Below are 52,771 nucleotides of genomic sequence, written 5' to 3'. Positions count from 1 at the left end.
AGTTTGGGAATTTACCCATCGCAAAAAAACGAAAAAACAGCAACAAATCCCTTGCAATCGCAGGGGCTTTGTGTTATTCTATTATGGTGCTGTAAATTACAGCCTTAGCTTTGATGCAAGAGGTTGCGACACGCTCGGTTGCATTGCCACGCAACACCGCGTCGGTTTTCTTGTGGAGCTAGCCTATTATCTTAAATAGACGAAAAGGAGAAAAAGATGGCAAACAAAAAAATCCGTATCCGTTTGAAAGCTTACGAACACCGTACGCTTGACACAGCGGCTGCAAAAATCGTAGAATCAGCTACTCGTACAGGTGCACAAGTTGCGGGTCCAATCCCACTTCCAACTGAACGTAGCCTCTACACAATCATTCGTGCGACTCACAAATATAAAGACTCTCGCGAACAATTTGAAATGCGTACACACAAACGTTTGATCGATATCGTTAATCCAACTCAAAAAACAGTTGATGCTTTGATGAAATTGGATCTTCCAAGTGGTGTAAACGTAGAAATCAAACTTTAATCTAAAGCTTGATACCTTGAGCATAAAAAACGCTCGTTAAAAACTTTTTGAATAAAAAATATAGAAAAGGAACTATTTTCTCATGACAAAAGGAATCTTAGGGAAAAAAGTGGGAATGACTCAAATCTTCACTGAAGCTGGCGAATTGATCCCTGTAACAGTTATTGAAGCAACTCCAAACGTTGTTCTTCAAGTTAAAACTGTTGAAACAGACGGATACAACGCTATCCAAGTTGGTTTCGATGACAAACGCGAAGTATTGAGCAACAAACCTGCTAAAGGACATGTAGCGAAAGCTAACACGGCTCCTAAGCGCTTCATTCGTGAATTCAAAAACGTTGAAGGCTTGGAAGTTGGTGCTGAAATCACAGTTGAAACATTCGCAGCTGGAGACGTTGTTGACGTAACTGGTACTTCTAAAGGTAAAGGTTTCCAAGGTGTTATCAAACGCCACGGACAATCACGTGGACCAATGGCTCACGGTTCTCGTTACCACCGTCGTCCAGGTTCTATGGGACCTGTTGCACCTAACCGCGTATTCAAAGGTAAAAACCTTGCAGGACGTATGGGTGGCGACCGCGTAACAATTCAAAACCTTGAAGTTGTACAAGTTGTTCCAGAAAAGAACGTTATCCTTATCAAAGGTAACGTACCAGGTGCTAAGAAATCTCTTATCACTATCAAATCAGCAGTTAAAGCTGGTAAATAATAAAGAAAGGGGAAATCAGTCACAATGGCAAACGTAACATTATTTGACCAAACTGGTAAAGAAGCTGGCCAAGTTGTTCTTAACGATGCAGTATTTGGTATCGAACCAAATGAATCAGTTGTGTTTGATGTGATCATCAGCCAACGCGCAAGCCTTCGCCAAGGAACACACGCTGTTAAAAACCGCTCTGCAGTATCAGGTGGTGGACGCAAACCATGGCGTCAAAAAGGAACTGGACGTGCTCGTCAAGGTTCTATCCGCTCACCACAATGGCGTGGTGGTGGTGTTGTCTTCGGACCAACTCCACGTTCATACGGCTACAAACTTCCACAAAAAGTGCGTCGCCTAGCTCTTAAATCAGTTTACTCTGAAAAAGTTGCTGAAAACAAATTTGTAGCCGTTGATTCTCTTGAATTTACAGCTCCAAAAACTGCTGAATTTGCAAAAGTTCTTGCAGCATTGAGCATCGATTCTAAAGTTCTTGTTATCCTTGAAGAAGGAAATGAATTCGCAGCTCTTTCAGCTCGTAACCTTCCAAACGTGAAAGTTGCAACTGCTACAACTGCAAGTGTTCTTGACATCGCAAATAGCGACAAACTTCTTGTCACACAAGCAGCTATCTCTAAAATCGAGGAGGTTCTTGCATAATGAATTTGTATGATGTTATCAAAAAACCTGTCATCACTGAAAGCTCAATGGCTCAACTTGAAGCAGGAAAATATGTATTTGAAGTTGACACTCGTGCACACAAACTTTTGATCAAGCAAGCTGTTGAAGCTGCTTTCGAAGGTGTTAAAGTTGCCAACGTTAACACAATCAACGTAAAACCAAAAGCTAAACGTGTTGGACGTTACACTGGTTTTACTAACAAAACTAAAAAAGCTATCATCACACTTACAGCTGATTCTAAAGCAATCGAGTTGTTTGCTGCTGAAGCTGAATAATCTAAGGAGGAAATATCGTGGGAATTCGTGTTTATAAACCAACAACAAACGGTCGCCGTAATATGACTTCTTTGGATTTCGCTGAAATCACAACAAGCACTCCTGAAAAATCATTGCTTGTTGCATTGAAGAGCAAGGCTGGTCGTAACAACAACGGTCGTATCACTGTTCGTCACCAAGGTGGTGGACACAAACGCTTCTACCGTTTGGTTGACTTCAAACGTAACAAAGACAACGTTGAAGCGGTTGTTAAAACAATCGAGTACGATCCAAACCGTTCTGCAAACATCGCTCTTGTACACTACACTGACGGTGTGAAAGCATACATCATCGCTCCAAAAGGTCTTGAAGTAGGTCAACGTATCGTTTCAGGTCCAGAAGCAGATATCAAAGTCGGAAACGCTCTTCCACTTGCTAACATCCCAGTTGGTACTTTGATCCACAACATCGAATTGAAACCAGGTCGTGGTGGTGAATTGGTACGTGCTGCTGGAGCATCTGCTCAAGTATTGGGTCAAGAAGGTAAATACGTTCTTGTTCGTCTTCAATCAGGTGAAGTTCGTATGATTCTTGGAACTTGCCGTGCTACAGTTGGTGTTGTCGGAAACGAACAACATGGACTTGTAAACCTTGGTAAAGCAGGACGTAGCCGTTGGAAAGGTATCCGCCCAACAGTTCGTGGTTCTGTAATGAACCCTAACGATCACCCACACGGTGGTGGTGAAGGTAAAGCACCAGTTGGTCGTAAAGCACCATCTACTCCATGGGGCAAACCTGCTCTTGGTCTTAAAACTCGTAACAAGAAAGCGAAATCTGACAAACTTATCGTTCGTCGTCGCAACGAGAAATAATATTAAACTAGTCGCTTAAGCAACTAGTAAATCCGCCAGCTCGGTAGCGCTCCATAGGAGCGCAAGCCGCTGTGGTACAACATTTAAAGGAGAAAATATAAAAATGGGACGCAGTCTTAAAAAAGGACCTTTCGTCGATGAGCATTTGATGAAAAAAGTTGAAGCTCAAGCTAACGACGAAAAGAAAAAAGTTATTAAAACTTGGTCACGTCGTTCAACGATCTTCCCAAGTTTCATTGGTTACACTATTGCAGTTTATGACGGACGTAAACACGTACCTGTTTACATCCAAGAAGACATGGTAGGTCACAAACTTGGTGAATTTGCACCAACTCGTACTTACAAAGGTCACGCTGCAGACGACAAGAAAACACGTAGAAAATAAGGAGAACATAAATGGCAGAAATTACTTCAGCTAAAGCAATGGCTCGTACAGTACGTGTTTCACCTCGTAAATCACGTCTTGTTCTTGATAACATCCGTGGTAAAAGCGTAGCCGATGCAATCGCAATCTTGACATTCACTCCAAACAAAGCTGCTGAAATCATCTTGAAAGTTTTGAACTCAGCTGTAGCTAACGCTGAAAACAACTTTGGTTTGGATAAAGCTAACTTGGTAGTATCTGAAGCATTCGCAAACGAAGGACCAACTATGAAACGTTTCCGTCCACGTGCGAAAGGTTCAGCTTCACCAATCAACAAACGTACAGCTCACATCACTGTAGCTGTTGCAGAAAAATAAGGAGGTAAAATCGTGGGTCAAAAAGTACATCCAATTGGTATGCGTGTCGGCATCATCCGTGATTGGGATGCCAAATGGTATGCTGAAAAAGAATACGCGGATTACCTTCATGAAGATCTTGCAATCCGTAAATTCGTTCAAAAAGAACTTGCTGACGCAGCAGTTTCAACTATCGAAATCGAACGCGCAGTAAACAAAGTTAACGTTTCACTTCACACTGCTAAACCAGGTATGGTTATCGGTAAAGGTGGTGCAAACGTTGATGCACTCCGTGCAAAACTTAACAAATTGACTGGAAAACAAGTACACATCAATATCATCGAAATCAAACAACCTGATTTGGATGCTCACCTTGTAGGTGAAGGTATTGCTCGTCAATTGGAGCAACGTGTTGCTTTCCGTCGTGCACAAAAACAAGCAATCCAACGTGCAATGCGTGCTGGAGCTAAAGGAATCAAAACTCAAGTATCAGGTCGTTTGAACGGTGCAGATATCGCCCGTGCTGAAGGATACTCTGAAGGAACTGTTCCGCTTCACACACTTCGTGCAGATATCGATTACGCTTGGGAAGAAGCAGATACTACATACGGTAAACTTGGTGTTAAAGTATGGATCTACCGTGGTGAAGTTCTTCCAGCTCGCAAAAACACTAAAGGAGGTAAATAACCAATGTTAGTACCTAAACGTGTTAAACACCGTCGTGAATTCCGTGGAAAAATGCGCGGTGAAGCAAAAGGTGGAAAAGAAGTAGCATTCGGTGAATACGGTCTTCAAGCTACAACTAGCCACTGGATCACTAACCGCCAAATCGAAGCTGCTCGTATCGCCATGACTCGTTACATGAAACGTGGTGGTAAAGTTTGGATTAAAATCTTCCCACACAAATCATACACTGCTAAAGCTATCGGTGTGCGTATGGGATCTGGTAAAGGGGCACCTGAAGGTTGGGTAGCACCAGTTAAACGTGGTAAAGTGATGTTCGAAATCGCTGGTGTATCTGAAGAGATCGCTCGCGAAGCGCTTCGTCTTGCTAGCCACAAATTGCCAGTTAAATGTAAATTCGTAAAACGTGAAGCAGAATAAGGAGAAGGCATGAAACTTAATGAAGTAAAAGAATTTGTTAAAGAACTTCGTGGTCTTTCTCAAGAAGAACTCGCGAAGCGCGAAAACGAATTGAAAAAAGAATTGTTTGAACTTCGTTTCCAAGCTGCTACTGGTCAATTGGAACAAACAGCTCGCTTGAAAGAAGTTAAAAAACAAATCGCTCGTATCAAAACAGTTCAATCTGAAGCGAAATAATAGACTAGGGAAGGAGAAATTTCAATGGAACGCAATAATCGTAAAGTTCTTGTTGGACGTGTTGTATCTGACAAAATGGACAAGACAATCACAGTTGTAGTTGAAACAAAACGTAACCACCCAGTCTATGGTAAACGTATTAACTACTCTAAAAAATACAAAGCTCATGATGAAAACAATGTTGCCAAAGAAGGCGATATCGTACGTATCATGGAAACTCGTCCGCTTTCAGCTACAAAACGTTTCCGTCTTGTAGAAGTTGTTGAAGAAGCGGTCATCATCTAATCAAACCTGAAAGGAGAAAACTGAAATGATTCAAACAGAAACTCGTTTGAAAGTCGCAGACAACAGCGGTGCTCGCGAAATCTTGACTATCAAAGTTCTTGGTGGTTCAGGACGTAAATTTGCAAACATCGGTGATGTTATCGTGGCATCTGTAAAACAAGCTACTCCTGGTGGTGCGGTTAAAAAAGGTGACGTTGTTAAAGCAGTTATCGTTCGTACTAAATCAGGTGCTCGTCGTGCTGATGGTTCATACATCAAATTTGACGAAAACGCAGCAGTTATCATCCGTGAAGACAAAACTCCTCGCGGAACACGTATCTTTGGCCCAGTTGCACGTGAATTGCGTGAAGGTGGCTTCATGAAGATCGTGTCACTTGCTCCAGAAGTACTTTAATTTTTAGAAACAAACTAGTCCCCTGGATTTACCTCCAGGGTGCCCTTATGGGCGTAAGAAAAATCAAGGAGAAACCTAATGTTTGTAAAAAAAGGCGACAAAGTTCGCGTAATCGCTGGTAAAGATAAGGGAACAGAAGCTGTTGTCCTTACTGCCCTTCCAAAAGTAAACAAAGTTATCGTTGAAGGTGTTAACATCGTTAAGAAACACCAACGTCCAACTAACGAACTTCCTCAAGGTGGTATCATCGAGAAAGAAGCAGCTATCCACGTATCAAACGTTCAAGTATTGGACAAAAATGGTGTAGCTGGTCGTGTTGGTTACAAATTTGTAGACGGTAAAAAAGTTCGCTACAACAAAAAATCAGGCGAAGTGCTTGATTAATCACGAAGGAAAGGAGAAGTATAATGGCAAATCGTTTAAAAGAAAAATATCTTAATGAAGTAGTTCCTGCTTTGACAGAACAATTCAACTACTCATCAGTGATGGCTGTGCCTAAAGTAGATAAGATCGTTTTGAACATGGGTGTTGGTGAAGCTGTATCAAACGCTAAAAGCCTTGAAAAAGCTGCTGAAGAATTGGCACTTATCTCAGGTCAAAAACCACTTATCACTAAAGCTAAAAAATCAATCGCCGGCTTCCGTCTTCGTGAAGGTGTTGCGATCGGTGCAAAAGTTACCCTACGTGGTGAACGTATGTACGAATTCTTGGATAAATTGGTTTCAGTTTCACTTCCACGTGTACGTGACTTCCACGGTGTTCCAACAAAATCATTTGACGGACGCGGAAACTACACACTTGGTGTGAAAGAACAATTGATCTTCCCAGAAATCAACTTCGATGACGTTGACAAAACTCGTGGTCTTGACATCGTTATCGTAACAACTGCTAACACTGACGAAGAGTCACGTGCATTGCTTACAGGCCTTGGAATGCCTTTTGCAAAATAATATAGGAGGTAAATCTAATGGCTAAAAAATCAATGATTGCTAAGAACAAACGTCCAGCGAAGTTCTCTACTCAAGCTTATACTCGTTGTGAAAAATGTGGTCGTCCACATTCAGTTTACCGCAAATTTAAACTTTGCCGTGTTTGCTTCCGTGAATTAGCTTACAAAGGACAAATCCCTGGTGTAACAAAAGCATCTTGGTAATTCTAACTTTCAATCCCGTCGTGATTCGTCGTTATCTGCTTTTGCCTAACTCAAGTTATGCCTGCAAGCAGATGCCTAGACTCACTTAGGAATTGAAACCTAGAAACATATTCTGAGCCTAGCTCAATCATTAACTAGCAAGTGCAACTTGCAAACTACTAGTAAGAGGAGAAAAACAAAATGGTTATGACTGACCCAATCGCAGACTTCCTAACTCGTATTCGTAACGCTAACCAAGCTAAACACGAAGTACTTGAAGTACCTGCATCAAACATCAAAAAAGGGATTGCTGAAATCCTTAAACGCGAAGGTTTTGTAAAAAACGTTGAAATCATCGAAGATGACAAACAAGGCATCATCCGTGTATTCCTTAAATACGGACCAAACGGTGAGAAAGTTATCACTAACTTGAAACGTGTTTCTAAACCAGGACTTCGTGTCTACAAAAAACGTGAAGACCTTCCAAAAGTTCTTAATGGACTTGGAATTGCTATCCTTTCAACTTCTGAAGGTTTGCTTACTGATAAAGAAGCACGCCAAAAGAATGTTGGTGGTGAGGTTATCGCTTACGTTTGGTAATATTTAGCTCCCAATTTCTTTGTGACTCTTCGTTATCGTCTCTTGTCTAACCCAAAGTTATGCCTGCGAGACGATGCCTAGATTCACTTTGAAATTGAAACCTAAATGTTCCTTTAAATCGAGAAATCGATTTAACCCCGTGAAAACTGGCCGTTCTGGCCTGACAATCTAACAGGAGAAAATAAACATGTCACGTATTGGTAATAAAGTTATCGTGTTGCCTGCTGGTGTTGAAATCACTAACAATGACAACGTTGTAACTGTAAAAGGACCTAAAGGAGAACTTACTCGTGAGTTCTCAAAAGATATTGAAATCCGTGTGGAAGGTACTGAAGTAACTCTTCACCGTCCAAACGATTCAAAAGAAATGAAAACTATCCACGGAACTACTCGTGCCCTTTTGAACAACATGGTTGTTGGTGTATCAGAAGGATTCAAGAAAGAACTTGAAATGCGCGGGGTTGGTTACCGTGCACAACTTCAAGGATCTAAACTTGTTTTGGCTGTTGGTAAATCTCATCCAGACGAAGTTGAAGCTCCAGAAGGAATTACTTTTGAACTTCCAAACCCAACAACAATCGTTGTTAGCGGAATTTCAAAAGAAGTAGTTGGTCAAACAGCTGCTTACGTACGTAGCCTTCGTTCACCAGAACCATATAAAGGTAAAGGTATCCGTTACGTTGGTGAATTCGTTCGCCGTAAAGAAGGTAAAACAGGTAAATAATGTTGAGTGGTTGATTTTCAACCACCAACCTATTTTCCAACTTTGTGCATAGCACACGATTTAAAACTAAAGAGGTGAAAACTGTGATTTCAAAACCAGATAAAAACAAACTCCGCCAAAAACGCCACCGTCGCGTTCGCGGAAAACTCTCTGGAACTGCTGATCGCCCACGTTTGAACGTATTCCGTTCTAATACAGGCATCTACGCTCAAGTGATTGATGACGTAGCGGGTGTAACGCTCGCAAGTGCTTCAACTCTTGACAAAGAAGTTTCAAAAGGAACTAAAACTGAACAAGCCGTTGCTGTCGGTAAACTCGTTGCAGAACGTGCAAACGCTAAAGGTATTTCAGAAGTGGTGTTCGACCGCGGTGGATATCTATATCACGGACGTGTGAAAGCTTTGGCTGATGCAGCTCGTGAAAACGGATTGAAATTCTAATAGGAGGACACTAGAAAATGGCATTTAAAGACAATGCAGTTGAATTAGAAGAACGCGTAGTTGCTGTCAACCGTGTTACAAAAGTTGTTAAAGGTGGACGTCGTCTTCGTTTCGCAGCTCTTGTTGTTGTTGGTGACCACAACGGTCGCGTAGGATTTGGTACTGGTAAAGCTCAAGAAGTTCCAGAAGCAATCCGTAAAGCAGTAGATGATGCTAAGAAAAACTTGATCGAAGTTCCTATGGTTGGAACAACAATCCCACACGAAGTTCTTTCAGAATTCGGTGGAGCTAAAGTATTGTTGAAACCTGCTGTAGAAGGTTCTGGAGTTGCCGCTGGTGGTGCAGTTCGTGCCGTTGTGGAATTGGCAGGTGTGGCAGATATTACATCTAAATCACTTGGTTCTAACACTCCAATCAACATTGTTCGTGCAACTGTTGAAGGTTTGAAACAATTGAAACGCGCTGAAGAAGTTGCTGCCCTTCGTGGTATTTCAGTTTCTGATTTGGCATAAGAAAGGGGATAAAATGGCTCAAATTAAAATTACTTTGACTAAGTCTCCAATCGGACGCATTCCATCACAACGTAAAACTGTTGTAGCACTTGGACTTGGCAAATTGAACAGCTCTGTTATTAAAGAAGACAACGCTGCTATCCGTGGTATGATCACAGCAGTATCTCACTTGGTAACAGTTGAAGAAGTAAACTAATGAATTTTTAGGGGATGTGCACTATACCATCCCCTAAAACTAGATATAGTCATCTATGATGACGTCGTATAGGCGAGTTGATGGGGGAGACAACCTTTTCTCCCTTATCGGCGCTAGCATTTTACAAAAGAGGAGAAAATAAAAATGAAACTTCATGAATTGAAACCTGCAGAAGGTTCTCGTAAAGTACGTAACCGCGTTGGTCGTGGTACTTCATCAGGTAACGGTAAAACATCTGGTCGTGGTCAAAAAGGTCAAAAAGCTCGTAGCGGTGGCGGAGTTCGCCTTGGTTTTGAAGGTGGACAAACTCCATTGTTCCGTCGTCTTCCAAAACGTGGATTCACTAACATCAACGCTAAAGAATACGCAATTGTGAACCTTGACCAATTGAACGTCTTTGAAGATGGTGCTGAGGTTACTCCAGTTGTTCTTATCGAATCAGGAATTGTTAAAGCTGAAAAATCAGGTATTAAAATTCTTGGTAACGGTGAGTTGACTAAGAAATTGACTGTGAAAGCAGCTAAATTCTCTAAATCAGCTGAAGAAGCTATCACTGCTAAAGGTGGTTCAGTAGAAGTCATCTAAGAGAGGTGACCTATGTTTTTTAAATTATTAAGAGAAGCTCTTAAAGTCAAGCAAGTTCGATCAAAAATTTTATTTACAATTTTTATCGTTTTGGTCTTTCGTATCGGGACTAGCATTACAGTTCCTGGTGTGAATGCCAATAGCTTGAATGCTTTAAGTGGATTATCCTTCTTAAACATGTTGAGCTTGGTGTCGGGGAATGCCCTAAAAAACTTTTCGATTTTTGCCCTAGGAGTGAGTCCCTATATCACTGCTTCTATCGTTGTCCAACTCTTGCAAATGGATATTTTACCCAAGTTTGTAGAGTGGGGAAAACAAGGGGAAGTAGGCCGAAGAAAATTGAATCAAGCTACTCGTTATATTGCTCTAGTTCTCGCTTTTGTGCAATCTATCGGGATTACAGCTGGTTTTAATACCTTGGCTGGAGCTCAATTGATTAAAACTGCTTTAACTCCACAAGTTTTTCTGACGATTGGTATCATCTTAACAGCTGGTAGTATGATTGTCACTTGGTTGGGTGAGCAAATTACAGATAAGGGATACGGAAACGGTGTTTCCATGATTATCTTTGCCGGGATTGTTGCCTCAATTCCAGAGATGATTCAGGGCATCTATGTGGACTACTTTGTGAACGTGCCAAGTAGCCGTATCACTTCATCTATCATTTTCGTAATCATTTTGATTATTACTGTATTGTTGATTATTTACTTTACAACTTATGTTCAACAAGCAGAATACAAAATTCCAATCCAATATACTAAGGTTGCACAAGGTGCTCCATCTAGCTCTTATCTTCCTTTGAAGGTAAACCCTGCTGGAGTTATCCCTGTTATCTTTGCCAGTTCGATTACTGCAGCGCCTGCGGCGATTCTTCAATTTTTGAGCGCTACAGGTCATGATTGGGCTTGGGTAAGGGTAGCACAAGAGATGTTGGCAACCACTTCACCAACTGGTATTGCCATGTATGCTTTATTGATTATTCTCTTTACATTCTTCTATACGTTTGTACAGATTAATCCTGAAAAAGCGGCAGAGAACCTACAAAAGAGCGGTGCCTATATCCATGGAGTTCGTCCTGGTAAAGGTACAGAGGAATATATGTCTAAACTTCTTCGTCGTCTTGCAACGGTTGGTTCCCTCTTCCTTGGTGTGATTTCCATTTTGCCGATTGCAGCTAAAGATGTATTTGGTCTTTCTGATGTTGTTGCCTTTGGGGGAACAAGTCTTTTGATCATTATCTCTACAGGTATTGAAGGAATCAAGCAATTGGAAGGTTACCTATTGAAACGTAAGTATGTTGGTTTCATGGATAGAACAGAATAAAAGTATTTACTGATACTCTTCGAAAATCAAATTCAAACCACGTCAGCTTTATCTGCAACCTCAAAGCAGTGCTTTGAGCAACCTGCGGCTAGCTTCCTAGTTTGCTCTTTGATTTTCATTGAGTATGAAGCAGTAAATGCTGAGGGAGTGGAGGTTTAAACTCTGACATTTGTGAGAGTTTGGTCTCCCCTCTTCTATTTTGTTTTTAAATAGGGGTGAAAAGACTTTTTGCTTCTATTTAAAAATAAAATAAGGAGATCAAATCATGAATCTTTTGATTATGGGCTTACCTGGTGCAGGTAAGGGAACTCAAGCAGCAAAAATCGTAGAACAATTCCATGTTGCACATATCTCAACAGGTGATATGTTCCGCGCTGCAATGGCAAATCAAACTGAAATGGGTGTTCTTGCTAAGTCATATATTGACAAGGGTGAATTGGTTCCTGATGAAGTTACAAATGGAATCGTAAAAGAACGTCTTTCACAAGATGATATTAAAGAAACAGGATTCTTGTTGGATGGTTACCCACGAACAATCGAACAAGCTCATGCCTTGGACAAAACATTGGCTGAACTTGGCATCGAACTAGAAGGTGTTATCAACATCGAAGTGAATCCAGACAGCCTCTTGGAACGTTTGAGTGGCCGTATCATCCACCGCGTAACTGGAGAAACTTTCCACAAGGTCTTTAACCCACCAGTTGACTATAAAGAAGAAGATTACTACCAACGTGAAGATGATAAACCCGAGACAGTCAAACGTCGTTTGGATGTGAATATTGCTCAAGGGGAACCAATCATTGCTCACTACCGTGCCAAAGGTTTGGTTCATGACATCAAAGGTAATCAAGATATCAATGATGTCTTCTTAGATATCGAAAAAGTATTGACAAATTTGAAATAAAGCGTTTTTCACACTTGCAAAAATCCGCTACAAATGTTATACTGAGATAGTCTGACTTATAATTGTTGTCTCTGTGTCTAGAGGCATCGAATCGAAATTTATGGAGGTGCTTTTGCGTGGCAAAAGACGATGTGATTGAAGTTGAAGGCAAAGTAGTTGATACAATGCCGAATGCAATGTTTACGGTTGAACTTGAAAATGGACATCAGATTTTAGCAACAGTTTCTGGTAAAATTCGTAAAAACTATATTCGTATTTTAGCGGGAGATCGTGTTACTGTCGAAATGAGTCCATATGACTTGACACGTGGACGTATCACTTACCGCTTTAAATAATCGAAAAACTTGGAGGGATAAGAAATGAAAGTAAGACCATCGGTCAAACCAATTTGCGAATACTGTAAAGTTATTCGTCGTAATGGTCGTGTTATGGTAATTTGCCCAGCAAATCCAAAACACAAACAACGTCAAGGATAAGATAGAAAGGAGAAAACATGGCTCGTATTGCTGGAGTTGACATTCCAAATGACAAACGCGTAGTAATCTCATTGACTTATGTTTATGGTATCGGACTTGCAACATCTAAGAAAATTTTGGCTGCTGCTGGAATCTCAGAAGATGTTCGTGTACGTGATCTTACATCAGATCAAGAAGATGCTATCCGTCGTGAAGTGGATGCAATCAAAGTTGAAGGTGACCTTCGTCGTGAAGTAAACTTGAACATCAAACGTTTGATGGAAATCGGTTCATACCGTGGTATCCGTCACCGTCGTGGACTTCCTGTCCGTGGACAAAACACTAAAAACAACGCTCGCACTCGTAAAGGTAAAGCTGTTGCGATTGCTGGTAAGAAAAAATAATATAGGAGGTAAAAGTCTTGGCTAAACCAACACGTAAACGTCGTGTGAAAAAGAATATCGAATCTGGTATTGCTCATATTCACGCTACATTTAATAACACTATTGTTATGATTACTGATGTGCATGGTAATGCAATTGCTTGGTCATCAGCTGGTGCTCTTGGTTTCAAAGGTTCTCGTAAATCTACACCATTCGCTGCTCAAATGGCTTCTGAAGCTGCTGCTAAATCTGCACAAGAACACGGTCTTAAATCAGTTGAAGTTACTGTAAAAGGTCCAGGTTCTGGTCGTGAGTCAGCTATTCGTGCGCTTGCTGCCGCTGGTCTTGAAGTAACAGCAATTCGTGATGTGACTCCAGTGCCACACAATGGTGCTCGTCCTCCAAAACGTCGCCGTGTATAATCATCGCATTACACTGCTTTTCGTTTAAGAGGGAGTAACTAAATGATCGAGTTTGAAAAACCAAATATAACAAAAATTGATGAAAATAAAGATTATGGCAAGTTTGTAATCGAACCACTTGAACGTGGCTACGGTACAACTCTTGGTAACTCTCTTCGTCGTGTACTTCTAGCTTCTCTACCAGGAGTAGCTGTGACATCTATCAACATTGATGGTGTGTTACATGAGTTTGACACAGTTCCAGGTGTTCGTGAAGACGTGATGCAAATCATTCTGAACATTAAAGGAATTGCAGTGAAATCGTACGTTGAAGACGAAAAAATCATCGAACTAGATGTTGAAGGTCCTGCTGAAGTAACAGCTGGTGACATTTTGACAGATAGCGATATTGAAATTGTAAATCCAGATCATTATCTCTTTACAATCGGTGAAGGTTCTTCGCTAAAAGCGACTATGACTGTTAACAGTGGTCGTGGATATGTGCCTGCTGATGAAAATAAAAAGGATAATGCACCAGTTGGAACACTTGCTGTAGATTCTATTTATACACCAGTTACAAAAGTCAACTATCAAGTGGAGCCTGCTCGTGTAGGTAGCAATGATGGATTTGACAAATTAACCCTTGAAATCTTGACAAATGGAACAATTATTCCAGAAGATGCTTTAGGGCTTTCAGCACGTATTTTGACAGAACATCTTGATTTGTTTACAAATCTTACTGAGATTGCTAAGTCAACTGAAGTGATGAAAGAAGCTGATACTGAATCTGACGATCGTATTTTGGATCGTACGATTGAGGAACTGGACTTGTCTGTGCGTTCATACAACTGTTTGAAACGTGCCGGTATCAATACTGTGCATGATTTGACAGAAAAATCTGAAGCAGAGATGATGAAAGTACGAAATCTTGGACGCAAGAGTTTGGAAGAAGTGAAACTCAAACTCATTGATTTGGGTCTTGGATTAAAAGATAAATAAAGGAGGAATACATGGCTTACCGTAAACTAGGACGCACTAGCTCACAACGTAAAGCAATGCTTCGCGATTTGACAACTGACCTTTTGATCAACGAATCAATCGTGACAACTGAAGCTCGTGCTAAAGAAATCCGTAAAACTGTTGAAAAAATGATTACTCTAGGTAAACGTGGTGATTTGCATGCACGTCGTCAAGCAGCTGCTTTCGTACGTAATGAAATCGCATCTGAAAACTATGATGAAGCAACTGACAAGTACACTTCTACTACAGCACTTCAAAAATTGTTCTCAGAAATCGCACCTCGTTATGCTGAACGTAACGGTGGATACACTCGTATCCTTAAAACTGAACCACGTCGTGGTGATGCAGCGCCAATGGCGATCATCGAATTAGTATAAAATCATCAATTTTGTTGAGTGTTATGATGATGGAGTCTTGTGCTCTTAGTCTAGCTCTGGTCTACCGCTAGGATTTCGGTCCTAGCGGGAACACTCATCATAAGTTGGGATAGTAGACGCTTGTTTACGAAATTGTTTTTTTCTTAAGAACAACTTCGTAAGCAGGCGTTTTTGAGTATTTTAGTTGGAATTATGCTATACTATTTGAAAAGAATCCTGTTTAATGTTCAGGTTTCCTATTAAAAGAAGAATTGGAGTTTGCTTATGAAAGCGATTATAACTGTTGTTGGTAAAGATAAATCTGGAATTGTTGCAGGTGTTTCTTTTAAAATTGCAGAATTGGGTTTGAATATTGATGATATCTCTCAAACTGTTTTGGATGAATATTTCACGATGATGGCTGTCGTCTCTAGCAATGAAAAGCAAGATTTCACCTATCTTCGTAATGAGTTTGAAACCTTTGGTCAAACTTTGAATGTGAAGATTAATATTCAGAGTGCAGCGATTTTCGAAGCTATGTATAATATCTAGGAGGTTATCATGGATATTAGACAAGTTACTGAAACCATCTCCATGATTGAGGAGCAAAATTTCGATATTAGAACCATTACCATGGGGATTTCCCTTTTGGACTGTATCGATCCAGATATTAATCGTGCTGCGGAGAAAATTTATCAAAAGATTACGACCAAGGCGGCTAATTTAGTGGCTGTTGGCGATGAAATTGCAGCTGAGTTGGGAATTCCTATCGTTAATAAGCGTGTATCGGTGACTCCTATTTCTCTGATTGGAGCAGCGACAGATGCCGCAGACTATGTAGTTTTGGCAAAAGCGCTTGATAAGGCTGCGAAAGAAATCGGTGTGGATTTTATTGGTGGTTTCTCTGCCTTGGTACAAAAGGGTTATCAAAAGGGAGATAAGATTCTTATCAATTCTATTCCTCGCGCTTTGGCTGAAACGGACAAGGTATGCTCGTCAGTCAATATCGGTTCAACCAAGTCTGGTATTAATATGACGGCTGTGGCAGATATGGGACGAGTTATCAAGGAAACGGCAAATCTGTCTGATATGGGGGCAGCTAAATTGGTTGTATTTGCTAATGCTGTTGAGGACAATCCATTCATGGCGGGTGCCTTTCATGGTATTGGAGAAGCAGATGTTATCATCAATGTCGGAGTTTCTGGTCCTGGTGTGGTGAAACGTGCCTTGGAAAAAGTTCGTGGACAGAGCTTTGATGTAGTAGCCGAAACAGTTAAGAAGACTGCCTTCAAGATCACTCGTATCGGTCAATTGGTTGGTCAGATGGCTAGTGAGAGACTGGGTGTGGAGTTTGGTATTGTGGACTTGAGTTTGGCGCCAACTCCTGCGGTTGGAGATTCTGTAGCACGTGTCCTTGAGGAAATGGGGCTAGAAACAATTGGAACACACGGGACGACGGCTGCCTTGGCACTCTTGAACGACCAAGTTAAGAAGGGTGGAGTTATGGCCTGCAACCAAGTCGGTGGTTTGTCTGGTGCCTTTATTCCTGTTTCCGAGGATGAGGGGATGATTGCTGCAGTGCAAAATGGCTCTCTTAATTTGGAAAAACTGGAGGCCATGACGGCTATCTGTTCTGTTGGTTTGGATATGATTGCCATTCCAGAAGATACGCCTGCTGAAACCATTGCGGCTATGATTGCAGATGAAGCTGCAATTGGTGTCATTAACATGAAAACAACAGCTGTTCGTATCATTCCAAAAGGAAAAGAAGGCGATATGATTGAGTTTGGAGGCCTATTAGGAACTGCACCTGTTATGAAAGTCAATGGGGCTTCGTCTGTTGATTTCATCTCTCGTGGAGGACAAATTCCAGCACCAATTCATAGTTTTAAAAATTAAGAAAATAGGAGAAATTTTAAGTTCTATTTAAGGTTGGATGTGTATACTATAATCATTAAATAAAGACCTCCTAATATTATTTGAAACAGATAACACTGATTTAGTTTGAATTTGATTTTCATCTAATATCTTTATTTAATGAACTCCTAAACTTTTTCATAATAATCTCCTGCAAAAGTCGCCTGTATGGGTGGCTTTTGTTTTATCATCCATGATATAATAGAAGCAAACGGAGGACGGAAAATGGTAAAAGTACGATTGTATTTGGTACGTCATGGCAAGACTATGTTTAACACGCTTGGTCGCGCGCAAGGTTGGAGCGATACTCCCTTAACAGCTGAAGGTGAGCGAGGAATTCAAGAATTAGGAATCGGTTTGCGAGAATCTGGCCTGCAGTTTGAGCGCGCTTATTCGAGTGATTCAGGGCGCACCATTCAGACAATGGGAATTATCCTTGATGAACTTGGCTTGCAGGGAAAAATACCTTATCGCATGGACAAGCGCATCAGAGAATGGTGTTTCGGTAGTTTTGATGGAGCCTACGATGGTGATCTTTTCATGGGCATTATTCCTCGTATTTTTAATGTGGACCATGTTCACCAATTGTCTTATGCTGAACTGGCTGAGGGTTTGGTAGAGGTCGATACAGCTGCTTGGGCTGAAGGATGGGAAAAACTCAGTGGCCGAATCAAGGAAGGTTTTGAAGCGATTGTCAAAGAAATGGAAGAGCAAGGTGGTGGAAATGCCCTTGTCGTCAGCCACGGAATGACCATTGGAACCATTGTTTATCTGATTAATGGCATGCATCCGCATGGTCTCGATAATGGTAGCGTGACGATTCTTGAATATGAGGACGGTCAGTTTAGCGTTGAGGTTGTCGGAGACCGTAGTTACCGAGAATTAGGGCGTGAGAAGATGGAGGAAGCCTCTATTTAATACTCTTCGAAAATCTCTTCAAACTGCGTCAACGTCGTCTTGCCGTATGTATGCTTACTGACTTCGTCAGTTTCATCTACAACCTCAAAACCATGTTTGCTTTGAGCAACCTGCGGCTAATTTCCTAGTTTGCTCTTTGATTTTCATTGAGTATAATCAGTCTAGACTTGCTTGTCATGAACTAAAAATTTAATAAGAATATCAAGATAAGAAAAAACAGCCGAGGGGCTGTTTTTGATGGGAAAAACTAAAGTGTAATGCTATTGCTTTTAGAGATTTTCATAAACAAGAGCAAGGAACCTACTGTTAGAACAGTCAAGATAGTTGACAAGGCTGCGGCTACACCGTAATTTCCTCTGAGAACTTCTGTATAAATGGCTACAGTCATTGTTCTTGTTTTGACATTGTAGAGGAGGATAGAAGTAGAGAGTTCTGAAATCATTGTGACCCAAGATAAGATGGCTCCAGAAATAATACCAGATAGCATCATTGGAGTTGTAATCTTGGCAAAGGTATTGAGACGGCTACTTCCTAAGCTTTCAGCGGCTTCTTCAATACTTGGTGCTATTTGTTGCAAGCTAGCAACAGATGAGCGAATAGTATAAGGCAATCTTCTGACAGATAGGGACATAATCAGGATGAAAGCTGTCCCAGTAATCATAAGAAATCCACTTCCAAATAGACCGGTATTGAAGGAAGAAATGAAGGCAATCCCTAGAACGGTTCCTGGTACAATATAAGGTACCATACTGAGGCTGTCAATTAAGTTTGTGAACAAATTCCGTTTTCTAACGGCTAGGTAGGAGATAAATGTTGCAAATAGAACAACTAGAACTAAGGCAATCAAAGGGATACGAATGGTATTGAAAATAGCAGATCCCATACGATTGAAAGCTACCTTGTAACTGTTTAGAGAATAGCCTTTGACAAATACCATACCAGATGTTTTTAGGAAAGAAGTATAAATCAAGTAGACTTGAGGTAGAACAGAGAACAAGATAATTCCGTAGACTGTTGCATAAATGACAGCCATTTTTCCTTTTGTAGTTTTTTTAGGTTCAATTGGATGGAGCGAATTCATGCTGAAACTGTAGCGATTTGAAATGTATTTTTGGATAAGGAAAATTGCCAAGGCAATGATAATCGCCATAATTGCTAAAGCAGATGCAAAAGCAGAATTTCCTCCAACCTCGCTAATAAATTGGGTATAAATTAGAACGGGGAAAGTCCGATATCCTTCACCAATTAACATAGGTGTTCCAAAGTCTGAGAATGCTCTCATAAATACAAGTAAGGCAGCAGCTAGTAAGGTTGGAACTAGGAGAGGTAAAACAACCGTTACGATACGCTTAAATCCGAAGGACCCCATACTTTCAGCTGCTTCAAGTAGAGAATTGTCAATACTCTTCATTGTCCCAGCAACGTATAGAAATACGAGCGGGAATAGTTGAAGTGTAAATACAAGTACAATTCCTTTGAATCCATAAATATCGATAGCTGGAAGATGAAGGGCATTTGTCAAGAATTTAGTGATGACCCCATTTCGTCCCAGCAATAGAATCCAGGAGTAGGCTCCCACAAAAGGAGCTGACATGGAAGCAATGATAATTAATATTTGTAGAAATTTCTTCCCCTTGAAGTCATACATAGAGAAGAGATAAGCTAATAAGGTTCCTACCACTAAGGAAGTGACAGTAGCGGTAATGGAAACCTTGAAACTGTTGACAAGTGTCTCAGAGTAGTAGGCTTTACTAAAGAAAGTGACAAAATTAGCTAGTGAAAATTGTCCCTCATGTATGAGTGCTTGCTTGAGCACGGTAACGATAGGATAAACCAGAAAGACAAGATAGGTAAGAAAGATGAAGAAAGAGGAGGCTGTCCAAATATTTAGTTTTTTACGTTCCATGGTTGACTCCTTTTATCAGGTTTTGCGAACCATCTGCAGAAAAGACGTTTAATTTTTGGGTATTGATTCGTAGACGAATACGATCGCCTTTTTGTAGATCTTCTTCAAAAGTTGATTCTTCGCTAACTTGAATTTTTGAGGCAAATCCTGTTTCGATGAAGTATTCAGTATTCAGTCCAAGATAGACGCTATCGCTAATAGTTCCTTCAATATCTCCAGATTCATCTTTGATAAACTCTTCAGGACGGATGCTTACATGAATAGCTTGTGCTTCAGCCTGATCAAGGGCTGGCATTCGAAGGGCATAGCCATCTGAAAAGACGATATAAGCGCCGTCGCTCCGTTTTTCAAGAGTGGCAGGGATAATATTTGTGCGTCCGATAAAGGTTGCTACAAACTCATTAGCTGGTTTATGATAGAGTTCTTTTGGCCGACCGATTTGTTGAATCACCCCATCTTTCATAACAGCAATTTGGTCTGAAATAGCCATAGCTTCTTCTTGGTCGTGGGTCACATAAACAGTTGTAATTCCCACTTCGTGTTGGATTTCTCGAATGGCTTGACGCATATCCAAGCGAAGTTTGGCATCTAGGTTACTGAGCGGCTCGTCCATGAGGAGAACACTTGGATTAACCGCTAAGGCACGTGCCAAGGCGACACGTTGTTGTTGTCCACCACTGAGTTTATCAGGTTTTCGATCCGCATATTGAGCAATTTGCATGAGTTCAAGATATTTATTGGTCTGTTGTACCAATTCTTCTTTAGGGACTTTCTTTTGCTTAAGACCAAAAGCAACATTGTCTCGGACAGTCAAATGTGGGAAAATAGCGTAGTTTTGGAAAACCATGCCGATATTGCGTTTGCTGGGTTCCATATTATTGATTTTTGTATCATCGAAGTAAAATTCTCCGCCTTCGATACTGTTGAAACCTGCAATCATACGAAGAAGAGTCGTTTTCCCACAACCTGAAGGTCCAAGAAGGGTAAAGAGACTTCCTTTTGGAATTGTAATGTTCAAATTCTCAATAACAGGGACATCGTGATAGATTTTTTTTGCGTTAATAATTTTGATCTCACTCATAGTGAACCTCTTTTACTGTTTAGATTGGATATCTGTAAAGACTTCGTTGTATTTCTTAACGATATCTGATTTATTCTTGATGACATAATCATAATCTTCAGTGAGTGTTTTGATTTTGTCAATTGGTTTCATATTTTCGCTTGTTTTAGCATTTTTACGAACAGGACGGTTAGTAGTGGTTGTACCAAGTGTATCTTGTACTTCTTGAGAGATAATGAAATCGATAAATTTCTTGGCATTTTCCATATTTTTCGCTTTTTTAACGATAGCAGCACTAGCAGGTAGGAAGACGGTTCCTTCTTTTGGATAGACTACCTTGATATTAGCCCCGTCATTTAAGAGTTTAACTGCTGGATCTTCATAAGAGAGACCAACAGCCATTTCTCCGTCAGCGACTGCTTTATAGACACCAGATGAGCTTGAACCGATTTTACCATCAATAAGTGTGAAGAGATCTTTTACATAAGACCAAGCTTTATCGTCTTTGTAACCACCTTGAGCTTGTAGCATATTTGTTAATTGAGCAAAGGCGCTAGAAGAGTTTGCTGGGTCAGCAGTTGCGATTTTTCCTTTTAGTTCAGGTTTGAGAAGGTCGCTATATCCTTCGATGTTCATGCCTTTCGTTAAATCAGGATTGACGATTAAAACACTACCATCTAGTGTATAAGGTGTAGAGTAGCCAGTTGTGTTTTGATATTCTTTGATAACATTATCATTTTCTTTTGAAGTATAGTTTTCAAAGAGTTCTCCGTGGGTAGCATATTGTGTATAAGAACCACCAAAGATGACATCAGCTACAGGAGCTTCTTTTTCTGACTCTAGTTTTTTGAAAAGTTCTCCAGTACCAGCTTGAATCAGTTCTACTTTGATACCATATTTTTCTTCAAAGGCAGGAATAGTTGCTCCGATTAAGCCCTCTGAGTTTGGTGAATAAACGACTAGCGAACCGCCGTCTCCTTTATCAGATGAACCGCCATCGGCAGATTCATTAGAAGAACAAGCAGCAAGACCAAAAAGAGCTAGTCCGCAAGCAGCATAATACATCCATTTCTTTTTCATGATGGATACCTCCGTTGTGTTATTTAAGTTTATTTTAAAACAATGTAAGCGTTTTTAAAACCGATAATTCTATTCTATTAGAGTAAAATTCTCTACAAAAACGGAAGTAATCTTTTTGATTTTATAGTAGGGTTTGACAGTTAATCATTGGACAGTCAAATGTTATTTTTTAGATTGGATATCTGTAAAAATATCATTGTACTTTTTAAGAATAGTAGATTTATTTTTAATGACATAATCGGAATCTTCAGTGGCAATATTGATTTCTGTCATAGCTTTCATATTTTTATTGGTTTTAGCATTTTTACGAATAGGTCTGATTGTAGTTTCAGTTCCTAGCTTATCTTGGATTTCTTGAGAAAGGAGGAAATCGATAAATTTCTTAGCATTGTCCATGTGTTTGGCGTTTTTGACGATAGCTGCGTTACCAGGTAAAAAGACGGTTCCTTCTTTTGGATAAATGACTTTTACATCAACTCCGTCGTTTAAGAGTTTTAAGGCAGGGTCTTCATAGGTGAGCCCTACAGCCATTTCTCCATCTGCGACGGCTTTGTAAACATTTGAAGAGCTAGATGCAATCTTTCCATCTACTAGGGTAAATAGATTTTTCACATAGTTCCAAGCCTGTTCATTTTCGTATCCACCTTGATCGACAAGCATGTTTGTCAATTGAGCAAAGGCGCTAGATGCGTTACTTGGATCAGCAGTAGCGATTTTTCCTTTTAATTTAGGATTGAGTAGATCATTGTAGCCTTCAATTTTTATATCTTTTGTAAGGGATGAATTGGCAATGATAACACTGACATCAAGTGTATAAGGTGTGTAGAATCCTGTTTTATTTTGATATTCAGGGATTATCTGATCGTTTTCTTGGGAAATATAAGGTTCAAAAAGTTTTTCGTTAGAAGAGAAGAGGGCGTAGGAGCCTCCGAAAATGACATCAGCTACAGGGGATTCTTTTTCGGCCTCAGCTTTTTTGAACAATTCACCAGTGCTGGCTTGTACTAAGTCAACCTTAATACCATATTTTTCTTCGAAGGCTGGGACTGTTTCTTCGATAAGGTCTTCAGGGTTAGGCGAGTAGACAACCAAAGTGTTATCTGAATCTTTTTCAGAGCTAGTTTCCGCTTCTATAGGTGAAGAACATCCTGATAAAGAAAGGAATATCCAGCCACAAGAGAGAAAGAATAGTATTTTTTTCATAAGTATCTCCTTTTTTACGAACATTTTCTCTACCTAGATTGTTAATGTATTTAAATTGTAGAGTTCTACAGGATATAATAAAAACCTTAAAGAAATCTAAAACGAAAAATAGGAAACGGGTTCCTAGAGCAAGGATTGGTGGATTTTAGCTGAGATTTTGATGGTAATACTCTTCAAAACACGTCGCTTTATCTGCAATCTCAAAGCTATGATTTGAGTAGTTAGCACTTTGATTTTCATTGGGTAAAAGTATAAAATAAAAGGATTGCCTGATTTGAGCAATCCTTTTACATCAATGATTTTTATCCATGAGTTTTAATTCTTTTGGAGAAATATGGAGATATTTTTTAAAAACTTTGGCAAAATATTTATAGTCTGAAAATCCAACTTGTTCAGAGATATCGCTTAAGGGAGAATTAGGGGACTCAGCCATTTTATCTATAGCTTGCTTGAGGCGGTAGCGTAAGATATATTCATTTAGAGTCGTGGGGAAGTCTTCTTTGATAACCTTATATAGATAGCTTTCGCTATAGCTTAAAGCTTCAGCAATAGTCGCAATCGTAAAATGCTCTGCATAATGCTTGTGGACAAAGGAAATAATTTGTTGAATGATTTGGTTTTGTGTATCAACCTGTTGGATAGAGGTGAGTAAAGTTTGATATTCTTCTAAAAAAGGAGTTTCTTGATAGGTGCTACCTTGTAATCGCAAAACAATGTTTTGAAGACATTCTGTCAATTCCTTGGTATCAATTGGCTTGGATAAGAAATCAACTGCTCCATATTGCATGGCTTTTTTGGCATTTTGAAAATCGTTATAACCTGATAAGATAACTTTTTCATAGGGAAGGGTACGAGTGGCTTCGAACATCATAAAAGCATCCATAATTGGCATTGTGATGTCTGTTAAGACAATATGAGGTTCTTTTTCTTGGATGAGTCTCATTCCCTCTTGACCGTGACTGGCAGTTCCTACGACTTGGATACCCAAGGCAGAGTAGTCTACGGCAATCTCTAGCCATTTTCGGATGAGGTGTTCGTCTTCTACGATAATGAGCTTAAACATGAGTTAGTCCTTTCGTTATAAATTTGACCCAAGTTTCTCCTTGGCGATTGACTCCTAGATCTAGCTGGACATCAGAAAAGAAATTGCTCAATCGTTTGTAGCTGTTCACGATGCCATGCTGGGTATGAGGGCTATCTAAAGAGTTTAAAATAGCGATTCGCTCTTGTTTTGTGAGTCCTCTAGCATTATCCTTGACTAAAAAAGTCAGAGAATCTGCTTTCAAGGTAATTTGGATATCAATATGAAGATCAATACGGTATTGCATCCCATATTTTATAGCATTTTCTACTAGAGGAAGCAAGAAAAGTTTAGGGATAGGCTGATTATCGACAGTTTCTGGGCAAACAATATCATAGGAAAAGTGCTCGAAACGAATCTTATGAATAATCAGGTAATCCTCTATAATCTTTAAATCCTGACAAATGGTTGTTTCTTTTTCTAAATCGGTGATACTGTAGCGAAGAATGCGCGTGAGGTTTTGAATCAGGTCTTGTGTGAGAGCGGCATCCATTAAAGAAGTAATTTTAATTGTCTCAAGTGTATTGTAGAGAAAATGAGGATTGAACTGAGCTTCCAGCATTTTTCTTTCAAAAATCCACTTTTCTTTTTCGATGGTCAACATTTTTTGATGAAGTTGATCTAATTCGTACAACATATTGTTGATTTTTTCGGCCATAAACTCAAACTCATCACCTGTTTGTAGAGAAAGCCTTTTATCTGCTTGTTTGGGAATTTCTTGAAGTTGGTAAACTAAACTTTCAATGGGAACAGCGTTGTGTGTAGCAATCTTATGAGCAATTCGTCTTGCTTGCCAGAAGTAGAGGAAGAATATACATAAGGTGAGAATGGATGCTAGCCCGAGTAAGCTAGGAATGGGAAAGAAGGATTGAAAAGTATAGATTGAAAAAATAGCACCGACTTTTTCTTTTTGAACAATAAGCGGTTCATTCGCATACCAGTGGGTGCGAGAGTGTAGGAGCTTTTCATCAAATTTTTCAAGAGTGGAACGAGTAAATTGATTTGTGTTGTTGGAAAACATATTTCCAAAGTTATCGGTAATGATGTATTTAGAATTTATCATTGGGAAACTTGAGATGAAATCATTCTCATTTACGAAAGCAATAGTATAGGCCTTAACTCGTTGGTTTTGAAGTAGTGGTTTGATAAATAGTGTGTAGTGTTGCTTGTCTGAAGAGAGTGCAATTTTTTCTGTAACTTTATCTTGAGAAGGATTTTGAATGAGCAGTTTTAGATAATAGGGTGATAAAATACTTTCTTGATGATTTCGATTGGTACTAAATAGTAATTCACCTGTATCACTTAGGATAATGAGATCAGAACTAAGTTTTAATTTAGCCTTTGTCTCGTAAAATAAGCTAAAGACTTCTCGCTCTGTGTGTTTGCCATCCAAAAATCCAGGAATCATTTTATAGTTCATAGTGGTTAGGAGTTCACTATTTGCTTTTTTCATCTCTTGAACTTGTTTGACAATCTGTCTCGTGTCTTTAGAGAGTTGTTGCTTTTGTAAAAAATAGGAAAAACCAAAAAGTAAAATGAGTAGTAAAAGTGAGGTCACAAAGGCTGCGATAGAGCTTCTATGGAGAATTTCTTTTTGGAGAGATTTTTTAAAGGAATGAGACATCCGCTACCTCCTTGGAAGGGTTTTCTGTTATAAGTATAGCAGTTTAAAAATTCTAGAGCAAGGTAAAATAGAAAAGGTTTGGCTAAAATTTTTTAGCTAAACCTTTTGAAAAGTTAAGTATGTATTATAGATGCTTGTTATCTGCAAATAGCTAGAGCATTTCAGGGAGATAAACTAGAAATAACAATTAATATGATGGTTCAGAAATACCTTTTGATAATCAATAAGATCTTCAGGATGAAGTGCGTTGACTCCATCCATTTCATATTTCCGATTTAATAAACGATATTTGTTTTCACCAAATTGATGAAAAGGGAGTAGTTGAACTTGGTCGATATTTAATGAGTTAAATAGAGTAGCGAATTCTTCTGCATCCTCTAAACTATTGTTAAAATCAGGAATAACCGGGATTCTTAAAACGATAGTTTTATGTTGAGAAAAAGCATAATGAATGTTTTTTATAATCATTTGATTAAAAACCCCAGTCACTTTTTTATGTTTTATAGAATTATAATGTTTTAGGTCTGTGTAGATAAAATCCACATATTGGATTAAATCAACAAATTTTTCATGATCAACAAAGGCAGTAGTTTCAATGGCAGTGTGTATGTGATGCTCTTTAGCTGACTTTAAGATGGCTTTAGCAAATTCAAACTGAGCAAATATTTCACCCCCTGATAAAGTTAAACCTCCACCGGATTCTTCGTAAAATTCTTTATCTTTTAATACCTCTGTAATAATTTCTTCTACAGTTTTTTCTTCACCTACTAAAGTGAATTTCTCTCGTTGAGCATCTTTCATTTTTTCAGGTTTCATTCTTTGAGATTCAGGATTAGAACACCATGGACAGCGCAGAGGACATCCTTTTAAAAAAACAGTTGTACGAATACCCGGACCGTCATGAATTGAAAAGTGTTGAATATTAAAAATAATTCCTTTAGATATTTCCATAAGAGTTCCTCCTCTTTATAATTCTATCCTATCACAAAAACGAAAGAAAAACAATTACGAACGAAAGTTTAATTTGTTGTTTTTTGCTTTTTATTTTGGTAGAATAAAACGGAGGTGTAAAATGAAAAGATTGGAACAAATTATTAAATTAGTATCAGAATATGAAAAGATTGATGTTAATACATTATCGGAAAAATTAAATGTATCGAAAGTAACGATTAGAAAAGATTTAGATAAATTAGAGTCAAAAGGCTTATTACACAGAGAGCATGGATATGCTGTGTTAAATAGTGGAGATGACTTAAATGTACGCTTGTCAATTAATTATGAAATTAAGAGAAAAATTGTTCAAGAAGCAGTAAAATTGGTATCAGATAATGAAACAATAATGATAGAATCTGGTTCAACCTGTGCTTTACTTGCTGAGGAAATTTGCAAGCAAAAAAGAAATGTCACTATTGTAACAAATTCATTTTTTATAGCAAATTTTGTAAGAGGTTATGATTCATGTCGTGTTATTGTTCTTGGTGGAGAGTTTCAGAAAGATTCACAGGTTACCGTAGGACCTTTATTAAAAGAAATGATACAGACTTTTCATGTGCGTCAAGCTTTTGTTGGGACAGATGGCTACGATAAAGAGATGGGCTTTACAGGAAAAGATTTAATGCGCAGTGAGGTAGTTCAATATATTTCGGCAGCGTCGGATAAAGTCATTGTGCTAACTGACTCAAGTAAATTTGATAAAAGGGGTACAGTAAGAAGATTTGCTTTAAGTCAAGTCTATGAAGTAATAACAGACGAAAAACTTTCTAAACAAAATATAGCTACATTAGAAAATGCTGGGATAATGGTTAAGGTAGTTTCGTAAGAGGTTAAGTGTATGAATCAAGATAGGAATAAACTGCTCTCTAAAATTGCTTATCTGTATTATATTGAAAACTTAAATCAGTCACAAATAGCAGCAAAATTAGGAATTTATAGAACCTCTATTAGTAGAATGTTAACAGAAGCAAGGAATGCAGGAATTGTTAAAATTGAAATAGAGAATTTTGATACCAATATGTTTAAGTTGGAAAATTATGTAAAAGAAAAGTATGGTCTGGAAAGTTTAGAAATTATTCCAAATGAATTTGATGATACTCCAACAATTTTATCTGAAAGAATTTCTCAAGTTGCAGCAGGCGTCCTTAGGAATCTAATTGATGATAATATGAAAATTGGCTTTTCTTGGGGGAAAAGTTTAAGTAATTTAGTAGATTTAATCCACAGCAAAAGTGTCCGAAATGTTCACTTCTATCCTCTAGCAGGTGGTCCTAGTCACATACACGCTAAATACCATGTGAATACACTGATTTATGAAATGTCTAGAAAATTTCATGGAGAGTGTACATTTATGAATGCAACGATTGTGCAAGAAAATAAATTGTTAGCAGATGGTATTTTGCAATCAAGATATTTTGAAGATTTGAAAAATAGTTGGAAAGATTTAGATATAGCTGTAGTCGGAATTGGTGATTTTAGCAATAAAGGAAAACATCAATGGTTAGACATGCTTACAGAGGATGACTTTAAAGAATTGACCAAAGTTAAAACTGTAGGAGAAATTTGTTGTCGATTTTTTGATTCAAAAGGTAAAGAAGTCTATGAAAACTTACAGGAAAGAACGATAGCAATCTCTTTGGAAGATTTAAAAAATATTCCTCAAAGTTTAGCTGTTGCTTACGGTGATACGAAAGTATCTTCGATTCTTTCTGTTTTGCGTGCTAATTTAGTAAATCATTTGATTACAGATAAAAATACAATTTTAAAAGTTTTGGAAGAAGATGGTGATTTTTCTTTTCGAAATATTTTATGTGAGTGAAAATGATAGACTGATTCAGTTTATCGTTTTTATTTTTAATCATTTGCACATTTGTGCTTAAATAAATAAAAATAGTTTATCTGTTGTTTTTAGATTGACAACTTTATTATGTAGTTGTATTCTATAGTTACAAAAGAAAATTTTAAAATTTCAAATGAAAAAAGCTTTTTACATAGTGAAATGAGGAGGAATTTATGGAAATTATTGTTCCAGATCAAATTATCATGGGTTTAATTTTATATGCTGGCGATGCGAAACAACATATTTATAAAGCATTAGATTACATAAAAAACGGTACATGTGAACGATGTGAAGAAGAAATCCAGTTAGCTGATGCAGCCTTATTAGAAGCCCATAATCTACAAACAAAATTCTTGGCACAGGAAGCGTCTGGTACAAAGACAGAAATTACAGCTCTCTTTGTTCATTCACAAGATCATCTCATGACTAGTATGACGGAGATTAATTTAATCAAAGAAATTATTAGTTTGAGAAAAGAACTTCATAAAAAATAATACTAGAGTATTAACATAGAGGAGGAAAATATAATGGTGAAGATTGGTTTGTTTTGTGCAGCAGGCTTTTCTACTGGTATGCTTGTAAATAATATGAAAATTGCAGCGCAATCTAGTGGAGTTGAGGCAGAAATAGAGGCGTTTTCTCAGTCTAAATTAGCGGATTATGCCCCAAATCTAGATGTTGCACTGTTGGGGCCTCAAGTTGCTTATACATTAGATAAATCAAAAGAAATTTGTGATAAGTGTGATGTTCCGATAGCTGTTATTCCGATGATGGACTATGGTATGTTAGATGGGAAAAAAGTATTAGATTTGGCCCTATCTTTGATTAGTGGGTAAGAAAAGGAGATTTATTATGGCAAAGATGGATGTTCAAAAAATCATTGCACCTATGATGAAGTTTGTGAATATGCGTGGTATTATAGCTCTAAAAGATGGTATGTTAGCAATTTTGCCATTGACAGTAGTTGGTAGTTTATTCTTGATTATGGGACAATTGCCGTTTGAAGGATTAAATAAGAGCATTGCTAGTGTTTTTGGAGCTAATTGGACAGAGCCGTTTATGCAAGTATATTCAGGAACTTTTGCTATTATGGGTCTAATTTCTTGTTTTTCAATTGCCTATTCTTATGCTAAGAATAGCGGAGTAGAGGCTTTGCCAGCTGGGGTTCTATCTGTATCTGCATTCTTTATTTTGCTAAGATCATCTTATATCCCTAAACAAGGTGAGGCGATTGGGGACGCTATTAGTAAGGTTTGGTTTGGAGGTCAAGGAATTATCGGTGCTATCATTATAGGTTTGGTAGTAGGAAGTATTTATACCTTCTTTATAAAGAGAAAAATTGTTATTAAGATGCCAGAACAAGTTCCACAAGCTATTGCGAAACAGTTTGAAGCAATGATTCCAGCATTTGTAATTTTCTTATTTTCTATGATTGTATATATTTTAGCGAAGTCACTGACTAATGGCGGAACATTCATAGAAATGATTTATTCTGCTATTCAAGTTCCGTTGCAAGGTTTAACTGGATCTTTGTATGGTGCTATTGGAATTGCATTCTTTATATCATTTTTGTGGTGGTTTGGTGTTCATGGGCAATCGGTAGTAAATGGAGTAGTGACAGCTCTGCTTTTATCTAATCTTGATGCTAATAAAGCTATGTTAGCCTCTGGTAATCTATCATTAGAAAATGGAGCACATATTGTTACTCAACAGTTTTTAGATTCATTTTTAATTCTATCTGGTTCAGGGATTACGTTTGGTCTTGTAGTTGCGATGCTTTTTGCAGCAAAATCGAAACAGTACCAAGCGTTAGGGAAAGTAGCAGCTTTTCCAGCAATATTTAACGTAAATGAGCCAGTTGTATTTGGATTTCCAATTGTTATGAATCCAGTTATGTTTGTACCTTTCATTCTTGTTCCTGTACTTGCAGCTGTTATAGTATATGGAGCTATTGCAACAGGTTTCATGCAACCATTTTCAGGAGTTACATTACCTTGGAGTACCCCAGCTATTATATCAGGATTTATGGTTGGTGGATGGCAAGGAGTTATTACTCAGCTGGTGATATTAGCGATGTCTACATTGGTTTATTTCCCATTCTTTAAAGTACAGGATCGTTTAGCTTATCAGAATGAAGTTTGATAAATGTAAAAAACATTTGTGTATTATCATTAAACACACATTTGTGCTAAAGATTAGGGAGTTAAAGTTTTTCTAGTTAAAAGCTTGAAATTCTCTAAAAAATTAGGTATTATATTTTCGAAAGAAACAAAAATATTTTCGAAAGAAAGGTGCTTACGATGGTAAATACAGAAGTAGCAAGAACAACAATCAAGACAGAATATTTTGGCAGCCTTACTGAAAGGATGAACAAATATCGAGAAGATGTCTTAAATAAAAAACCTTATATTGATGCTGAGAGAGCAGTTCTAGCAACACGCGCTTATGATCGATATAAGGAACAACCTAATGTCCTAAAACGCGCCTATATGCTGAAAGAAATTTTGGAAAACATGACTATCTATATTGAAGAAGAATCTATGATTGCGGGAAATCAAGCTTCTTCCAATAAAGATGCTCCTATTTTTCCAGAATATACGCTAGAATTTGTTCTTAATGAGTTGGAGCTTTTTGAAAAGCGTGATGGAGACGTTTTCTATATTACAGAAGAAACAAAAGAACAACTTAGAAGTATTGCTCCGTTTTGGGAAAATAATAATTTACGTGCTAGAGCTGGTGCCTTGTTACCTGAAGAAGTGTCTATTTATATGGAAACAGGATTCTTCGGTATGGAAGGTAAGATGAATTCTGGAGATGCTCACTTAGCAGTTAACTATCAGAAACTGTTGCAATTTGGTTTAAGAGGTTTTGAAGAGCGAGCTCGTAAAGCGAAAGCAGCTCTAGATTTAACAGATCCAGCAAGTATTGATAAATATCATTTTTACGACTCTATATTTATCGTAATCGATGCTATTAAAGTATATGCAAATCGCTTTGTTAATCTTGCTAAAAGTTTAGCCGAAAATGCAAATCCTAAACGTAAGAAAGAATTACTTGAGATTGCAGATATTTGTTCTAGAGTCCCATATGAACCGGCAACTACTTTTGCAGAAGCTATTCAATCAGTCTGGTTTATTCAATGTATTTTACAAATTGAATCTAATGGTCACTCTCTTTCATATGGTCGCTTTGATCAATATATGTATCCATATGTGAAGTCTGATTTAGAAAGTGGTAAAGAAACAGAAGATAGCATTGTTGAACGTCTAACAAATCTTTGGATTAAAACAATTACAATTAATAAGGTTCGCAGTCAAGCACATACATTTTCTTCAGCAGGAAGTCCTTTATATCAAAATGTTACGATTGGTGGACAGACTCGAGATAAGAAGGATGCTGTTAACCCATTGTCTTATTTGGTATTAAAATCAGTTGCACAAACCCATCTACCGCAACCTAATCTAACTGTACGTTACCATGCAGGTTTAGATGCTCGTTTCATGAATGAGTGTATTGAAGTGATGAAACTTGGTTTTGGTATGCCTGCATTCAATAATGATGAGATTATTATTCCTTCTTTTATTGCAAAAGGAGTATTGGAAGATGATGCTTATGATTATAGTGCCATTGGATGTGTTGAAACGGCAGTTCCAGGGAAATGGGGCTATCGTTGCACGGGTATGAGTTACATGAACTTCCCTAAAGTTCTACTTATCACGATGAATGATGGAATTGATCCAGCTTCGGGGAAACGGTTTGCACCAAGCTTTGGGCATTTTAAGGATATGAAGAACTTTTCTGAATTAGAAAATGCTTGGGATAAAACACTAAGATATTTGACACGAATGAGTGTTATTGTTGAAAATTCTATTGATTTATCATTGGAGCGAGAAGTTCCTGATATTCTATGTTCAGCATTGACTGATGATTGTATTGGTCGTGGAAAACACCTTAAAGAAGGTGGAGCAGTATATGATTATATATCAGGTTTGCAAGTTGGAATTGCAAATTTGTCGGATTCATTAGCTGCAATTAAAAAGTTAGTATTTGAGGAAGAACGTATAAGCCCAAGTCAACTTTGGCATGCATTGGAAACAGATTATGCCGGAGAAGAAGGTAAAGCCATTCAAGAAATGTTGATTAATGACGCTCCTAAGTACGGTAACGATAATGATTATGCTGACAAATTGGTTACTGCTGCTTATGACATTTATGTTGATGAAATTGCTAAATATCCTAATACACGTTATGGAAGAGGTCCTATTGGAGGAATTCGTTATTCAGGAACCTCTTCTATCTCAGCCAACGTAGGACAAGGACGTGGAACATTAGCAACTCCCGATGGTCGCAATGCAGGGACACCGCTAGCAGAGGGTTGTTCACCATCACATAATATGGATCAACACGGTCCTACATCTGTTTTAAAATCTGTTTCAAAATTACCAACAGATGAAATCGTAGGTGGGGTTCTCTTAAATCAGAAAGTAAATCCTCAAACCTTAGCCAAAGAAGAAGATAAATTAAAACTAATTGCTTTGTTACGAACATTCTTTAATCGTTTACATGGGTACCATATTCAATACAATGTTGTTTCCAGAGAGACGTTGATTGACGCTCAGAAACATCCTGAAAAACACAGAGACTTAATTGTTCGTGTTGCGGGATACTCTGCATTCTTCAATGTTCTTTCTAAGGCAACCCAAGATGATATTATAGGACGTACTGAGCATACTTTGTAAAATAAAGAGGTTCTTTTTATGGAATTTATGCTTGACACATTAAATTTAGATGAGATTAAAAAGTGGTCTGAAATTTTACCGCTAGCTGGGGTAACTTCAAATCCCACTATTGCAAAAAGAGAGGGTTCGATTAATTTTTTTGAACGAATCAAAGATGTAAGAGAATTGATTGGCTCTACACCCTCTATTCATGTTCAGGTGATTTCTCAAGATTTTGAAGGCATCTTAAAGGATGCTCATGAAATTCGGAGACAAGCAGGAGATGATATATTTATCAAAGTACCTGTTACTCCGGCTGGATTACGTGCAATAAAGGTGCTAAAAAAAGAGGGCTACCATATCACTGCAACAGCTATTTATACAGTTATTCAGGGATTATTAGCTATTGAAGCAGGAGCGGATTACCTAGCTCCATATTATAACAGAATGGAGAATCTGAACATCGATTCAAATTCTGTCATTCGTCAATTAGCTCTTGCTATTGATAGACAGAACTCTCCTAGTAAGATTTTAGCTGCATCCTTTAAAAATGTAGCACAAGTAAATAATGCTTTAGCTACAGGTGCGCATGCTGTTACAGCAGGAGCAGATGTTTTTGAATCAGCTTTCGCCATGCCATCTATCCAAAAGGCGGTTGACGATTTTTCTGATGATTGGTTTGTTATTCAAAATAGTCGTGCCATCTAGGTAGAGAGGAAATACATATGAGAATTTTTGCTAGCCCTTCTAGATATATTCAAGGGGAAAATGCCTTGTTTGAAAATGCCAAATCAATATTGGATTTGGGAAATCGTCCGATTCTATTATGCGATCAGTTGGTTTATGATATTGTTGGAAAACGATTTGAAGATTACTTGCATAGGTATGGTTTCCATATTGTTCTAGCCCAGTTTAATGGTGAAGCTTCTGACAATGAAATCAATCGAGTTGTTGCCTTGGCTGAGAAAGAAAATTGTGATAGTATTATCGGTCTTGGTGGGGGAAAGACGATTGATAGCGCAAAAGCTATTGCAGATTTGATTGAAAAGCCTGTTATTATTGCTCCAACAATTGCATCGACCGACGCACCTGTATCTGCTTTATCTGTTATTTATACAGATGAAGGTGCATTTGATCATTATCTATTTTATTCTAAAAATCCAGATTTAGTTTTGGTTGATACAAAAGTTATTTCACAAGCCCCTAAGCGTTTATTAGCATCTGGTATTGCAGATGGTTTAGCAACTTGGGTTGAGGCGCGTGCAGTTATGCAGGCAAATGGAAAAACTATGTTAGGACAACAACAAACGTTGGCTGGAGTTGCAATTGCGAAGAAATGTGAAGAAACGCTGTTTGCAGATGGTTTACAGGCCATGGTGGCTTGTGAAGCTAAAGTTGTGACGCCAGCATTAGAAAATATTGTTGAAGCTAATACTCTATTGAGTGGTCTAGGTTTTGAAAGTGGAGGATTGGCTGCGGCGCATGCAATTCATAATGGTTTTACTGCATTGACAGGTGACATACATCATTTAACACATGGTGAAAAAGTAGCTTATGGAACCTTGGTACAACTTTTTTTGGAAAATAGACCAAAAGAAGAACTTGATAAGTATATTGAGTTTTACAAAAAAATTGGCATGCCAACAACTCTAAAAGAAATGCATTTAGATCAAGTTGGATATGATGATTTAATCAAAGTTGGTAAACAAGCAACGATGGAGGGTGAGACAATCCATCAGATGCCGTTTAAGATTTCGCCTTCAGATGTTGCACAAGCCATTATCGCTGTAGACGCCTATGTAAATTCAAAATAAACAATAAGGACTACTGTTTTCCAAATGGTAGTCTTTTATTGATCCTCGTATTGAATCCGACGTTCTTCATAAATCAAAAAGCGACATAGGTTGTCAGCTATTTATAGTAAATACATTAATTAGTATTCCAGTCTTATCTTCGGTCTAAAATAAGTATTTTGTGCTATACGAGATAAGCTTCTTGGTTTACTCTTTGATTTTCATTGAGTATAAGATGGATTTGCGATTCGGTCTTTCTTGGCATACAAGTCTAAAAGAACATTTCTCGTCTTTCAAATTCCCTCAAAAATGGTATAATAGTAACATCACAAAATTGGAGAGAGACCATGAGTTTTTACAATCATAAAGAAATTGAGCCTAAGTGGCAGGGCTACTGGGCAGAACATCATACATTTAAGACAGGAACAGATGCATCAAAACCTAAGTTTTATGCGCTTGATATGTTCCCTTATCCATCTGGAGCGGGCCTGCACGTAGGGCACCCAGAAGGCTATACAGCGACAGACATCCTCAGCCGTTACAAACGTGCGCAAGGCTACAATGTCCTTCACCCAATGGGTTGGGATGCTTTTGGTTTGCCTGCAGAGCAATACGCTATGGATACTGGTAATGATCCAGCAGAATTTACAGCTGAGAACATTGCCAACTTCAAGCGCCAAATCAATGCGCTTGGATTTTCTTATGACTGGGATCGTGAAGTCAATACAACAGATCCAAACTACTACAAGTGGACGCAATGGATTTTCACCAAGCTTTACGAAAAAGGCTTGGCCTATGAAGCGGAAGTGCCAGTAAACTGGGTGGAAGAATTGGGAACAGCCATCGCTAATGAAGAAGTGCTTCCTGACGGAACATCTGAGCGTGGAGGCTATCCAGTTGTCCGCAAACCAATGCGCCAATGGATGCTCAAAATCACGGCCTACGCGGAGCGTCTGCTTAATGATTTGGATGAATTAGATTGGCCAGAGTCTATCAAGGACATGCAGCGCAACTGGATTGGGAAATCAACTGGTGCTAATGTAACCTTTAAAGTTAAGGGAACAGACGAGGAATTCACAGTCTTTACCACTCGTCCTGACACCCTTTTCGGTGCGACTTTCACTGTCTTGGCTCCTGAGCATGACTTGGTTGACGCTATCACAAGTCCAGAGCAAGCAGAGGCAGTAGCAGACTACAAACACCAAGCCAGTCTGAAATCAGACTTGGCTCGTACAGACCTTGCCAAAGAAAAAACAGGGGTTTGGACTGGTGCTTATGCTATCAACCCTGTCAATGGTAAGGAAATTCCAATCTGGATTGCAGACTATGTTCTTGCTAGTTATGGAACAGGTGCGGTAATGGCTGTTCCTGCCCACGACCAACGTGACTGGGAATTTGCCAAACAATTTGCCCTTCCAATCGTCGAAGTCCTTGAAGGTGGAAATGTAGCAGAAGCTGCCTACACAGAAGATGGCCTTCACGTTAATTCAGACTTCCTAGATGGACTCAACAAAGAAGACGCTATTGCCAAGATTGTAACTTGGTTGGAAGAAAAAGGCTGTGGACAAGAGAAGGTTACCTACCGTCTCCGCGACTGGCTCTTTAGCCGTCAACGTTACTGGGGTGAGCCAATTCCAATCATTCATTGGGAAGATGGAACTTCAACAGCTGTTCCTGAAAATGAATTGCCACTTGTCTTGCCTGTAACTAAGGATATCCGCCCTTCAGGTACTGGTGAAAGTCCACTAGCTAACTTGACAGACTGGCTTGAAGTGACTCGTGAAGATGGTGTCAAGGGTCGTCGTGAAACAAATACCATGCCACAGTGGGCAGGTTCAAGCTGGTATTACCTCCGTTATATTGATCCACATAATACTGAGAAATTGGCTGATGAGGACCTCCTAAAACAATGGTTGCCAGTAGATATCTACGTTGGTGGTGCAGAGCATGCTGTTCTTCACTTGCTCTACGCTCGTTTCTGGCACAAATTCCTCTATGACCTCGGTGTTGTACCTACTAAAGAGCCATTCCAAAAACTCTTTAATCAAGGAATGATTTTGGGAACTAGCTACCGTGACCACCGTGGGGCTCTTGTGGCGACTGACAAGGTTGAAAAACGTGACGGTTCCTTCTTCCATGTGGAAACAGGAGAAGAGTTGGAGCAAGCACCAGCCAAGATGTCTAAATCTCTTAAGAACGTTGTCAACCCAGATGACGTAGTGGAACAATACGGTGCCGATACCCTTCGCGTCTATGAAATGTTCATGGGCCCACTTGATGCTTCAATTGCTTGGTCAGAAGAAGGTCTGGAAGGAAGCCGTAAGTTCCTTGACCGTGTTTACCGTTTGATTACAAGTAAAGAAATCGTTGCGGAAAATAATGGTGATCTTGACAAGGTTTATAACGAAACCGTTAAATCTGTCACTGAGCAAATCGAATCCATGAAATTCAACACAGCTATTGCCCAACTTATGGTCTTTGTCAACGCCGCTAACAAGGAAGACAAGCTCTATGTGGACTACGCTAAAGGCTTTATCCAATTGATCGCCCCATTTGCGCCTCACTTGGCAGAAGAACTCTGGCAAACAGTGGCAGCAACAGGTGAATCAATTTCTTATGTCGCTTGGCCAACATGGGACGAAAGCAAATTGGTTGAAGACGAAATCGAAATCGTCGTCCAAATCAAAGGTAAAGTCCGTGCCAAATTGATGGTAGCCAAAGATCTATCACGCGAAGAATTGCAAGAGATTGCTCTCGCTGATGAAAAAGTCAAAGCAGAAATTGACGGTAAGGAAATCGTGAAAGTGATTGCAGTACCTAACAAACTCGTTAATATCGTCGTTAAATAACGAGTTTATTAGCTCTATCTGCCACCTTCAATAGTCCACTGGACTATTGAAGCCAACTAAATTGGTTAATATTGTTGTGAAATAAGATAGGAATCCTTCAGAGTAGAATCTGGAGGATTTTTTATTTGACAGGAAGTTTCTATTTTGTTAATATGATTAACAAAGAAAAGAGAGATTATGGATAAAAAAGAATTTATTGCATTTAATAATCGTTTCAATAGATTTATTTTAGCGTTTGACCAGTTAAAAAAAAATCAACATAAAAGTGGTGTTGACAAATCCATTACGTTGAATGAGGTACATTTGATTGTTGTGATTGGAAAAAATCAGCCCTTGAATCTAGTAAAATTATCTGAATTATTAGAAGTTTCGAGAAGTGCAATAACTCAAAGTGTTAGAAGATTGCTTCAAAAAAATTTAGTTGTTTTTGATTTTGATCCGAATAATGGGAAAAATAAATATTTGAGATTATCTGAAAAAGGCATCGAAATTTTTAAAATCCATAAGGAGCAACAAGCATATATTGAAAAATCAATCTTTTCAGTTTTAAACAACTATAGCGAGGTGGAACTTAAAACAGTTGTGAAATTGATGGATGATATTGAAAAGGTGTGGGGAGAATTACCGTGGTAAAAGTCACGGTAAATTTCAAATATAATTGTTAAGCAAATTAACAAAAAGGAGAAGATATGACTGTAAACATAGAACTGATTTCACAAACAGATTTAGCGGATGAATCTTTTTATATTGCTATTAATGGTTTAGAACCAAGGGCAATGTATTGTGTAGAAATGTACCTGTCTGATTATTACTGTATAAATGCTCCCTTGCTTTTAGATCATGATGTTATATGGAAATCAACCGCAATTTTTTTATCTGATCAGGACGGTATGATTGATACCTCTCAGACAGCATCTATTTCGGGATCTTATAAAGGGATTTCAGAAATGGGATTATTCTTTAATGCGAAACCGTTGAAGAATAGGAAAAGGAGATTACCGAGTTCTCTTGATAGAATTCCATTACGAGATTGTTTTGGTGTTGAAATTAAAATCAGGCTAGGGAAAGATGTGGTCGCGGAGCAAAGTTTTGTAAGGCGTTATATGAATCTAGGAGTAAGATATCAAGATATCTATGACAAGCATTTTCAAGGTCGATTATTTTATGATGAAAAGTTAAGAAGGGCGCCAGCCGTGATTATTGTTAGTGGTAGTGAGGGAAGAATTGAAAAAGCTCAGAATATTGCCCAACTTTTATCTTCAAGAGGCTATATTTGTCTTGCGATAGCTTATTTTGGTTTAGAGGGATTACCCCAAAATTTAGAACGAATTCCAATAGAATGTCTGGAGGAGGCGAAAGATTTTCTATATCATCATCCTCAAGTTGATAATACAAAAATAGGAATATATGGTCGCTCTAAAGGAGCAGAACTTGTTCTGGCTGGACAAAGTATTTTGAAAGATGTGCAATGTTTGGTACTCAATTCCCCCTCAAATGTAATATTTGAGGGAATAAAGGGAAAACTCAACTCTCATTCATCTTCTTGGACATATTTACAAAAAGAACTTCCGTATCAAAAATTTCAGTTAGGAAATTATCTGTTAAACAAGTTTTTTGGAAAACATATTCCTGAAGATAGTAGGGCTCAGATTGATGTGAGTAAAATTTCCTCTCCTTTATTATTACTAGGAAGCGATGTTGATGAAATATGGAATGCATCATCCGCGATAGATGATATCATTTCACATTATAAAGGGGAATCCATTTTGTTTAAAAAATACCATGAAACAGGGCATATGTTGACGATTGCTTATCAACCGAATCATCGTTATAGAAAAGATTGGCGCTTATTAATGAAAGAAAGTGTAGACTCTTGGTTTGCTACGATAAATTTTTTTGATACACATCTGAAGAATTTGTAGATAGTGCTGAACCGTACTATAATAGTCCCAACTAAGATAAAAACACAGTTCTGGTTGGTAGTCCAGTCTACAAAAGCAAACACTAAAACAAGAGAAATTTGAATACAAACAGTAAAAAATAGAGAGAAGCATAAGGGGAATTAACTCACTCGTTCCCATATTTGATTATTCCTCTATAAAGTGGATGGATGATTTTTATAAGAGGAGTTTGCATTATTGAATAGAAAACCAAGTGTTTCCTAAAATTTTCATTGAGATATGTTATACTATATTCAATAAGTGAAACAAGGAGAAAGCTATGCCAGTAAATGAATATGGTCAGATAATTGGCGAGTCTTTAGTCGGTCACACGTCTGGTAAATTACCTGCTATTGATTTCTTAGAAGGGCGTTATGCTCGAATAGAAGCTCTTTCAGTGGAAAAGCATGCGGAGGATTTGCTAGCTGTTTATGGCTCTGATACGCCTCGGGAGATGTGGACCTACCTCTTTCAGGAACCGGTGGCAGACAGAGAGGAACTGGTTACTCTTTTAAATCAGATGTTGGCTCGTAAGGACCGTTTTTACTATGCAATCATAGACAAGGCAACTGGTAAGGCTTTGGGAACTTTTTCTCTCATGCGTATTGACCAGAATAACCGAGTAATAGAAGTGGGAGCTGTCACTTTTTCTCCAAAACTCAGGGGGACACGGATAGGAACAGAAGCCCAGTATCTCTTGGCTTGCTATGTCTTTGAGGAGCTTAACTATCGTCGCTATGAGTGGAAATGCGATGCCTTAAATCTGCCATCCAGACGAGCAGCGGAACGTTTGGGCTTTATTTATGAAGGAACCTTCCGTCAGGCAGTGGTTTATAAGGGACGGACGAGGGATACGGATTGGTTGTCTATGATTGATAAGGACTGGCCTCAAGTCAAAGCTCGTTTAGAAACATGGTTACGTCCTGAAAATTTTGATAAAAATGGACAGCAGTACAAGAGCTTGAGAGAGCTTTAAGAGGTGTTGACATGATAACCATTAGAAAGCAAGAAATTGTCAAGCTAGAGGATGTTTTGCATCTCTATCAGGCTGTCGGTTGGACAAATTATACCCATCAACCAGAGATGCTGGAGCAGGCCTTATCTCATTCATTAGCGATTTATGTGGCACTTGATGGCGATGCTGTGGTGGGCTTGATTCGTTTGGTTGGAGATGGATTCTCATCAGTATTGGTTCAGGATTTAATTGTTTTACCAATCTATCAGCGTCAAGGGATTGGTAGCGCTTTGATGAAAGAGGCTTTAGAGGATTACAAAGATGCCTATCAAGTCCAGCTGGTGACAGAACAGACAGAAAAAAACGTGGGATTTTATCGTTCTATGGGGTTTGAAACTTTATCCACCTATGATTGTACAGGAATGATTTGGGTAAACAGAGAAAAATAACAAAACTTGTTTTTCTTAAGCAAAGTTTAAGGCTGGTCTAGTATCATATAGTCATTAAATAAAGACCTCCTAACTTTATTCAATGAAATCCTAAAACTTTTTTTCATCATAATCTCCTAATGAAGTCACCCAATCAGGTGACTTTTTTTCGTGGTGAGGTGATGGTGATAGAAATTTTTTGCAAAATAGTAAAATTTGAGAAAAGTTAAGCTAGTTTTAAGCTTTGTCTTGTATCATATAGTTATTAAATAAAGACCTCCTAACTTTATTTAATAAAATCCTAAACTTTTCTTTTTCATAATAATCTCCCTTAACTCCACCCAATCAGGTGGAGTTTTTTGGCTCTATTTCAGGCTTTTGGGGACTATTCTAAAAATCATTTTTCGATATTTTTCGGTATTTTTCGGATTTTTGTCGGGGAATTGGCGGGGACTTTTTGAGATTTTGTCGGGGATTTTTTAGCGAATATGACTAAGAAATAGGCTTGCTGTTACTTCAGCTACTTCAAACTCAATTTGATTGTAAGTGACTGTTAATTGAAGGACTGGAACTGCTGTAATAATGATTTTGCTTGTCCAGTAGTGGCGTATTAAATGAGGAGTGACATGTAAGATTGTCTATTCGTTTACTAAATCAAAATTTCTATGAAATTGATAGAATCCCTAACTTTCTCTTAAACTTGAAAGTCTTGTTGTAAAGTGGTTAAAGCTTGAGAAGCTGAGGATGGTAAAGTTTTGACAAATTTTGTGAACTGTGGGATAATGGAGAAGAATTAAGGATTAGTTCTATATCATGGACTAGAAAAGACCCCAAGCTAACTTCCACATTAAGCTTGGGGTCTTTTTTGACACTATCTATCTTTGTTTAGCCATTTATCGACTAAGCGAAGAACAACACCGACCACAATTGGTCCGATGATAGTTTTAAGGATTAGTTCCATCATGGGCTATCTCACCTCCTTTCGTAGGCGGTGTAGCAGTGCCGTAGAATATTATACCACATAAGTGCTAAACTCGGGAGTCATCCAATTAGGTGGAGTTTTTTGGCTCTATTTCAGGCTTTTCGGGAGTTTTCTAAACATCATTTTCCGATAACTTTCGCAATCTTGAACGTCTTGTAGTACAGAGGTTCAAGAGGATATAAACCTTTGACAAATTTTGTGAACTATGGGATAATAAAAGGGAATTAAGTATTGTGTCTATATCATAGGCTAGAAAAGACCCCAAGCTCACGTCCAAATAAGCTTGGGGTCTTTTTGACACTATTTGTCCTTGTTTAGCCATTTATCGACTAAGCGAAGAACGACACCGACCACAATTGGTCCGATGATAGTTTTAAGTATTGTATCCATCATGGGCTAATTCACCTCCTTTCGTAGGCGGTGTAGCAGTGCCGAACAATATTATACCACATAAGTGCTAAACTCGGGAGGCACCAATCCAGTGGCTTTTTTGTTTGTGGCTTGGATTTTTTGATATAATAGAGCCATGAGTAGAATTTTAGATAATGAGATAATGGGGGATGAGGAGTTAGTAGAACGCACGCTCCGTCCTCAGTATTTACGTGAATATATTGGGCAGGACAAGGTCAAGGACCAGCTCCAAATCTTTATCGAAGCTGCCAAAATGCGGGATGAAGCGCTGGATCATGTGCTCTTATTTGGACCTCCAGGCTTGGGGAAAACGACAATGGCTTTTGTTATTGCCAACGAACTAGGTGTCAATCTCAAGCAGACTTCGGGTCCAGTCATTGAAAAAGCTGGTGATCTAGTAGCGATTTTGAATGACTTAGAGCCTGGGGATGTCCTTTTTATTGATGAAATTCATCGCTTGCCCATGTCTGTGGAAGAGGTGCTTTATAGTGCCATGGAGGACTTCTACATTGATATCATGATTGGTGCTGGTGAAGGCAGTCGCAGTGTTCATTTGGAGTTGCCACCTTTTACCTTGATTGGTGCGACGACTCGGGCTGGTATGCTCTCAAATCCACTACGGGCACGTTTTGGGATTACAGGTCATATGGAGTATTATGCCCATGCTGATTTGACAGAAATTGTTGAGCGGACGGCAGATATTTTTGAGATGGAAATCACTCATGAGGCAGCATCCGAGCTGGCCTTGCGTAGTCGAGGAACCCCTCGTATTGCCAATCGTCTCCTCAAGCGCGTGCGCGATTTTGCCCAGATTATGGGAAATGGGGTTATCGATGATGTTATTACCGATAAGGCTTTGACCATGCTGGATGTTGACCATGAAGGTTTGGACTATGTGGATCAAAAAATCCTTCGAACCATGATTGAGATGTACGGTGGTGGTCCTGTTGGTCTAGGAACTCTTTCTGTTAACATAGCAGAAGAGCGTGAGACTGTCGAAGACATGTATGAGCCCTACTTGATTCAAAAAGGTTTTATCATGCGGACACGGTCTGGACGGGTGGCGACTGCTAAGGCATATGATCATTTAGGTTATGAATACAATGAAAAATGAGCAAGAAATTATAGAGGCTTTTAGAGAAAATCCGGATATGATGGCTATTCTGACCATCATCCGTAACCTTGGTTTGAAAGATTCTTGGTTGGCGGCAGGTTCTGTCAGAAATTTTATCTGGAATCTCTTGTCAGACAAATCCCCTTTTGACTGTGAAACAGATGTAGATGTGATTTTCTTTGATCCAGATATTTCTTATGAGGAAACCTTGTCTCTAGAGAAAAAGTTGAGAGCGGATTTTCCTCAGTACCAGTGGGAGTTGAAAAATCAAGTCTATATGCACCAGCACAGTCCTCACACTGCTCCCTATAGCAGCTCTTGTGATGCTATGAGTAAGTATCCAGAACGGTGTACGGCAGTTGGACTGCGCTTGAATGAAAAATCCGATTTTGAACTCTATGCACCTTATGGTTTGGAGGATATTTTGAATTTTCAAGTTCGTCCAACTCCTCATTTTTTAGAGAATGAAGACCGAATGGAACTTTATCGAACACGTCTATCCAAGAAAAATTGGCAGGAGAAATGGAAAAATTTGATTTTTAAAAATACTTAAGGAAACTTTAAGCTAGGAAGTGTATACTAAGTTCATAAGTTAAGAAGACCTTAACTTAAACTCCTAAAACTTTTTCATAATAATCTCCCTATAAAAAATAAAGTCGCCAAATCAGGCGGCTTATTTTTTTGGAAATGGGCTTTGTGCCTGAGAATAATACTCAATGAAANNACGGCAAGGTGAAGCTGACATGGTTTGAAGAGATTTTCGAAGAGTATAAATAGCTTAGTGATAGAAGAAAATAGGGAAATATGGTATAATGAAACGATAGATTTTTGAATAGGAATAAGATCATGTTTGGATTTTTTAAGAAAGATAAGGCTGTGGAAGTAGAGGTTCCGACACAGGTTCCTGCTCATATCGGCATCATTATGGATGGCAATGGCCGTTGGGCTAAAAAACGTATGCAACCGCGAGTTTTTGGACACAAGGCGGGCATGGAAGCATTGCAAACTGTGACCAAGGCAGCCAACAAACTGGGCGTTAAGGTTATTACGGTCTATGCTTTTTCTACGGAAAATTGGACCCGTCCAGATCAGGAAGTCAAGTTTATCATGAACTTGCCAGTAGAGTTTTATGATAATTATGTTCCAGAACTACATGCGAATAATGTTAAGATTCAAATGATTGGGGAAACGGACCGCCTGCCTAAGCAAACTTTTGAAGCTCTGACCAAGGCTGAGGAATTGACTAAGAACAACACAGGTTTGATTCTTAATTTTGCCCTCAACTATGGTGGACGTGCTGAGATTACACAGGCTCTTAAGTTGATTTCTCAGGATGTTTTAGATGCCAAAATCAACCCAGGGGACATCACAGAGGAATTGATTGGCAACTATCTCTTCACCCAGCATTTGCCTAAGGACTTACGAGATCCGGACTTGATTATCCGGACTAGTGGGGAATTGCGTTTGAGTAATTTCCTTCCATGGCAGGGAGCCTATAGTGAGCTCTATTTTACGGACACCTTGTGGCCTGATTTTGACGAGACAGCCTTGCAGGAAGCCATTCTTGCCTACAATCGTCGTCATCGCCGATTTGGAGGAGTTTAGGAGGAAATATGACACAGGATTTACAGAAAAGAACCTTGTTTGCAGGAATTGCCCTGGCTATTTTCCTACCGATTTTGATGATTGGGGGACTCTTGCTTCAGATAGCAATTGGAATCATAGCTATGCTAGCCATGCATGAACTTTTGAAGATGAGAGGTCTAGAGACCATGACGATGGAGGGCCTCTTGACCCTCTTTGCAACCTTTGCCTTGACCATTCCCTTGGAGAATTACCTGACTTTTTTGCCAGTTGATGGGAATGTGGTTGCCTATAGTGTTTTGATTTCAATCATGTTAGGAACGACCGTTTTTAGCAAGTCTTATACAATTGAAGATGCTGTTTTCCCGCTTGCTATGAGTTTCTATGTGGGCTTTGGTTTTAATGCTCTATTAGATGCTAGAATTGCAGGTTTAGATAAGGCATTATTAGCCTTGTGTATTGTTTGGGCAACAGACAGTGGTGCCTATCTTGTTGGGATGAACTATGGGAAACGAAAATTAGCTCCGACAGTTTCTCCAAATAAAACCTTTGAAGGTGCCTTGGGTGGTATTTTAGGTGCTATTTTAGTAACCATCATCTTTATGATAGTTGACAGTACAGTCGCTCTTCCGTATGGAATTTACAAGATGTCAGTCTTTGCTATTTTCTTTAGTGCGGCTGGACAATTTGGTGATTTACTAGAAAGTTCGATCAAGCGTCATTTTGGTGTCAAAGATTCTGGGAAATTTATCCCTGGGCATGGTGGTGTTTTGGATCGTTTCGATAGTATGTTGCTTGTATTTCCAATCATGCACTTATTTGGACTCTTTTAATCAAAAGACGGAGGAAATACTATGCTCGGAATTTTAACCTTTATTCTGGTTTTCGGGATTATTGTGGTGGTGCACGAGTTCGGGCACTTCTACTTTGCTAAGAAATCAGGGATTCTAGTGCGTGAATTTGCTATCGGTATGGGGCCTAAAATCTTTGCTCATATTGGCAAGGATGGAACGGCCTATACCATTCGCATCTTGCCTCTGGGTGGCTATGTTCGCATGGCCGGTTGGGGTGATGATACAACTGAAATTAAGACAGGGACTCCTGTCAGTTTGACGCTTACTGATGACGGTAAGGTTAAACGCATCAATCTCTCAGGTAAAAAATTGGATCAAACAGCCCTCCCTATGCAGGTGACCCAGTTTGATTTTGAAGATAAGCTCTTTATCAAGGGATTGGTTCTGGAAGAAGAAAAAACATTTGCAGTGGATCACGATGCAACGGTTGTGGAAGCAGATGGTACTGAGGTTCGGATTGCACCTTTAGATGTTCAATATCAAAATGCGACTATCTGGGGGAAACTGATTACCAATTTTGCAGGTCCTATGAACAACTTTATCTTAGGTGTCGTTGTTTTCTGGATTTTAATCTTCATGCAGGGTGGTGTCAGAGATGTTGACACTAATCAGTTTCATGTCATGCCTCAAGGGGCTTTGGCTAAGGTAGGAGTACCAGAAACGGCACAAATTACCAAGATTGGCTCACATGAGATTAGCAACTGGGAAAGTTTGATTCAGGCTGTGGAATCAGAAACCAAAGATAAGACAGCCCCGACCTTGGATGTGACTATTTCTGAAAATGGTAGTGACAAACAAGTCACTGTTACTCCGGAAGAAAGTCAAGGCCGTTACCTTCTAGGTGTTCAACCGGGGATTAAGTCAGATTTTCTATCTATGTTTGTAGGTGGATTTACAACTGCTGCTGACTCGGCCCTCCGAATTCTATCAGCACTGAAAAATTTGATTTTCCAACCGGATTTGAACAAGCTAGGTGGACCTGTTGCCATCTTTAAGGCAAGTAGTGATGCCGCTAAAAATGGAATTGAGAACGTCTTGTACTTCTTGGCAATGATTTCCATCAATATCGGGATTTTTAATCTTATTCCGATTCCAGCCCTGGATGGTGGTAAGATTGTGCTCAATATCCTAGAAGCCATCCGCCGCAAACCATTAAAACAAGAAATTGAAACTTATGTCACCTTGGCCGGAGTGGTCATCATGGTTGTCTTGATGATTGCTGTGACCTGGAATGACATCATGCGACTCTTTTTTAGATAATCGAGGAATATTATGAAACAAAGTAAAATGCCTATCCCAACGCTTCGCGAAATGCCAAGCGATGCTCAAGTTATCAGCCATGCTCTTATGTTGCGAGCTGGTTATGTTCGTCAAGTTTCAGCAGGTGTTTATTCTTACCTACCACTTGCCAACCGTGTGATTGAAAAAGCTAAAAATATCATGCGCCAAGAATTTGATAAGATTGGTGCCGTTGAGATGTTGGCTCCTGCCCTTCTCAGTGCAGAGTTGTGGCGCGAATCAGGTCGTTATGAAACTTATGGTGAAGACCTTTACAAGCTAAAAAACCGTGAAAAATCAGACTTTATCCTAGGTCCAACTCACGAAGAAACCTTTACAGCTATTGTCCGTGATTCTGTTAAGTCTTACAAGCAATTGCCACTCAACCTTTACCAAATCCAGCCTAAGTATCGTGATGAAAAACGCCCACGTAATGGACTTCTTCGTACACGTGAGTTTATCATGAAGGATGCTTATAGTTTCCACGCTAACTATGATAGCTTGGACAGTGTTTATGATGAGTATAAGGCTGCTTATGAGCGTATTTTCACTCGTAGTGGTTTAGACTTTAAGGCTATTATTGGTGACGGTGGAGCCATGGGTGGTAAGGATAGCCAAGAATTTATGGCCATTACACCTGCTCGTACAGACCTTGACCGCTGGGTTGTCTTGGACAAGTCGGTTGCCTCATTTGACGAAATTCCTACAGAAGTGCAAGAAGAAATCAAGGCAGAATTGCTCAAATGGATGGTTTCTGGTGAAGATACGATTGCTTACTCAAGTGAATCTAGCTATGCGGCCAACTTGGAAATGGCAACAAACGAGTACAAACCAAGCAACCGTGTTGTCGCTGAAGAAGAAGTGACTCGTGTTGCAACACCAGATGTTAAATCAATCGATGAAGTTGCAGCCTTTCTCAATGTTCCAGAAGAACAAACGATTAAAACCCTCTTCTACATGGCAGATGGTGAGCTTGTTGCAGCCCTTCTAGTTGGAAATGATCAACTCAACGAAGTCAAGTTGAAAAACCATTTGGGAGCAGATTTCTTCGACGTTGCTAGCGAAGAAGAAGTAGCGAATCTTATTCAAGCAGGGTTCGGTTCACTTGGACCAGTTGGTTTGCCAGAGAATGTTAAAATCATTGCAGACCGTAAGGTGCAAGATGTTCGCAATGCAGTGGTCGGCGCTAACGAAGATGGCTACCACTTGACTGGTGTGAACCCAGGCCGTGATTTTACTGCAGAATATGTGGATATCCGTGAAGTTCGTGAGGGTGAAATTTCCCCAGACGGGCAAGGTGTCCTTAACTTTGCGCGTGGTATCGAAATTGGTCACATCTTCAAACTTGGCACTCGCTATTCAGCAAGCATGGGAGCAGATGTTTTGGATGAAAATGGCCGTGCTGTGCCAATTATCATGGGATGTTACGGTATCGGTGTCAGCCGTCTCCTTTCAGCAGTGATGGAGCAACACGCTCGCCTCTTTGTTAACAAAACGCCAAAAGGTGAATACCGTTACGCTTGGGGAATCAACTTCCCTAAAGAATTGGCACCATTTGATGTGCACTTGATCACTGTCAATGTCAAGGATGATGAAGCGCAAGCCTTGACAGAAAAGCTTGAAGCAAGCTTGATGGGAGCTGGTTACGAAGTCTTGACAGATGACCGTAACGAACGTGTCGGAGTTAAATTCAGTGATAGCGACTTGATTGGTCTTCCAATCCGTATTACTGTTGGGAAGAAAGCAGCCGATGGTATCGTAGAAGTGAAGATTAAAGCGACTGGTGATACCATCGAGGTTCATGCAGATAACGTGCTTGAAACGCTTGAAATTCTCAGCAAGAAATAAAAACTATAATCAGAAGAAAAACAAGGAAAAAATGTAACTAGTTTTTACCTTGTTTTTTCTGTATAATGGGAAAAATGAGTAGATAAAGAGGTAAATGTATGCTAAGATTTCCAAAGGATTTTGTCTGGGGATCCTCTACTTCTGGACCACAAACGGAAGGACGTGTAGCTGGTGACGGTAAGGGAGATAATCTCTGGGATTATTGGTACCAAGTAGAGCCGAATCGTTACTATAATGGGATTGGTCCAGATAAGACATCGACCTTTTATGAAAATTGGGAAAAGGATATTGAGCTACTGTTAGAAACTGGTCACACGGCTTTTCGGACTTCTATTCAGTGGTCACGGATTTTTCCACAAGGATGTGGGGAAGTCAATCCTCAAGGTGTAGACTTTTACCGTAAGGTTTTTGAGGCTATTAAGGCTAAAGGGATTCGTCTTTTAGTCAATCTTTATCATTTTGATTTGCCTTTTGCCCTTCAAGAGGATGGTGATGGTTGGGAAAATAAGGCGACTGTCTCAGCCTATGAAGACTATGCTCGTTTTTGTTTTGAGACTTATGGAGATTTAGTGGATCAATGGATTACCTTTAACGAGCCAATCGTTCCAGTAGAATTTGGCTATTTTTACGATGCCCATTATCCACATAAGGTGGATGCAGAGGCAGCCGTTAAAGTAGCTTATCATACACAATTGGCCAGCAGTCGAGCGGTCAAGGCCTGTCATGAACTCTTGCCTGATGCTAAGATTGGGATTGTCTTAAACTTGACACCCGCTTATCCACGTAGCCAGCATCCTGCTGATGTCAATGGTGCTCGTATTGCGGACCTTTTTCAGACCCAATCTTTCTTAGATCCGTCTGTTTTGGGGACTTATCCACAGGAGTTGGTAGAAATCTTGCATGAACACGGCCTCTTGCCTGATGCTACAGAGGAGGAGTTGGAGCTCATTCGTGACAATACGGTGGACTTCCTTGGTGTCAACTACTATCAACCTTTGCGTGTTATGGCGCCTCGATTTGCGAAGCATCCAGAGAGTCCACTCTTACCAGAACATTTTTACGAGCCTTATGTGATGCCTGGACGTAAAATCAATCCTCATCGTGGCTGGGAGATTTATGAGCAAGGGATTTATGACATCGCCCAAAATATCAAGGAAAATTATGGCAATATTGAGTGGATGTTGACAGAGAATGGTATGGGTGTTGAAGGGGAAGAAAAATTCCGTGAGAATGGAATGATTCAAGATGATTACCGTATTGACTTTGTAAAAGGTCATCTTCGTGAACTGCACCGTGCCATTGAAGACGGAGCCAATTGTAAGGGCTACTTGATTTGGACCTTTATCGATTGCTGGTCATGGCTCAACAGCTATAAAAATCGCTATGGTTTGGTCGAATTAGACTTGGAAACACAAGAACGTCGTCTGAAAAAATCAGGGCACTGGTTCAAGGAACTAAGTGATAATAATGGATTTTAAAAAAGACTCTGACTGATTGTTCTAATTGGTCAGAGTTTTTTTGATTTCAGGAAGTTGATTTCGGCTATACCAATTTTTACTCTTGACAAGTGAAAGAAACAAGTATATACTGTTTTTGCTGATTCTATAAAAGAGGAATTAGACTATACCAATTTTAAGGAGAAAGCACAGCTGGTCTGTGTCGTATATACTATGTGTGGAATTGTTGGTGTTGTTGGAAATACAAATGCAACTGATATTTTGATTCAAGGGCTTGAAAAGCTCGAATACCGTGGCTATGATTCTGCGGGGATTTTTGTCCTAGGTGGTGCTGAAAACCATCTGGTTAAGGCGGTTGGCCGTATTGCAGAATTGTCTGCTAAGACAGCTGGTGTTGAGGGAACAACTGGTATCGGACATACTCGTTGGGCAACTCACGGGAAACCAACTGAGGACAATGCTCACCCACACCGCTCTGAGACAGAACGTTTTGTCTTGGTTCACAATGGGGTCATTGAGAACTATCTTGAAATCAAGGAAGAATACCTTGCAGGACACCACTTCAAGGGGCAAACAGATACGGAAATCGCCGTTCACTTGATTGGAAAATTTGCGGAAGAAGATGGCTTGTCAGTTCTTGAAGCCTTCAAAAAAGCTCTTCACATCATCCGTGGTTCTTATGCCTTCGCCTTGGTTGACTCACAAGATCCTGAAGTCATCTACGTGGCTAAAAATAAATCACCACTTTTGATTGGTCTTGGGGAAGGCTATAACATGGTCTGCTCAGATGCTATGGCTATGATTCGTGAGACCAACCAATACATGGAAATTCATGACCAAGAGTTGGTAATCGTCAAGGCTGATAGCGTAGAAGTTCAAGACTATGATGGCAATCACCGTGAACGTGCTAGCTATACTGCGGAGCTTGACTTGTCAGATATCGGTAAAGGAACTTATCCTTACTACATGCTCAAGGAAATCGATGAGCAACCAACTGTTATGCGTAAACTCATCCAAGCCTACACAGATGAGGCTGGTCAAGTTGTCGTAGACCCAGCTATCATCAAGGCTGTTCAAGACGCAGACCGTATCTACATCCTTGCAGCTGGGACATCTTACCACGCAGGATTTGCTTCTAAGAAAATGCTGGAAGAATTGACAGATACGCCAGTTGAACTTGGAATCTCATCTGAGTGGGGCTACGGTATGCCACTTCTCAGCAAGAAACCACTCTTCATCTTTATCAGTCAGTCTGGTGAAACGGCGGATAGCCGTCAGGTTTTGGTTAAGGCTAATGAAATGGGTATCCCAAGCTTGACAGTGACAAACGTCCCGGGTTCAACTCTTTCTCGTGAAGCCAACCATACCATGCTTCTTCATGCAGGTCCTGAAATTGCCGTGGCATCAACCAAGGCCTATACAGCGCAAATTGCAGCCCTTGCCTTCTTAGCAAAAGCAGTCGGTCAAGCAAATGGCAATACTAAAGCGCAAGCCTTTGATCTAGTTCATGAGTTATCAATCGTAGCTCAGTCTATCGAATCAACTCTTTCAGAGAAAGAAACCATCGAAGCCAAGGTTCGTGATCTTCTTGAAACAACTCGTAACGCCTTTTACATTGGACGTGGTCAAGATTACTATGTAGCCATGGAAGCAAGTCTCAAGCTCAAAGAGATTTCTTACATCCAGTGTGAAGGCTTTGCGGCGGGAGAACTCAAGCACGGAACTATTGCCTTGATTGAAGAAGGAACGCCTGTCTTGGCCCTCTTGTCAGATCCAGTTCTTGCCAACCACACTCGTGGAAATATCCAAGAGGTCGCAGCCCGTGGAGCCAAGGTCCTCACTATCGCAGAAGAGAATGTTGCTAAAGAGACAGATGACATCGTTCTTACGACCGTCCACCCTTACCTCTCACCAATCTCAATGGTTGTACCAACGCAATTAGTCGCTTACTTTGCAACCCTTCACCGTGGACTTGATGTGGACAAACCACGTAACCTTGCTAAATCAGTAACGGTAGAATAAGCTAAAAAAGTCTAGTTATCTAGGCTTTTTCTTGTGAGCAAATTGGTTGCTTGTACTCATGATTCGTGTTATACTCTTCGAAAGTCTCTTCAAATCACGTCAGCTTCACCTTGCCGTAGGTATGGTTACTGACTTCG

Annotated in this window: 63 protein-coding genes; 54 read left to right on the top strand and 9 right to left on the bottom strand. The window is 39.3% G+C overall.

All coding sequences use genetic code 11. The annotated features are described in order from the left end of the window. From HT697_RS10175 to HT697_RS08290, 33 genes are all read left to right on the top strand, one after another. The coding region (locus tag HT697_RS10175; protein ID WP_205402776.1) for a hypothetical protein at positions 1-199 on the top strand (199 nt) is incomplete at its 5' end. 17 nt (positions 200-216) lie between these two features. Then, the gene (gene rpsJ, locus HT697_RS08445; RefSeq protein ID WP_001284513.1) at positions 217-525 is read left to right on the top strand and encodes a 30S ribosomal protein S10; all 309 of its coding nucleotides are present in this window, start codon (positions 217-219) and stop codon (positions 523-525) included. Between the two features lie 82 nt (positions 526-607). Next, positions 608-1,234 carry a 50S ribosomal protein L3 gene (gene rplC / locus HT697_RS08440; RefSeq protein WP_000160197.1) on the top strand — a complete coding sequence of 209 codons (627 nt, stop codon included), beginning with the start codon at positions 608-610 and terminating at the stop codon, positions 1,232-1,234. 24 nt (positions 1,235-1,258) lie between these two features. Beyond that, positions 1,259-1,882 carry a 50S ribosomal protein L4 gene (gene rplD, locus HT697_RS08435; protein WP_000024539.1) on the top strand — a complete coding sequence of 208 codons (624 nt, stop codon included), beginning with the start codon at positions 1,259-1,261 and terminating at the stop codon, positions 1,880-1,882. Beyond that, complete coding sequence (locus HT697_RS08430; protein ID WP_001055347.1) at positions 1,882-2,178, top strand: 50S ribosomal protein L23; 297 nt, start codon at positions 1,882-1,884, stop codon at positions 2,176-2,178. Before rplD ends, HT697_RS08430 begins: the two co-directional genes overlap by 1 nt. Positions 2,179-2,195: 17 nt before the next feature. Continuing rightward, positions 2,196-3,029, top strand: a complete 834-nt coding sequence (rplB, locus tag HT697_RS08425) for a 50S ribosomal protein L2 (protein ID WP_000512910.1) — start codon at positions 2,196-2,198, stop codon at positions 3,027-3,029. A 103-nt stretch (positions 3,030-3,132) separates the two neighbouring features. Continuing rightward, positions 3,133-3,414: a 30S ribosomal protein S19 gene (gene rpsS / locus HT697_RS08420; RefSeq protein WP_000533766.1), complete on the top strand. Its 282-nt coding sequence runs from the start codon at positions 3,133-3,135 to the stop codon at positions 3,412-3,414. Positions 3,415-3,425: 11 nt separating this feature from the next. Beyond that, complete coding sequence (rplV, locus tag HT697_RS08415; RefSeq protein WP_000818137.1) at positions 3,426-3,770, top strand: 50S ribosomal protein L22; 345 nt, start codon at positions 3,426-3,428, stop codon at positions 3,768-3,770. Positions 3,771-3,782: 12 nt separating this feature from the next. Then, positions 3,783-4,436, top strand: coding sequence for a 30S ribosomal protein S3 (gene rpsC / locus HT697_RS08410; protein WP_000529936.1), 654 nt, complete (start codon positions 3,783-3,785; stop codon positions 4,434-4,436). A gap of 3 nt (positions 4,437-4,439) precedes the next feature. Next, a complete protein-coding gene (gene rplP, locus HT697_RS08405; RefSeq protein ID WP_000960946.1) occupies positions 4,440-4,853 on the top strand; it encodes a 50S ribosomal protein L16 in 414 nt (137 codons plus the stop codon). A gap of 9 nt (positions 4,854-4,862) precedes the next feature. Further along, the gene (gene rpmC, locus HT697_RS08400) at positions 4,863-5,069 is read left to right on the top strand and encodes a 50S ribosomal protein L29 (protein WP_000772918.1); all 207 of its coding nucleotides are present in this window, start codon (positions 4,863-4,865) and stop codon (positions 5,067-5,069) included. A gap of 24 nt (positions 5,070-5,093) precedes the next feature. Further along, positions 5,094-5,354: a 30S ribosomal protein S17 gene (gene rpsQ / locus HT697_RS08395; protein WP_000440801.1), complete on the top strand. Its 261-nt coding sequence runs from the start codon at positions 5,094-5,096 to the stop codon at positions 5,352-5,354. Positions 5,355-5,379: 25 nt separating this feature from the next. Next, entirely contained in the window at positions 5,380-5,748 is a 369-nt protein-coding gene (gene rplN, locus HT697_RS08390) for a 50S ribosomal protein L14 (RefSeq protein ID WP_000616545.1), read from the top strand. A gap of 78 nt (positions 5,749-5,826) precedes the next feature. Next, entirely contained in the window at positions 5,827-6,132 is a 306-nt protein-coding gene (gene rplX, locus HT697_RS08385; RefSeq protein WP_000497691.1) for a 50S ribosomal protein L24, read from the top strand. Between the two features lie 23 nt (positions 6,133-6,155). Continuing rightward, positions 6,156-6,698, top strand: coding sequence for a 50S ribosomal protein L5 (gene rplE, locus HT697_RS08380; protein WP_000013542.1), 543 nt, complete (start codon positions 6,156-6,158; stop codon positions 6,696-6,698). 17 nt (positions 6,699-6,715) lie between these two features. Next, complete coding sequence (locus HT697_RS08375) at positions 6,716-6,901, top strand: type Z 30S ribosomal protein S14 (protein ID WP_001085697.1); 186 nt, start codon at positions 6,716-6,718, stop codon at positions 6,899-6,901. Positions 6,902-7,081: 180 nt separating this feature from the next. After that, complete coding sequence (gene rpsH, locus HT697_RS08370; RefSeq protein ID WP_000245504.1) at positions 7,082-7,480, top strand: 30S ribosomal protein S8; 399 nt, start codon at positions 7,082-7,084, stop codon at positions 7,478-7,480. Between the two features lie 187 nt (positions 7,481-7,667). Next, positions 7,668-8,204: a 50S ribosomal protein L6 gene (gene rplF / locus HT697_RS08365; protein WP_000086626.1), complete on the top strand. Its 537-nt coding sequence runs from the start codon at positions 7,668-7,670 to the stop codon at positions 8,202-8,204. 83 nt (positions 8,205-8,287) lie between these two features. Next, entirely contained in the window at positions 8,288-8,644 is a 357-nt protein-coding gene (gene rplR, locus HT697_RS08360; protein WP_000624044.1) for a 50S ribosomal protein L18, read from the top strand. Between the two features lie 17 nt (positions 8,645-8,661). Beyond that, positions 8,662-9,156: a 30S ribosomal protein S5 gene (gene rpsE, locus HT697_RS08355; protein WP_000874202.1), complete on the top strand. Its 495-nt coding sequence runs from the start codon at positions 8,662-8,664 to the stop codon at positions 9,154-9,156. Positions 9,157-9,169: 13 nt separating this feature from the next. After that, positions 9,170-9,352, top strand: coding sequence for a 50S ribosomal protein L30 (gene rpmD / locus HT697_RS08350; protein ID WP_000057241.1), 183 nt, complete (start codon positions 9,170-9,172; stop codon positions 9,350-9,352). 144 nt (positions 9,353-9,496) lie between these two features. After that, positions 9,497-9,937 (top strand): 50S ribosomal protein L15, encoded by a 441-nt coding sequence (rplO, locus tag HT697_RS08345; protein WP_000766090.1) that lies wholly within the window; start codon positions 9,497-9,499, stop codon positions 9,935-9,937. A 12-nt stretch (positions 9,938-9,949) separates the two neighbouring features. Continuing rightward, complete coding sequence (gene secY, locus HT697_RS08340; protein WP_049511466.1) at positions 9,950-11,260, top strand: preprotein translocase subunit SecY; 1,311 nt, start codon at positions 9,950-9,952, stop codon at positions 11,258-11,260. A gap of 265 nt (positions 11,261-11,525) precedes the next feature. Further along, positions 11,526-12,164, top strand: a complete 639-nt coding sequence (locus HT697_RS08335; protein ID WP_173219266.1) for an adenylate kinase — start codon at positions 11,526-11,528, stop codon at positions 12,162-12,164. Positions 12,165-12,280: 116 nt separating this feature from the next. Next, a complete protein-coding gene (gene infA, locus HT697_RS08330) occupies positions 12,281-12,499 on the top strand; it encodes a translation initiation factor IF-1 (RefSeq protein WP_001029883.1) in 219 nt (72 codons plus the stop codon). 24 nt (positions 12,500-12,523) lie between these two features. Then, positions 12,524-12,640, top strand: coding sequence for a 50S ribosomal protein L36 (gene rpmJ, locus HT697_RS08325; RefSeq protein ID WP_001808836.1), 117 nt, complete (start codon positions 12,524-12,526; stop codon positions 12,638-12,640). Between the two features lie 17 nt (positions 12,641-12,657). Next, positions 12,658-13,023, top strand: coding sequence for a 30S ribosomal protein S13 (gene rpsM, locus HT697_RS08320; protein ID WP_000090781.1), 366 nt, complete (start codon positions 12,658-12,660; stop codon positions 13,021-13,023). A gap of 17 nt (positions 13,024-13,040) precedes the next feature. Next, entirely contained in the window at positions 13,041-13,424 is a 384-nt protein-coding gene (rpsK, locus tag HT697_RS08315) for a 30S ribosomal protein S11 (protein WP_001118385.1), read from the top strand. A gap of 42 nt (positions 13,425-13,466) precedes the next feature. Further along, entirely contained in the window at positions 13,467-14,402 is a 936-nt protein-coding gene (locus HT697_RS08310) for a DNA-directed RNA polymerase subunit alpha (protein WP_061746340.1), read from the top strand. An 11-nt stretch (positions 14,403-14,413) separates the two neighbouring features. After that, positions 14,414-14,800, top strand: a complete 387-nt coding sequence (rplQ, locus tag HT697_RS08305) for a 50S ribosomal protein L17 (RefSeq protein WP_000331493.1) — start codon at positions 14,414-14,416, stop codon at positions 14,798-14,800. Between the two features lie 264 nt (positions 14,801-15,064). Continuing rightward, complete coding sequence (locus tag HT697_RS08300) at positions 15,065-15,331, top strand: ACT domain-containing protein (RefSeq protein ID WP_173262921.1); 267 nt, start codon at positions 15,065-15,067, stop codon at positions 15,329-15,331. A gap of 9 nt (positions 15,332-15,340) precedes the next feature. Continuing rightward, the gene (locus tag HT697_RS08295; protein ID WP_173262919.1) at positions 15,341-16,678 is read left to right on the top strand and encodes a PFL family protein; all 1,338 of its coding nucleotides are present in this window, start codon (positions 15,341-15,343) and stop codon (positions 16,676-16,678) included. Positions 16,679-16,921: 243 nt separating this feature from the next. Continuing rightward, entirely contained in the window at positions 16,922-17,614 is a 693-nt protein-coding gene (locus tag HT697_RS08290; RefSeq protein WP_173262917.1) for a histidine phosphatase family protein, read from the top strand. Between the two features lie 247 nt (positions 17,615-17,861). Here the strand turns inward: HT697_RS08290 and HT697_RS08285 are convergent, their stop codons facing one another. From HT697_RS08285 to HT697_RS08255, 7 genes are all read right to left on the bottom strand, one after another. Further along, positions 17,862-19,520 (bottom strand): iron ABC transporter permease, encoded by a 1,659-nt coding sequence (locus HT697_RS08285; protein ID WP_173262914.1) that lies wholly within the window; start codon positions 19,518-19,520, stop codon positions 17,862-17,864. Beyond that, complete coding sequence (locus HT697_RS08280; RefSeq protein WP_049521551.1) at positions 19,510-20,601, bottom strand: ABC transporter ATP-binding protein; 1,092 nt, start codon at positions 20,599-20,601, stop codon at positions 19,510-19,512. Before HT697_RS08280 ends, HT697_RS08285 begins: the two co-directional genes overlap by 11 nt. 12 nt (positions 20,602-20,613) lie before the next feature. Continuing rightward, a complete protein-coding gene (locus tag HT697_RS08275) occupies positions 20,614-21,660 on the bottom strand; it encodes an ABC transporter substrate-binding protein (RefSeq protein ID WP_000731166.1) in 1,047 nt (348 codons plus the stop codon). Positions 21,661-21,822: 162 nt separating this feature from the next. After that, the gene (locus tag HT697_RS08270; RefSeq protein ID WP_173262911.1) at positions 21,823-22,863 is read right to left on the bottom strand and encodes an ABC transporter substrate-binding protein; all 1,041 of its coding nucleotides are present in this window, start codon (positions 22,861-22,863) and stop codon (positions 21,823-21,825) included. 292 nt (positions 22,864-23,155) lie between these two features. Continuing rightward, positions 23,156-23,926, bottom strand: coding sequence for a response regulator (locus HT697_RS08265; protein WP_173262908.1), 771 nt, complete (start codon positions 23,924-23,926; stop codon positions 23,156-23,158). Next, entirely contained in the window at positions 23,919-25,568 is a 1,650-nt protein-coding gene (locus HT697_RS08260; protein ID WP_173262904.1) for a histidine kinase, read from the bottom strand. Before HT697_RS08260 ends, HT697_RS08265 begins: the two co-directional genes overlap by 8 nt. Positions 25,569-25,742: 174 nt before the next feature. Further along, complete coding sequence (locus HT697_RS08255) at positions 25,743-26,519, bottom strand: glycyl-radical enzyme activating protein (RefSeq protein ID WP_000406173.1); 777 nt, start codon at positions 26,517-26,519, stop codon at positions 25,743-25,745. A gap of 121 nt (positions 26,520-26,640) precedes the next feature. On the opposite strand from HT697_RS08255, the gene HT697_RS08250 reads away from it, so the two are divergent. The 13 genes from HT697_RS08250 (at position 26,641) to HT697_RS08190 (ending at position 41,105) form a co-directional block, all read left to right on the top strand. Continuing rightward, the gene (locus HT697_RS08250) at positions 26,641-27,387 is read left to right on the top strand and encodes a DeoR/GlpR family DNA-binding transcription regulator (protein WP_000824973.1); all 747 of its coding nucleotides are present in this window, start codon (positions 26,641-26,643) and stop codon (positions 27,385-27,387) included. A gap of 12 nt (positions 27,388-27,399) precedes the next feature. Beyond that, a complete protein-coding gene (locus HT697_RS08245) occupies positions 27,400-28,380 on the top strand; it encodes a sugar-binding transcriptional regulator (RefSeq protein ID WP_173262901.1) in 981 nt (326 codons plus the stop codon). Positions 28,381-28,574: 194 nt separating this feature from the next. Next, the gene (locus HT697_RS08240) at positions 28,575-28,895 is read left to right on the top strand and encodes a PTS lactose/cellobiose transporter subunit IIA (protein WP_000402908.1); all 321 of its coding nucleotides are present in this window, start codon (positions 28,575-28,577) and stop codon (positions 28,893-28,895) included. Between the two features lie 33 nt (positions 28,896-28,928). After that, the gene (locus HT697_RS08235; protein WP_000238723.1) at positions 28,929-29,237 is read left to right on the top strand and encodes a PTS sugar transporter subunit IIB; all 309 of its coding nucleotides are present in this window, start codon (positions 28,929-28,931) and stop codon (positions 29,235-29,237) included. Positions 29,238-29,253: 16 nt separating this feature from the next. Then, on the top strand, positions 29,254-30,543 hold the full coding sequence (locus HT697_RS08230; protein ID WP_050240210.1) for a PTS sugar transporter subunit IIC: 1,290 nt from the start codon (positions 29,254-29,256) through the stop codon (positions 30,541-30,543). Positions 30,544-30,701: 158 nt separating this feature from the next. Next, a complete protein-coding gene (locus HT697_RS08225; RefSeq protein WP_173262898.1) occupies positions 30,702-33,140 on the top strand; it encodes a glycyl radical protein in 2,439 nt (812 codons plus the stop codon). A gap of 18 nt (positions 33,141-33,158) precedes the next feature. Further along, positions 33,159-33,827: a fructose-6-phosphate aldolase gene (locus HT697_RS08220; RefSeq protein WP_173262895.1), complete on the top strand. Its 669-nt coding sequence runs from the start codon at positions 33,159-33,161 to the stop codon at positions 33,825-33,827. 17 nt (positions 33,828-33,844) lie between these two features. Further along, positions 33,845-34,933: a glycerol dehydrogenase gene (locus tag HT697_RS08215; protein WP_173262893.1), complete on the top strand. Its 1,089-nt coding sequence runs from the start codon at positions 33,845-33,847 to the stop codon at positions 34,931-34,933. 326 nt (positions 34,934-35,259) lie between these two features. Beyond that, the gene (gene leuS, locus HT697_RS08210) at positions 35,260-37,761 is read left to right on the top strand and encodes a leucine--tRNA ligase (RefSeq protein WP_173262890.1); all 2,502 of its coding nucleotides are present in this window, start codon (positions 35,260-35,262) and stop codon (positions 37,759-37,761) included. Between the two features lie 177 nt (positions 37,762-37,938). After that, complete coding sequence (locus HT697_RS08205) at positions 37,939-38,394, top strand: MarR family transcriptional regulator (protein ID WP_060805951.1); 456 nt, start codon at positions 37,939-37,941, stop codon at positions 38,392-38,394. Between the two features lie 56 nt (positions 38,395-38,450). Next, on the top strand, positions 38,451-39,683 hold the full coding sequence (locus HT697_RS08200; protein ID WP_060805952.1) for an acyl-CoA thioesterase/BAAT N-terminal domain-containing protein: 1,233 nt from the start codon (positions 38,451-38,453) through the stop codon (positions 39,681-39,683). Between the two features lie 298 nt (positions 39,684-39,981). After that, a complete protein-coding gene (locus HT697_RS08195) occupies positions 39,982-40,677 on the top strand; it encodes a GNAT family protein (RefSeq protein ID WP_173219315.1) in 696 nt (231 codons plus the stop codon). An 11-nt stretch (positions 40,678-40,688) separates the two neighbouring features. Beyond that, positions 40,689-41,105, top strand: coding sequence for a GNAT family N-acetyltransferase (locus HT697_RS08190; protein ID WP_173219318.1), 417 nt, complete (start codon positions 40,689-40,691; stop codon positions 41,103-41,105). An 850-nt stretch (positions 41,106-41,955) separates the two neighbouring features. Here the strand turns inward: HT697_RS08190 and HT697_RS08185 are convergent. Together HT697_RS08185 and HT697_RS08180 are read right to left on the bottom strand one after the other, a co-directional pair. Next, entirely contained in the window at positions 41,956-42,048 is a 93-nt protein-coding gene (locus tag HT697_RS08185; protein WP_000970296.1) for a type I toxin-antitoxin system Fst family toxin, read from the bottom strand. 318 nt (positions 42,049-42,366) lie between these two features. Further along, the gene (locus HT697_RS08180; RefSeq protein WP_000969509.1) at positions 42,367-42,459 is read right to left on the bottom strand and encodes a type I toxin-antitoxin system Fst family toxin; all 93 of its coding nucleotides are present in this window, start codon (positions 42,457-42,459) and stop codon (positions 42,367-42,369) included. Between the two features lie 133 nt (positions 42,460-42,592). Here HT697_RS08180 and ruvB point away from each other — a divergent pair, with 133 nt between their 5' ends. The 8 genes from ruvB to glmS all read left to right on the top strand — a co-directional run bounded on the left by ruvB (position 42,593) and on the right by glmS (position 52,634). Beyond that, positions 42,593-43,591, top strand: a complete 999-nt coding sequence (gene ruvB, locus HT697_RS08175; RefSeq protein ID WP_125443323.1) for a Holliday junction branch migration DNA helicase RuvB — start codon at positions 42,593-42,595, stop codon at positions 43,589-43,591. Further along, positions 43,572-44,144 carry a nucleotidyltransferase family protein gene (locus tag HT697_RS08170; RefSeq protein ID WP_166736645.1) on the top strand — a complete coding sequence of 191 codons (573 nt, stop codon included), beginning with the start codon at positions 43,572-43,574 and terminating at the stop codon, positions 44,142-44,144. Before ruvB ends, HT697_RS08170 begins: the two co-directional genes overlap by 20 nt. Positions 44,145-44,437: 293 nt before the next feature. Continuing rightward, positions 44,438-45,196 (top strand): isoprenyl transferase, encoded by a 759-nt coding sequence (locus tag HT697_RS08165; RefSeq protein WP_166736646.1) that lies wholly within the window; start codon positions 44,438-44,440, stop codon positions 45,194-45,196. An 8-nt stretch (positions 45,197-45,204) separates the two neighbouring features. Continuing rightward, on the top strand, positions 45,205-46,008 hold the full coding sequence (locus HT697_RS08160; protein ID WP_050259804.1) for a phosphatidate cytidylyltransferase: 804 nt from the start codon (positions 45,205-45,207) through the stop codon (positions 46,006-46,008). 21 nt (positions 46,009-46,029) lie between these two features. Further along, a complete protein-coding gene (rseP, locus tag HT697_RS08155) occupies positions 46,030-47,289 on the top strand; it encodes an RIP metalloprotease RseP (RefSeq protein ID WP_000900675.1) in 1,260 nt (419 codons plus the stop codon). A 12-nt stretch (positions 47,290-47,301) separates the two neighbouring features. Next, positions 47,302-49,155 (top strand): proline--tRNA ligase, encoded by a 1,854-nt coding sequence (locus HT697_RS08150; protein WP_050259801.1) that lies wholly within the window; start codon positions 47,302-47,304, stop codon positions 49,153-49,155. A 98-nt stretch (positions 49,156-49,253) separates the two neighbouring features. Next, positions 49,254-50,633 (top strand): 6-phospho-beta-glucosidase, encoded by a 1,380-nt coding sequence (gene bglA / locus HT697_RS08145; protein ID WP_050259800.1) that lies wholly within the window; start codon positions 49,254-49,256, stop codon positions 50,631-50,633. A 192-nt stretch (positions 50,634-50,825) separates the two neighbouring features. Further along, complete coding sequence (gene glmS, locus HT697_RS08140) at positions 50,826-52,634, top strand: glutamine--fructose-6-phosphate transaminase (isomerizing) (protein ID WP_173219321.1); 1,809 nt, start codon at positions 50,826-50,828, stop codon at positions 52,632-52,634. Positions 52,635-52,771: the final 137 nt, after the last annotated feature.

It is taken from the genome of Streptococcus sp. 1621 (assembly GCF_013276615.1).
Taxonomy (GTDB): domain Bacteria; phylum Bacillota; class Bacilli; order Lactobacillales; family Streptococcaceae; genus Streptococcus.
This window is presented reverse-complemented; position numbering and strand designations above follow the sequence as displayed.

Excerpts from the sequence above, each read along its gene's own strand:
- rpsJ (WP_001284513.1), top strand. The coding sequence starts at position 217 with ATGGCAAACAAAAAAATCCGTATCCGTTTGAAAGCTTACGAACACCGT.
- rplC (WP_000160197.1), top strand. The coding sequence starts at position 608 with ATGACAAAAGGAATCTTAGGGAAAAAAGTGGGAATGACTCAAATCTTC.
- rplD (WP_000024539.1), top strand. The coding sequence starts at position 1,259 with ATGGCAAACGTAACATTATTTGACCAAACTGGTAAAGAAGCTGGCCAA.
- HT697_RS08430 (WP_001055347.1), top strand. The coding sequence starts at position 1,882 with ATGAATTTGTATGATGTTATCAAAAAACCTGTCATCACTGAAAGCTCA.
- rpsS (WP_000533766.1), top strand. The coding sequence starts at position 3,133 with ATGGGACGCAGTCTTAAAAAAGGACCTTTCGTCGATGAGCATTTGATG.
- rplV (WP_000818137.1), top strand. The coding sequence starts at position 3,426 with ATGGCAGAAATTACTTCAGCTAAAGCAATGGCTCGTACAGTACGTGTT.
- rplP (WP_000960946.1), top strand. The coding sequence starts at position 4,440 with ATGTTAGTACCTAAACGTGTTAAACACCGTCGTGAATTCCGTGGAAAA.
- rpmC (WP_000772918.1), top strand. The coding sequence starts at position 4,863 with ATGAAACTTAATGAAGTAAAAGAATTTGTTAAAGAACTTCGTGGTCTT.
- rpsQ (WP_000440801.1), top strand. The coding sequence starts at position 5,094 with ATGGAACGCAATAATCGTAAAGTTCTTGTTGGACGTGTTGTATCTGAC.
- rplN (WP_000616545.1), top strand. The coding sequence starts at position 5,380 with ATGATTCAAACAGAAACTCGTTTGAAAGTCGCAGACAACAGCGGTGCT.
- rplX (WP_000497691.1), top strand. The coding sequence starts at position 5,827 with ATGTTTGTAAAAAAAGGCGACAAAGTTCGCGTAATCGCTGGTAAAGAT.
- rplE (WP_000013542.1), top strand. The coding sequence starts at position 6,156 with ATGGCAAATCGTTTAAAAGAAAAATATCTTAATGAAGTAGTTCCTGCT.
- HT697_RS08375 (WP_001085697.1), top strand. The coding sequence starts at position 6,716 with ATGGCTAAAAAATCAATGATTGCTAAGAACAAACGTCCAGCGAAGTTC.
- rpsH (WP_000245504.1), top strand. The coding sequence starts at position 7,082 with ATGGTTATGACTGACCCAATCGCAGACTTCCTAACTCGTATTCGTAAC.
- rplF (WP_000086626.1), top strand. The coding sequence starts at position 7,668 with ATGTCACGTATTGGTAATAAAGTTATCGTGTTGCCTGCTGGTGTTGAA.
- rpsE (WP_000874202.1), top strand. The coding sequence starts at position 8,662 with ATGGCATTTAAAGACAATGCAGTTGAATTAGAAGAACGCGTAGTTGCT.
- rpmD (WP_000057241.1), top strand. The coding sequence starts at position 9,170 with ATGGCTCAAATTAAAATTACTTTGACTAAGTCTCCAATCGGACGCATT.
- rplO (WP_000766090.1), top strand. The coding sequence starts at position 9,497 with ATGAAACTTCATGAATTGAAACCTGCAGAAGGTTCTCGTAAAGTACGT.
- secY (WP_049511466.1), top strand. The coding sequence starts at position 9,950 with ATGTTTTTTAAATTATTAAGAGAAGCTCTTAAAGTCAAGCAAGTTCGA.
- HT697_RS08335 (WP_173219266.1), top strand. The coding sequence starts at position 11,526 with ATGAATCTTTTGATTATGGGCTTACCTGGTGCAGGTAAGGGAACTCAA.
- rpmJ (WP_001808836.1), top strand. The coding sequence starts at position 12,524 with ATGAAAGTAAGACCATCGGTCAAACCAATTTGCGAATACTGTAAAGTT.
- rpsM (WP_000090781.1), top strand. The coding sequence starts at position 12,658 with ATGGCTCGTATTGCTGGAGTTGACATTCCAAATGACAAACGCGTAGTA.
- HT697_RS08310 (WP_061746340.1), top strand. The coding sequence starts at position 13,467 with ATGATCGAGTTTGAAAAACCAAATATAACAAAAATTGATGAAAATAAA.
- rplQ (WP_000331493.1), top strand. The coding sequence starts at position 14,414 with ATGGCTTACCGTAAACTAGGACGCACTAGCTCACAACGTAAAGCAATG.
- HT697_RS08300 (WP_173262921.1), top strand. The coding sequence starts at position 15,065 with ATGAAAGCGATTATAACTGTTGTTGGTAAAGATAAATCTGGAATTGTT.
- HT697_RS08295 (WP_173262919.1), top strand. The coding sequence starts at position 15,341 with ATGGATATTAGACAAGTTACTGAAACCATCTCCATGATTGAGGAGCAA.
- HT697_RS08290 (WP_173262917.1), top strand. The coding sequence starts at position 16,922 with ATGGTAAAAGTACGATTGTATTTGGTACGTCATGGCAAGACTATGTTT.
- HT697_RS08285 (WP_173262914.1), bottom strand. The coding sequence starts at position 19,520 with ATGGAACGTAAAAAACTAAATATTTGGACAGCCTCCTCTTTCTTCATC.
- HT697_RS08280 (WP_049521551.1), bottom strand. The coding sequence starts at position 20,601 with ATGAGTGAGATCAAAATTATTAACGCAAAAAAAATCTATCACGATGTC.
- HT697_RS08275 (WP_000731166.1), bottom strand. The coding sequence starts at position 21,660 with ATGAAAAAGAAATGGATGTATTATGCTGCTTGCGGACTAGCTCTTTTT.
- HT697_RS08270 (WP_173262911.1), bottom strand. The coding sequence starts at position 22,863 with ATGAAAAAAATACTATTCTTTCTCTCTTGTGGCTGGATATTCCTTTCT.
- HT697_RS08265 (WP_173262908.1), bottom strand. The coding sequence starts at position 23,926 with ATGTTTAAGCTCATTATCGTAGAAGACGAACACCTCATCCGAAAATGG.
- HT697_RS08260 (WP_173262904.1), bottom strand. The coding sequence starts at position 25,568 with ATGTCTCATTCCTTTAAAAAATCTCTCCAAAAAGAAATTCTCCATAGA.
- HT697_RS08255 (WP_000406173.1), bottom strand. The coding sequence starts at position 26,519 with ATGGAAATATCTAAAGGAATTATTTTTAATATTCAACACTTTTCAATT.
- HT697_RS08250 (WP_000824973.1), top strand. The coding sequence starts at position 26,641 with ATGAAAAGATTGGAACAAATTATTAAATTAGTATCAGAATATGAAAAG.
- HT697_RS08245 (WP_173262901.1), top strand. The coding sequence starts at position 27,400 with ATGAATCAAGATAGGAATAAACTGCTCTCTAAAATTGCTTATCTGTAT.
- HT697_RS08240 (WP_000402908.1), top strand. The coding sequence starts at position 28,575 with ATGGAAATTATTGTTCCAGATCAAATTATCATGGGTTTAATTTTATAT.
- HT697_RS08235 (WP_000238723.1), top strand. The coding sequence starts at position 28,929 with ATGGTGAAGATTGGTTTGTTTTGTGCAGCAGGCTTTTCTACTGGTATG.
- HT697_RS08230 (WP_050240210.1), top strand. The coding sequence starts at position 29,254 with ATGGCAAAGATGGATGTTCAAAAAATCATTGCACCTATGATGAAGTTT.
- HT697_RS08225 (WP_173262898.1), top strand. The coding sequence starts at position 30,702 with ATGGTAAATACAGAAGTAGCAAGAACAACAATCAAGACAGAATATTTT.
- HT697_RS08220 (WP_173262895.1), top strand. The coding sequence starts at position 33,159 with ATGGAATTTATGCTTGACACATTAAATTTAGATGAGATTAAAAAGTGG.
- HT697_RS08215 (WP_173262893.1), top strand. The coding sequence starts at position 33,845 with ATGAGAATTTTTGCTAGCCCTTCTAGATATATTCAAGGGGAAAATGCC.
- leuS (WP_173262890.1), top strand. The coding sequence starts at position 35,260 with ATGAGTTTTTACAATCATAAAGAAATTGAGCCTAAGTGGCAGGGCTAC.
- HT697_RS08205 (WP_060805951.1), top strand. The coding sequence starts at position 37,939 with ATGGATAAAAAAGAATTTATTGCATTTAATAATCGTTTCAATAGATTT.
- HT697_RS08200 (WP_060805952.1), top strand. The coding sequence starts at position 38,451 with ATGACTGTAAACATAGAACTGATTTCACAAACAGATTTAGCGGATGAA.
- HT697_RS08195 (WP_173219315.1), top strand. The coding sequence starts at position 39,982 with ATGCCAGTAAATGAATATGGTCAGATAATTGGCGAGTCTTTAGTCGGT.
- HT697_RS08190 (WP_173219318.1), top strand. The coding sequence starts at position 40,689 with ATGATAACCATTAGAAAGCAAGAAATTGTCAAGCTAGAGGATGTTTTG.
- HT697_RS08185 (WP_000970296.1), bottom strand. The coding sequence starts at position 42,048 with ATGATGGAACTAATCCTTAAAACTATCATCGGACCAATTGTGGTCGGT.
- HT697_RS08180 (WP_000969509.1), bottom strand. The coding sequence starts at position 42,459 with ATGATGGATACAATACTTAAAACTATCATCGGACCAATTGTGGTCGGT.
- ruvB (WP_125443323.1), top strand. The coding sequence starts at position 42,593 with ATGAGTAGAATTTTAGATAATGAGATAATGGGGGATGAGGAGTTAGTA.
- HT697_RS08170 (WP_166736645.1), top strand. The coding sequence starts at position 43,572 with ATGAATACAATGAAAAATGAGCAAGAAATTATAGAGGCTTTTAGAGAA.
- HT697_RS08165 (WP_166736646.1), top strand. The coding sequence starts at position 44,438 with ATGTTTGGATTTTTTAAGAAAGATAAGGCTGTGGAAGTAGAGGTTCCG.
- HT697_RS08160 (WP_050259804.1), top strand. The coding sequence starts at position 45,205 with ATGACACAGGATTTACAGAAAAGAACCTTGTTTGCAGGAATTGCCCTG.
- rseP (WP_000900675.1), top strand. The coding sequence starts at position 46,030 with ATGCTCGGAATTTTAACCTTTATTCTGGTTTTCGGGATTATTGTGGTG.
- HT697_RS08150 (WP_050259801.1), top strand. The coding sequence starts at position 47,302 with ATGAAACAAAGTAAAATGCCTATCCCAACGCTTCGCGAAATGCCAAGC.
- bglA (WP_050259800.1), top strand. The coding sequence starts at position 49,254 with ATGCTAAGATTTCCAAAGGATTTTGTCTGGGGATCCTCTACTTCTGGA.
- glmS (WP_173219321.1), top strand. The coding sequence starts at position 50,826 with ATGTGTGGAATTGTTGGTGTTGTTGGAAATACAAATGCAACTGATATT.